This window comes from Burkholderia aenigmatica (genome assembly GCF_902499175.1).
In the GTDB taxonomy this organism is placed as follows: Bacteria; Pseudomonadota; Gammaproteobacteria; order Burkholderiales; family Burkholderiaceae; genus Burkholderia; species Burkholderia aenigmatica.
The window spans coordinates 1-43,903 of record NZ_CABVQC010000075.1; the positions used below are offsets into that span (position 1 = coordinate 1).

The 43,903-nt window shown below is 67.6% G+C and carries 39 protein-coding genes; 16 read left to right on the plus strand and 23 right to left on the minus strand.

Going from position 1 to position 43,903, the window contains the following annotated elements; all coding sequences use genetic code 11:
• Positions 1-679: TetR/AcrR family transcriptional regulator (locus BDO18943_RS35640; protein WP_175025907.1), on the minus strand; the 679-nt coding region annotated here is incomplete at its 3' end.
• On the opposite strand from BDO18943_RS35640, the gene BDO18943_RS35645 reads away from it, so the two are divergent.
• Positions 678-821, plus strand: a complete 144-nt coding sequence (locus tag BDO18943_RS35645; protein WP_175025908.1) for a hypothetical protein — start codon at positions 678-680, stop codon at positions 819-821. The two genes, BDO18943_RS35640 and BDO18943_RS35645, sit on opposite strands and share 2 nt — an antisense overlap.
• A 50-nt stretch (positions 822-871) precedes the next feature.
• Here BDO18943_RS35645 and BDO18943_RS35650 read toward each other — a convergent pair whose 3' ends face one another.
• The 3 genes from BDO18943_RS35650 to pdxR all read right to left on the minus strand — a co-directional run bounded on the left by BDO18943_RS35650 (position 872) and on the right by pdxR (position 3,344).
• Complete coding sequence (locus BDO18943_RS35650; protein WP_321534238.1) at positions 872-1,297, minus strand: helix-turn-helix domain-containing protein; 426 nt, start codon at positions 1,295-1,297, stop codon at positions 872-874.
• Between the two features lie 30 nt (positions 1,298-1,327).
• Positions 1,328-1,765, minus strand: coding sequence for a carboxymuconolactone decarboxylase family protein (locus BDO18943_RS35655; RefSeq protein ID WP_175025910.1), 438 nt, complete (start codon positions 1,763-1,765; stop codon positions 1,328-1,330).
• 94 nt (positions 1,766-1,859) lie between these two features.
• The gene (gene pdxR, locus BDO18943_RS35660) at positions 1,860-3,344 is read right to left on the minus strand and encodes a MocR-like pyridoxine biosynthesis transcription factor PdxR (RefSeq protein WP_175025911.1); all 1,485 of its coding nucleotides are present in this window, start codon (positions 3,342-3,344) and stop codon (positions 1,860-1,862) included.
• A 256-nt stretch (positions 3,345-3,600) separates the two neighbouring features.
• Here pdxR and BDO18943_RS35665 point away from each other — a divergent pair, with 256 nt between their 5' ends.
• On the plus strand, positions 3,601-4,518 hold the full coding sequence (locus tag BDO18943_RS35665; RefSeq protein ID WP_175025912.1) for a LysR family transcriptional regulator: 918 nt from the start codon (positions 3,601-3,603) through the stop codon (positions 4,516-4,518).
• Between the two features lie 151 nt (positions 4,519-4,669).
• Complete coding sequence (locus tag BDO18943_RS35670; protein ID WP_175025913.1) at positions 4,670-5,419, plus strand: SDR family oxidoreductase; 750 nt, start codon at positions 4,670-4,672, stop codon at positions 5,417-5,419.
• 96 nt (positions 5,420-5,515) lie between these two features.
• On the opposite strand, the gene BDO18943_RS35675 is transcribed toward BDO18943_RS35670, so the two are convergent.
• Positions 5,516-7,153 (minus strand): glycoside hydrolase family 32 protein, encoded by a 1,638-nt coding sequence (locus BDO18943_RS35675; RefSeq protein ID WP_175025914.1) that lies wholly within the window; start codon positions 7,151-7,153, stop codon positions 5,516-5,518.
• Between the two features lie 149 nt (positions 7,154-7,302).
• Positions 7,303-8,901: a glycoside hydrolase family 68 protein gene (locus BDO18943_RS35680; protein ID WP_175025915.1), complete on the minus strand. Its 1,599-nt coding sequence runs from the start codon at positions 8,899-8,901 to the stop codon at positions 7,303-7,305.
• 153 nt (positions 8,902-9,054) lie between these two features.
• On the opposite strand from BDO18943_RS35680, the gene BDO18943_RS35685 reads away from it, so the two are divergent.
• The 5 genes from BDO18943_RS35685 to BDO18943_RS35705 all read left to right on the plus strand — a co-directional run bounded on the left by BDO18943_RS35685 (position 9,055) and on the right by BDO18943_RS35705 (position 14,241).
• The gene (locus BDO18943_RS35685) at positions 9,055-10,119 is read left to right on the plus strand and encodes a substrate-binding domain-containing protein (RefSeq protein WP_175025938.1); all 1,065 of its coding nucleotides are present in this window, start codon (positions 9,055-9,057) and stop codon (positions 10,117-10,119) included.
• A gap of 386 nt (positions 10,120-10,505) precedes the next feature.
• A complete protein-coding gene (locus BDO18943_RS35690; RefSeq protein ID WP_043183571.1) occupies positions 10,506-11,192 on the plus strand; it encodes a type 1 glutamine amidotransferase domain-containing protein in 687 nt (228 codons plus the stop codon).
• A gap of 150 nt (positions 11,193-11,342) precedes the next feature.
• Positions 11,343-12,452 (plus strand): NADH:flavin oxidoreductase/NADH oxidase, encoded by a 1,110-nt coding sequence (locus tag BDO18943_RS35695; protein WP_011355338.1) that lies wholly within the window; start codon positions 11,343-11,345, stop codon positions 12,450-12,452.
• A 129-nt stretch (positions 12,453-12,581) separates the two neighbouring features.
• A complete protein-coding gene (locus BDO18943_RS35700; RefSeq protein WP_175025916.1) occupies positions 12,582-13,652 on the plus strand; it encodes an AI-2E family transporter in 1,071 nt (356 codons plus the stop codon).
• A 214-nt stretch (positions 13,653-13,866) separates the two neighbouring features.
• Positions 13,867-14,241: a hypothetical protein gene (locus tag BDO18943_RS35705; protein ID WP_089453060.1), complete on the plus strand. Its 375-nt coding sequence runs from the start codon at positions 13,867-13,869 to the stop codon at positions 14,239-14,241.
• A gap of 24 nt (positions 14,242-14,265) precedes the next feature.
• On the opposite strand, the gene BDO18943_RS35710 is transcribed toward BDO18943_RS35705, so the two are convergent.
• From BDO18943_RS35710 to BDO18943_RS35720, 3 genes are all read right to left on the minus strand, one after another.
• The gene (locus tag BDO18943_RS35710) at positions 14,266-15,060 is read right to left on the minus strand and encodes an SDR family NAD(P)-dependent oxidoreductase (RefSeq protein ID WP_175025917.1); all 795 of its coding nucleotides are present in this window, start codon (positions 15,058-15,060) and stop codon (positions 14,266-14,268) included.
• A 390-nt stretch (positions 15,061-15,450) separates the two neighbouring features.
• Positions 15,451-16,005, minus strand: coding sequence for an inclusion body family protein (locus BDO18943_RS35715; protein ID WP_175025918.1), 555 nt, complete (start codon positions 16,003-16,005; stop codon positions 15,451-15,453).
• Between the two features lie 121 nt (positions 16,006-16,126).
• The gene (locus BDO18943_RS35720; RefSeq protein WP_175025919.1) at positions 16,127-16,681 is read right to left on the minus strand and encodes an AidA/PixA family protein; all 555 of its coding nucleotides are present in this window, start codon (positions 16,679-16,681) and stop codon (positions 16,127-16,129) included.
• 362 nt (positions 16,682-17,043) lie between these two features.
• Here BDO18943_RS35720 and BDO18943_RS35725 point away from each other — a divergent pair, with 362 nt between their 5' ends.
• Positions 17,044-17,601 (plus strand): inclusion body family protein, encoded by a 558-nt coding sequence (locus tag BDO18943_RS35725; RefSeq protein WP_175025920.1) that lies wholly within the window; start codon positions 17,044-17,046, stop codon positions 17,599-17,601.
• Between the two features lie 255 nt (positions 17,602-17,856).
• Positions 17,857-18,702 (plus strand): AraC family transcriptional regulator, encoded by an 846-nt coding sequence (locus BDO18943_RS35730; RefSeq protein ID WP_175025921.1) that lies wholly within the window; start codon positions 17,857-17,859, stop codon positions 18,700-18,702.
• 52 nt (positions 18,703-18,754) lie between these two features.
• Here the strand turns inward: BDO18943_RS35730 and BDO18943_RS35735 are convergent, their stop codons facing one another.
• The 7 genes from BDO18943_RS35735 to BDO18943_RS35765 form a co-directional block, all read right to left on the minus strand.
• On the minus strand, positions 18,755-19,342 hold the full coding sequence (locus tag BDO18943_RS35735) for a LysE family translocator (protein ID WP_043183583.1): 588 nt from the start codon (positions 19,340-19,342) through the stop codon (positions 18,755-18,757).
• Positions 19,343-19,444: 102 nt separating this feature from the next.
• Complete coding sequence (locus tag BDO18943_RS35740) at positions 19,445-20,884, minus strand: heavy metal sensor histidine kinase (RefSeq protein WP_175025922.1); 1,440 nt, start codon at positions 20,882-20,884, stop codon at positions 19,445-19,447.
• Positions 20,881-21,576, minus strand: a complete 696-nt coding sequence (locus tag BDO18943_RS35745; protein WP_175025923.1) for a heavy metal response regulator transcription factor — start codon at positions 21,574-21,576, stop codon at positions 20,881-20,883. The genes BDO18943_RS35740 and BDO18943_RS35745 overlap by 4 nt, the downstream gene beginning before the upstream one ends.
• Before the next feature lie 28 nt (positions 21,577-21,604).
• The gene (locus BDO18943_RS35750; protein ID WP_175025939.1) at positions 21,605-23,131 is read right to left on the minus strand and encodes an efflux transporter outer membrane subunit; all 1,527 of its coding nucleotides are present in this window, start codon (positions 23,129-23,131) and stop codon (positions 21,605-21,607) included.
• Between the two features lie 5 nt (positions 23,132-23,136).
• Complete coding sequence (locus BDO18943_RS35755) at positions 23,137-24,366, minus strand: efflux RND transporter periplasmic adaptor subunit (RefSeq protein ID WP_175025924.1); 1,230 nt, start codon at positions 24,364-24,366, stop codon at positions 23,137-23,139.
• Between the two features lie 36 nt (positions 24,367-24,402).
• Entirely contained in the window at positions 24,403-27,570 is a 3,168-nt protein-coding gene (locus tag BDO18943_RS35760; protein ID WP_175025925.1) for an efflux RND transporter permease subunit, read from the minus strand.
• Positions 27,571-27,798: 228 nt separating this feature from the next.
• Positions 27,799-28,554, minus strand: a complete 756-nt coding sequence (locus BDO18943_RS35765; protein ID WP_175025926.1) for a Crp/Fnr family transcriptional regulator — start codon at positions 28,552-28,554, stop codon at positions 27,799-27,801.
• A gap of 168 nt (positions 28,555-28,722) precedes the next feature.
• Here BDO18943_RS35765 and BDO18943_RS35770 point away from each other — a divergent pair, with 168 nt between their 5' ends.
• Positions 28,723-30,393: an acyl-CoA synthetase gene (locus BDO18943_RS35770; protein ID WP_175025927.1), complete on the plus strand. Its 1,671-nt coding sequence runs from the start codon at positions 28,723-28,725 to the stop codon at positions 30,391-30,393.
• A 70-nt stretch (positions 30,394-30,463) separates the two neighbouring features.
• Here BDO18943_RS35770 and BDO18943_RS35775 read toward each other — a convergent pair whose 3' ends face one another.
• From BDO18943_RS35775 to BDO18943_RS35785, 3 genes are all read right to left on the minus strand, one after another.
• On the minus strand, positions 30,464-31,921 hold the full coding sequence (locus BDO18943_RS35775) for an MmgE/PrpD family protein (RefSeq protein WP_175025928.1): 1,458 nt from the start codon (positions 31,919-31,921) through the stop codon (positions 30,464-30,466).
• Positions 31,922-31,980: 59 nt separating this feature from the next.
• On the minus strand, positions 31,981-33,054 hold the full coding sequence (locus BDO18943_RS35780; RefSeq protein WP_175025929.1) for a porin: 1,074 nt from the start codon (positions 33,052-33,054) through the stop codon (positions 31,981-31,983).
• Between the two features lie 159 nt (positions 33,055-33,213).
• Positions 33,214-34,122, minus strand: a complete 909-nt coding sequence (locus BDO18943_RS35785; protein WP_175025930.1) for an HpcH/HpaI aldolase/citrate lyase family protein — start codon at positions 34,120-34,122, stop codon at positions 33,214-33,216.
• A gap of 227 nt (positions 34,123-34,349) precedes the next feature.
• On the opposite strand from BDO18943_RS35785, the gene BDO18943_RS35790 reads away from it, so the two are divergent.
• The 4 genes from BDO18943_RS35790 to BDO18943_RS35805 are packed head-to-tail and all read left to right on the plus strand — an operon-like array spanning position 34,350 to position 38,982.
• Positions 34,350-35,099, plus strand: coding sequence for an IclR family transcriptional regulator (locus tag BDO18943_RS35790; RefSeq protein WP_043183595.1), 750 nt, complete (start codon positions 34,350-34,352; stop codon positions 35,097-35,099).
• Between the two features lie 18 nt (positions 35,100-35,117).
• Positions 35,118-36,395 carry a CaiB/BaiF CoA transferase family protein gene (locus BDO18943_RS35795; protein WP_175025931.1) on the plus strand — a complete coding sequence of 426 codons (1,278 nt, stop codon included), beginning with the start codon at positions 35,118-35,120 and terminating at the stop codon, positions 36,393-36,395.
• Between the two features lie 59 nt (positions 36,396-36,454).
• Positions 36,455-37,477, plus strand: a complete 1,023-nt coding sequence (locus BDO18943_RS35800) for a cyclase family protein (RefSeq protein ID WP_175025932.1) — start codon at positions 36,455-36,457, stop codon at positions 37,475-37,477.
• A 41-nt stretch (positions 37,478-37,518) separates the two neighbouring features.
• Positions 37,519-38,982 carry an MFS transporter gene (locus BDO18943_RS35805; RefSeq protein ID WP_175025933.1) on the plus strand — a complete coding sequence of 488 codons (1,464 nt, stop codon included), beginning with the start codon at positions 37,519-37,521 and terminating at the stop codon, positions 38,980-38,982.
• 59 nt (positions 38,983-39,041) lie between these two features.
• On the opposite strand, the gene BDO18943_RS35810 is transcribed toward BDO18943_RS35805, so the two are convergent.
• The 3 genes from BDO18943_RS35810 to BDO18943_RS35820 all read right to left on the minus strand — a co-directional run bounded on the left by BDO18943_RS35810 (position 39,042) and on the right by BDO18943_RS35820 (position 41,482).
• The gene (locus tag BDO18943_RS35810; RefSeq protein WP_175025934.1) at positions 39,042-39,473 is read right to left on the minus strand and encodes a YqaA family protein; all 432 of its coding nucleotides are present in this window, start codon (positions 39,471-39,473) and stop codon (positions 39,042-39,044) included.
• Between the two features lie 61 nt (positions 39,474-39,534).
• Positions 39,535-40,710 carry a voltage-gated potassium channel protein gene (kch, locus tag BDO18943_RS35815; protein ID WP_175025935.1) on the minus strand — a complete coding sequence of 392 codons (1,176 nt, stop codon included), beginning with the start codon at positions 40,708-40,710 and terminating at the stop codon, positions 39,535-39,537.
• A 124-nt stretch (positions 40,711-40,834) separates the two neighbouring features.
• A complete protein-coding gene (locus BDO18943_RS35820) occupies positions 40,835-41,482 on the minus strand; it encodes a LysE family translocator (protein WP_175025936.1) in 648 nt (215 codons plus the stop codon).
• 285 nt (positions 41,483-41,767) lie between these two features.
• On the opposite strand from BDO18943_RS35820, the gene BDO18943_RS35825 reads away from it, so the two are divergent.
• On the plus strand, positions 41,768-42,250 hold the full coding sequence (locus BDO18943_RS35825) for an Lrp/AsnC family transcriptional regulator (protein WP_021159229.1): 483 nt from the start codon (positions 41,768-41,770) through the stop codon (positions 42,248-42,250).
• An 821-nt stretch (positions 42,251-43,071) separates the two neighbouring features.
• Here the strand turns inward: BDO18943_RS35825 and BDO18943_RS35830 are convergent.
• Positions 43,072-43,903 (minus strand): IclR family transcriptional regulator (locus BDO18943_RS35830; RefSeq protein ID WP_175025937.1); only part of this gene is annotated, 832 nt, incomplete at its 5' end.

Sequence of the window (43,903 nt, forward strand, 5' to 3'; positions counted from 1 at the left end):
GGGCCCGCGCGCGGGGCGCGGCGGCCGGCGGCTGCATGCCCGAACCGAGCAGCGCGCGGACATGGCGGTGCAGCACGTCGCGGTCGATCGGCGGCAGGCCGCCGCGCGCGCTTTGCCACAGTTTCGCGGTCGCGAGCGGCAGCATCACCAGCGCGATGATCGAGTGGAACAGGAACGCGGGTTCGAGCGCTGGGTTCAGCGTACCGGCCTGCTGCGCGCCGCGGATGCGTTCGGCGAAGCGTCCGACGTGTTCGAGCGGAATGCGGCGGACCATCCGCTCGCGCAGCAGCCCGCCTTCATGGATGATCTCGCGCAGCCAGATCGACGGCAGCCACGGCATGCGGTGCGTGACGTCGAAGAAGCGGTCGACGAGTTCGGCGACGAGCGCGAACGGGTCGTTTTCGATCTGCGGCTCGGTCGGTCGCCACACGAACGCGATGGCCTGCGCGAGCCGTTCCTCGACGATCGCGTCGAGCAACTGCTCGCGATTCGTGAAGTAGTAGTGAACCATCGCCGACGTGACGCCGGCGGCGGCGGCGATTTGTGCGACGGTCGTCGCGGCGATGCCGCGCTCGGCGAACAGCTGCATCGCGACGTCGAGCATGTGGTCGCGCAGGTCGAAATCGTCGACCGACGGGCGGCGCCCGCGCGGCCTGGCGACGGTGGATTTCGCGTTCATGAAATCGACGCTAATTGATGAGTTAGTTAATTTCAAGGAGGGGTTTTCGCTGCCATTGACCTGGATCAGGTGCGGCTCGAATCGCGGCGCGGACGGGCGTGGTGTCGCGACGGTCGTGCACCGCAACGCGGCGTTCGAATGAAGGAAGCGGCTACGGAACAAGCAACGCGCGCGAACGCAGCTGTCGCGCGCTCAGGCCGCGCGCCGGTTGCCCTTGACGATCCACTCGCTGAACGTCGGGTCTGCCAGCGCGCGACGCGGTGCGGCTGCCACCGGGGCCAACGAAGCTTCGTCGGAACGCCGAGGGGACTGTTCGATCGTTTCCCGCGGGCTGTGCCCGAATTCGGCCTTGAAAGACTGGCTGAAGTGCTTGTCGCTGGCGAATCCGTAGCGCCATGCGAGATCCGCGATGCGGGTTCGCGGGCGGGCCGGATCCGCGAGCATGTTCCGGATCCGCACGAGCCGGGTGCGCTGCACGAGCTTCATCACGCCGCCGTCCGGCTGGAACAGCCGGTACAGCTTCGGGCGCGACACGCCGATCGCCTTGCAGATCGCGTCCGGACACAGACCGGGGTCGGTCAGGTGTTGCTCGATGTAGCTTCGGGCGCGCTCCCGCAGCGCGGCGTAGCGTACGTCATCGTCGTGTCCTTACTCGGGCATCTTGCGGAACGCGATTGCGAAACGGTTCCACGAGTTGATCGTCGCGATCAGCATCGACAGGTCGAACAGTTCCTCGTCGGTGAAGTGCGGCTTCACGGCTTCCCAGACGGCGTCGGGCACGTGATTGCTGGCGACCAGCGTCAGCGCCTCGGTCCATTCCAGCGCTGCGCGTTCGCGCTCGGTGAAGAACGGCGTCTCGCGCCACGTGACGACGGTGGCCAGGCGGCGGTCGGTTTCGCCACCCTTGCGCGCGTCGGTCGTGTGCATGTCGACGCAGAACGCGCAGCCGTTGATCTGGGACGCACGCAGGCGGACGAGTTCGGCGAGCGGCTTCTCGATCGAGCACTTCGCGAGGAATTCCTCGGCGTTGCGCATCACCTTGATCGCATTCGGGCTGGCGGCATAGAAGTTCAGGCGCGGTTGCATGGCAGGTCCTTGTTCGGTGGGAGCGCACGGTGGCGCGACAGGACCCACTTTAAGATGCGTGCTGGCCTGCTTAAATCACCAATTTCCGGGAAATTCAGGTAACCAGTGCCGAGCCGGCGAGGTTGCCCGAACCCAGCACGTCGGCCAGCTTCGCGAGCGCCGTGTCGATGCGCAGCGCGTCGATCCCGCCATAGCCGAACAGCAGCCCCGCCCGGACCGGCACGCCGACGTGGAACGCCGAGATGCCGTACAGGCCGATGTCCTGCGCGCGGGCCGCGCGGACCAGCGCCGCTTCGTCGGGCCCCGGTTTCAGGTAGGCGGCGAGGTGGATGCCGGCCGTCGGCACGATCGCGTCGAACCACGGCGCGAGTTCGCCGCGCAGATGCGCGATCAGCATCTTGCGGCGCGCATCGTAGTGCTTCTGCACGCGCTTCAGGTGCCGTGCGAAATCGCCTTCGAGCATGAAGCGCGCAAGCGCCGCCTGCGTCAGCGTGCAGGTATGCCAGTCGACGATCTGCTTCGCCTTGGCCAGCGCGCCGCGCAGTGCGCGCGGCGGAATTGCGTAGCCGATTCGCAGTTCGGGAAAGATCGTCTTCGAGAACGTGCCGACATACGCGACGAGGCCCGTGCGGTCGAGGCTCTTCAGCGATTCCACCGGCCGGCCCTCGAAGCGGATCTCGCCGTCGTAATCGTCCTCGATGATCACCGCGCGGCGGCGCTGCGCCCATTCGAGCAGCGCGACGCGCCGGTCCAGCGTCATGGGCATCCCCAGCGGGAACTGATGCGACGGCGTCACGTAAACGAGGCGCGCGTCGTCGGGCAGCCGTTCCGTGACGAGGCCGTGCGCGTCGACCGGCACGCCGATCACCGTCGCGCCGAGCGACGCGAACGCGGCGCGCGCGGGCGGATAGCCGGGATCCTCTACCGCGACCACGTCACCGGGCCGCACGACGACACGGGCAATCAGGTCGAGCGCCTGTTGCGCGCCTTGCGTGACGAGCACGTCGTCCCAGCCGCACGCAACCGCGCGGCTGAACGCGACGTAGCGCGCGATCGCGCCGCGCAACTGCGGATCGCCGGCCGGGTCGTGGTACTGGGCGGGGCCGCGCATCTGCTGGCGCAGCGCGTGATGCAGGCAGCGCCGCCACGCGTCGAACGGGAACAGCGCCTTGTCGGTCACGCCGCCGCGGAAGTCGAAGCCGGGCGAATCCTGCGGCGTGGGCATCGCGAGCGCGTCGGGCAGCTCGTCCCACAGCGCGCGCGCATCGACCGCGTCGACGCGCGGCGTGTCCTCGACGAGCGACGGCGCCGACATGGCCGCGGCTTGCGGCACGCGCGCGAGGCCGTCGGCGACGAACGTGCCGTCGCCCGCGCGCGTATTCAGGTAGCCCTCCGCGACGAGACGCTCGAACGCGTCGAGCGTCGTCTTGCGCGAGACGCCGAGCTGTTTCGCGAGGTCGCGCGTCGACGGCAACCGTGCGCCGCCGGTGAGCCGCCCGTCGACGATCGCGGTGCGCAGTTGCCGGAAGATTTGCCCCGTCAGGTCGTGACGGCCTTCGATGCGGATGGCGATGTCCATCGCGGTGGTTACCTCGATTGCCGTGATTTCGTATGGTCCAGCATACCGGAAGTCGAACGCCGCAGCGGGGTGCGGGCTGCATGGCGGCTGGGCGGGACGCCTGTACGGGGCGCCCACGGGCAAAGAAGCAGGGGCGTCCGGCCGAACGACCGGGCGGCGCAACCTGGCGACCGGCATCCGCTGCCCGCGTCGCCGGATTGGACCTCGGCTGGCCGCTGCCTTACGATCCACGACAACCCCACACCGGAGCGAGCCCATGCTGTCCGAAGACGAACTTGCGCTGCTCGACGCGATCCGTGCCACCGGCAGCCTGTCGCGCGCGGCGGCGCGGCTCGGCAAGGCGCCGTCGACGGTGTCGCACGCGGCGCGCCAGCTCGAAACGCGCTTCGACGCGCTGCTGTTCGACCGGCGCGGCTACCGGCTGCAGCTCACGCCGGCCGGACAGTTGCTGACCGACGAGGCGGCACGGCTGGCGCTGGACGTCGCGCGGCTGACGCAGCGCGTGCGGCAGGTCGCGAGCGGCTGGGAAGACCGGCTGTGGATCGTCAGCGACGAGGTGCTGGAGTTCGACACGCTGCTGCCGGTCGTCCGCGCGTTCGATGCGCTCGACTCGGGCGTGTCGTTGCGTTTCACGCACGAAGTGCTCGGCGGCACCTGGGAAGCGCTGCGCGACGGCCGCGCGGACCTGGTGATCGGCGCGACCAACGAGCCGCCGGCGATCCCCGGCTTCAAGTGGTTCGAGCTGGGCGCGATGGAGTGGGTGTTCGCGGTGTCGCCACGCCATCCGCTGGCCGCCGCGAGCGGCGCGCTGACGCGGGACGCGATCGGCGCGCACCGCGCGGTCGTCGTCGCCGACTCGTCGCGGCGTGTGGCGGGCCGTGCGTATGGCCTGCTCGGCGGGCAAGCCGTGCTCGCGGTGCCGTCGATGCGCGCGAAGATCCTCGCGCAGCGCGACGGGCTCGGCGTCGGCTGGGTGCCGCGCCGGCGCGTGGCGTCGTTGCTCGCGCGTGGCGAACTCGTGGAAAAACCGACGGCCGATCCGCGCGAGCCGAACCTGCTGTATGTCGCGTGGCACGGCGACCGGGACGGCCGCGCGCTGCAATGGTGGCTCGAGCAATTGCGCGAACCGCGGCTCGCGCAGCGCCTGCTCGACGGCATCGACGTGGCGGGCTGACGCGGCGCGGAACGGCACGGGCCAATCGAACCGGCCCGCCCAAACACGTTCGACGATTTCGCACATGTTCGTCGCACACGTCGTACGGCAAGGCCGGGCGCCGCGCGCATCCTGTGTTCACGGTCAACTCACCGGTTCACAGGAGAACATCATGCAACGCTTCGAAGGAAAGACGGTCCTCGTCACGGGTGGTAACAGCGGCATCGGCCTGGCGGCCGCCAAGGCATTCGCGGCCGAAGGCGCGCGCGTCATCATCACCGGGCGCGATGCGCAGACGCTCGAGGCCGCGCGGCAAACGCTCGGCGCAGGTGCGCTCGCGATCCGCAACGAGGCCGGCAGCGTCGCGTCGGCCCGCGCGCTGGCCGATGCGGTCGCGTCGGCGGGGGCGCGGCTCGACGCCGTGTTCATCAACGCGGGCGTCGCGAAACTCGCCCCGTTCGCCGACAGCGACGAGGCCATGTGGGATCTCGTGTTCAACACCAATGTGAAGGGCGCGTATTTCCAGATCCAGTCGCTGGTGCCGCTGCTGAACCGCGGCGCATCGATCGTGATCAACGGCTCGATCAACGCGCACATCGGGATGCCCGGCTCGTCGGTGTACGCGGCCAGCAAGGCGGCCGTCAATTCGTTTGCGAAGACGCTGTCGGCGGAACTGCTGCCGAACGGCGTGCGCGTGAACGTCGTGAGCCCCGGGCCCGTGCAGACGCCGCTCTACGGCAAGCTCGGGCTCGATGCGGCCACGCTCGACGAAACGGCCGACAAGATCAAGGGCCTCGTGCCGGTCGGCCGTTTCGGTACGCCGGATGAAATCGCGTCGACGGTGCTGCACCTGAGCGCGCCGGAATCCGCGTTCATCGTCGGCGCGGAGATCATCGCGTCGGGCGGGATGGGGCTGCTCTGAGCGATGGGGCCCCGGCGGGGGCTGCAACCGATCGGCGTCATGCCGGGCGGACAGCCCTCGTCACATGCAGGGCCGATGGCCGTCCGCACAGCGCATCTATCGCGCCACACAGGCGCCATGCCTGTCGCCGCCGGCTTCGAGCTGCGTCACCGTGAGCCCGGAGAACGTCGCGCGGCCTTGCTCGGCAAACACAGCGACGCGATCCGCGTCGACTGGCGGGAAGATCAGGTCGGTGAGCGCCACGCGGCCGCCGTTCGCGAACACTTCGACCGAGCCGCGATCGACGACGATCTCGAGCCGCAACTGCCCATGATCGAGCGGCAGGTTCACGATGTGCTCGCGGCTGAACGTGTCGGCGAAACGGGTTTCGCCGGACATCGAACGATCGAGCGTCAGCGTGCGCTTCGCCGTGTCGTACACGATCCGGGTGCCGACCGAGCCATCCGCCGACCGCCGGACGATCAGGCCCGCACGTGCCGCGTGCTGCGGCGCGATCGTGACCGTGATGCGCTGGACGACGCCGCGCGTCGCGGCCGACAGCGCGCGTGTCGTGGAGTCGACCGTGAGGTCGCCTTCGTGTACGGCAGGTCTGCCGTCCGCCCATGCATCGAATGCGGCGGCCGGTGCGACGACGAGCGTCGGTTCGCCGTCGATCGTTTTCAGCGACAGTTCGCGCGGCAGGGTTGTCGCGCCGCGCCACGGCGTGGTCGGCACTTTCGCCGCGTAGTCCCAGTTGCTCATCCACGCGATCGCGACCGGCCGTGAGCCGGGCGCGCCCGAAAAGGTGCCGGCTGCGTAGAAGTCCGCGCCATGGTCGACCCAGCGGAATTGCGCGGGGTCGGAGCCGGCGGCTGCGACGCGATCCGGCGTAAACGTGCGGCCGTCGAAGTTGCCGACGAAGTACATGGCGCCGGAGCCGCCGGCGATCGACCACGGGTTGACATTGACGATCATGACCCACCGGGTGCGTGCGGGGTCGCCGTCGAGCGGCAGCGGCACGAGGTCGGGCATTTCCCACAGCGTGCCGTCGTGCGGCACGCCCGGCCGCGTGAAGTCGCTCAGGAAATTCCAGTGGATCAGGTCGTCGGAACGATAGAGCTTCACGACGTGCGCGTCGGCGACGATCGTCGTCATCAGCCAGTAGCCGCCCGGCGCATACCACGACACTTTCGGATCGCGAAATTGCTTCGATTCCGGATCGAGCGTCAGCACCGGATTGTGTGCGTACGGCTGCCAGGTCGTGCCTTGATCGAGGCTGTACGCGAGCGACTGCGCCTGGGTGCCCGACGCGTGGCCGGAGCCCGGTTTGTACACGCTCGTATAAAGCGCGACGAGCGGCGTTTGGCCCGGCTTGCCCAGGCCGGACGTATTGAGCGTGTCGGCGACGATCGAGCCGGAGAAAATTTCCTCCGTCGCGTTCGCGCGCATCGCGACCGGCTGCTCGCGCCAATGAACAAGATCGGTGCTCGTCGCATGGCCCCAGGACATGTTGCCCCATTCGTTGCCGAGCGGATTGTATTGATAGAACAGGTGATAGCGGCCGTTGTCGTAGACGAGCCCGTTCGGATCGTTCATCCAGTTGCGCTGCGGCGTGTAGTGAAGCGCGGGCCGCCATTGCGGCGTGTCGTTGCCGGCCGGTGCGTGGCAAGGTGCGGCGGCGACCTGGGTGCAGGCCACGCAGGCGAGTAGCAACCGGGCGAGCCGGACGGAAAAGCGGAAAGACGTCGATATCATGCGGGGGGCCGTACTCCGCCATGCAAAGCGGGAAAGGAGGGCGCATGCCGCTTTCAGCCGTGGCGTGCGCAATGGATGAAAAAAGAGGAGGCGCGCACGCGACACGCGCGATATGCGCCTCCCGAACCCCGGGCCTTTAACAGCGCTCGTTATTGTTGGTTATCCTGACTGCCCTGGCTGTTGCCGCCGTTGGAGCCGGCGCCGGTCGCGGGCAGGTTCGCCGGAATGTCGCCGTAGCCGCCGAGCCCGCCGCGTCCATAGGCGCGATCGACCGCCGTCGATGCTCCGTTGATGTTGACCTTCACCGTCGGCGCGAGCGTGCCGCCGCGACGCGCGCCGATCGCATCGATGAACGACTCGACGAGGCCGCCCGGCATCACGTAGTGCGAATACGACTGGAATTCGCGCGGGTTCTGGTTCGGATCCTGCGAATACGGCGCGCCGGCCGGCGCGGAGAAGTCGGTCGGGTTGCCGAGCACGAGGCCGCTGCCGCCGTTCAGCGGCAGGAAGTCGCTGCGGATGCCGTTGCCGACGAAGCCGTACACGCCGTCCGGACCGTCGACGCCGGCCGCCATCGTCGTGCGGTGGCTGATCGTGAACAGGTAGTACTTGCCGTCCTTCAGGTAGATCTGCGGGCGCTCGGTCTGGTCGTCGACGCAGTTCGCCGACAGGAGCGGCGGCAAGAACTTCCACTCGGTCAATTGCGGGTTCGTCGCGATCGCCAGGCCGACATTGGCCTTTTGATACACTGCGCCTGAATTCATCACCGCATTGAGATCTTCCTTGTACGGATCGTTCGGCGCGTAGCCGAGATCGGCTTGGGTGCAGGTGCGCGCGCCGCGCGGGCCGCCCGTGTTGCCCTCGAAGACCATGTAGGTCTTGCCCGGGTGCGCGGGATCGGTGAACACGAACGGATCGCGGAACGAGAAGTACGTGTTCTGCTGGCCGGTCTGGTAGTAGTTGCCGTCCGGTTGCAGCAGCGCCTTGTGATCGTCGAAGCCGCTGAACCACACGTGCTTGTCGTCGGCGTGGATGTGGCCGTCGGCACGCGTGATGATCGCCTGCGGCGGCGTGATGTCTGCGCCGCCGGGCGCCGAGCGGTTGAACGACGTCGCGGTGTAGTAGAGGCTGACGTTGTCGCCGTGCGTGAGGCGCGCCGAGCCGGACCATTCGGCGTTGTTGGTCATCGGCGCGGTGCCGAACACCTTGACACTGGCGCCGTCCGGGAACAGGTGGCCGCCCCAGGTCCAGCCGCCGTTTGCGGGGCGCTGCGACGCGGGGATGCCCGCGCGACGGTAGAAGAAGCCGATGCGCGCATGGACGTGACGGTCGTCAAACGTATAGCCCGCATGCGGATCGGCGGTGAGCGAGAAGATCACCTCCCAGCCCTTGTAGCTGAGCTGGTTCGCGCGCAGGTCGGCCAGCGGCCACGTGTCCCACACCCACACGTTCGAGTTGATCAGCGGGAAATCCTGCGGGATGTCCGGCATCGTCAGCGCTTGCGGTAGCGAGTTCTTGTCGGCGCCGGCGGTGTGCGACTGCGCGACGATCTGGCGGATGTCCGCCCGCGTCCAGCGCATCGTGAAGTTGCCTTCGGGATCGTAGGCCTGCTGCGTATGCGGCGTGGGCATGGGCGCGCCGGTGCCGCCGGACTGCGCATGCGCGACGGACGCGAAGGCGGCGAGTGCGCCGCCAGCGAGGAACAAACGTTGGGCCGCCGTCGGGCGGAAAAGGGGAAAGTATGTCATCTCGTCGTCGTTTCCAGGGAAAGTGAAAGTGAACGGCTGAGTGGGCATCGATGTCCAAACCGGTTTGGATGCTATTTCAAACCGGTTTGGACGTCAAAAGATAATTATTTGACGGTAATCACTACCGAGCGGAAACAATTGCCGACCATCGGCATGCCGCACGGCGCATCGAATGCGAGGAACACGGTGACGGTGAAGGTGAATCTGAAGGCGCTATCGGACGCGCTCGGGCTGTCGCGGACGACGGTCAGCCGCGCGCTGAACGGTTACGACGACGTCAGCGAGGCGACGCGCGAACGCGTGGCGCGGGCTGCCCGGGAAATGGGCTATGTGGCGGACCCGACCGCGCGCCGGCTCGCGACCGGGCGCGCGGACGTGATCGGGATCGTCTATCCGTTCGGTGCGGGCGATCTCGGCGATCCGCGCTTCGGCGAAGTCGTCGCGGGCATCACCGAGCGGCTCGCGGAACGCAATCTCGATTTCATCATCGCGTCGGCGCGACCGAACGCGGAACTGGACACCTATCGGCGCATCGTCGACGGCAAGCTCGTCGACGGCCTGATCGTCGCGCGCACGCTGGTCGACGATCCGCGCATCGCGTACCTGCAGGCGAGCGCGTTTCCGTACGTGGCCTACGGCCGGACGCAGGTAGCCGAGCCGTATGCGTGGTTCGATTTCGACAACGAGGCCGGCGCGCGGGACGCGGTGCGCCGCCTGACGGCGTTCGGGCATCGGCGCATTGCGATGATCAGCGCGCCGCTCGACCTGAATTTCGCCGCGCAGCGCCGGGCAGGCTATCTGTCGGCTCTGCACGAAGCCGGCATCGAGCCAGATCCGGCGCTGCTCGTCGAGTGCCCGTTTACGCACGACGGCGGGTTGCAGGCGGTGCGGGCGCTGCTGGCAGGTGCCGAGCGGCCGACGGCGCTGCTGGTCGACAACAATATCGTGGGCGGCGGCGCGTTTCGGGCGCTCATGGGCAGCGGGCTGCGGCTGGGCGAGGACATGTCGCTGATCGTCTACGACGGCGTGCCGCCGGACATCGCGCATCCGCATCGCGTGACGGCGGTCGTGCAGCCGACCGGTCATGCATCGGGGCGCTCGCTCGCGGAACTGATGCTGCGGCTGCTGGGGGATGGTGTTCGCGAGCAGCGGCTCGAAGCGCCGGTAATCGAGGCGGGCGACACGGACGGTCCGTTGCGCGGCCAGCCGGCGCGGTAAAGGCGAGGGGCGCGAGCGACCACGAACGCTCGCGGATCGCGCCTCGCCGCAAAGCCCACGACGACGGCAGGGGCGATTGCCCGTTTTCTAGACGACCGGTCTAATCAGGGGCTATCATCCGTCCTCGTGAATGCGGCGACGTCCGTGGCATATGCAACAAAGACGCGAAAATGCCATTTCGCGCTGCGATGCTGATGGTGCAGCGAGACGCCGTCGTTTTATTTTGAATTGTTCTAGACGACTGGTCTAATAGGTGCATGCCACATTCGGATACGCGGGTCGCACGTTGACGCGTCACAGCTGACTAACCGACAGGCGTGCCGCGCCGACCGGATTGTCCGGTTGGGCGGCCCCGTTCCCGTCCATTTTCGAAGGAGTGTCCGATCATGAAGATTCTGGTTGTCCTGACCTCGCACGACACGCTCGGCGACACTGGCAAGAAGACCGGCTTCTGGCTCGAGGAACTGGCCGCGCCGTACTACGCGTTCAAGGATGCGGGCGTCGAGCTGACGCTCGCGTCGCCGAAGGGCGGCCAGCCGCCGCTCGACCCGAAAAGCAACGATCCGGCCGCCCAGACCGACGCGACGCGCCGCTTCGAGGCCGATGCGGCGGCCAAGGCCGAGCTGGCTTCGACGCGCAAGCTGGCCGACGTGTCCGTGGACGACTACGACGCCGTGTTTTACCCGGGCGGCCATGGCCCGCTGTGGGATCTCGCCGAGGATCTGCATTCGATCGGCCTGATCGAGCGCGCGCTGGCGGCCGGCAAGCCGGTCGCGGCCGTGTGCCACGCGCCGGGCGTGCTGCGTCATGTGAAGAACCCGCAGACCGGCGAATCGGTCGTGCGCGGCAAGCGCGCGACGGGTTTCACCAACAGCGAGGAAGCGGCCGTCGAACTGACGGAAGTCGTGCCGTTCCTCGTCGAGGACATGCTGAAGACCAACGGCGCGCAATTCGAGCGCAGCGCCGACTGGGCGCCGCATGTCGTCACCGACGGGCTGCTGATCACGGGGCAGAACCCCGCATCGTCGGAGCCGGCCGCAGAAGCGCTGCTTGCGCAGCTCGGCCACCGCTAAGCCACTAAGCCGATGGCGCCGGCCGGGCCGGCGCCATCCCGTATCCGTCGCCGGGCGCTAGCCGGCCCGTCGACGGCCCGAATCGTTCCGTCGTGCGCATTGCGCGACGCGTTTCCAGTCGTTTTGCAGAACCAAGCAAAGGAGTCGTGGATGTCTGCCCTGTTCGAACCGTTCAAACTTAAGGATGTCACGCTGCGCAACCGCATCGCGGTGCCGCCGATGTGCCAGTACGTCGCCGAGGACGGCGTCGTCAACGATTGGCATCACGTGCATCTGGCCGGCATCGCGCGTGGCGGCGCGGGCCTCGTGATCGCCGAGGCGACGGCCGTGTCGCCGGAAGGGCGCATCACGCCGGGCTGCGCGGGGCTGTGGAACGATGCGCAGGCCGAAGCGTTCGCGCCGTCGGTCGCGGCGATCAAGGCGGCCGGCGCGGTGCCCGGCATCCAGATCGCGCACGCGGGCCGCAAGGCGAGCGCGAACCGCCCGTGGGAAGGCGACGACCATATCGCCGACGGCGATCCGCGCGGCTGGCAGACCATCGCACCGTCGGCCGTGCCGTTTGGCGCACACTTGCCGAAGACGCCGCGCGCGATGACGCGCGACGACATCGCACGCGTGCAGGCCGACTTCGTTGCGTCGGCGAAGCGCGCGCGCGACCTGGGCTTCGAATGGCTCGAACTGCACTTCGCGCACGGCTATCTCGGCCAGAGCTTCTTCTCGGTGCATGCGAACCAGCGTGACGACGAATACGGCGGTTCGGCCGAGAACCGCGGCCGCTTCCTCGTCGAAACGCTGGCGGCCGTCCGCAAGGTGTGGCCCGAGCATCTGCCGCTGACCGCACGTTTCGGCGTGATCGAATACGACGGCCGTGACGAAGAGACGCTCGCCGAGTCGATCGCGCTCACGCAGCGGCTGAAGCAGGAAGGGCTCGACATGCTGAGCGTGTCGGTCGGTTTCTCGACGCCGGACGCGCAGATTCCGTGGGGCCCGGCGTTCCTTGCGCCGATCGCCGAGCGCGTGCGCCGCGAGGCCGGGCTGCCGGTGTCGTCCGCGTGGGGGATCGACACGCCGCAACTGGCGAACCGCGTGGTGGCGGAAGAGCAGCTCGATCTCGTGATGGTCGGCCGCGCGCATCTGGCCGACCCGCACTGGCCGTACTACGCGGCCAAGCAGCTCGGCGTCGAGCGTCCGTCGTGGACGCTGCCCGCGCCGTACGCGCACTGGCTCGAGCGTTACCGGACCGCCGACAAGGTGGCCTGAACGGGTGTGTCGCCGGGGCGGCGTGCGCATCAGATGCGCCGCCGATCTGGCGCCGATGGATAGAATGGCGGTTCGCGCCGGCTGGTTGCCGGCGCGAACCGCCATTTTTTTCATTTCGACAGAGGTGCCATGGGCGCACATGTCCCGTCGTCTCACGATCCCGCCGCGCGGCCGCGCGCGCAGCAGATTTCCCGCGCCGTGCTGTATGCGGCGCTGCTGGTCATCGCGCTGTGGGTGATCCGCGATTTCATTCCCGCCATCGCCTGGGCCTGCGTGATCGCCATCGCGATGTGGCCGATGCTGAAGCGCTTCGAATCGCACCTACTGTTCCGCAACCGCCCGACGCTCATCGCGCTCGTCATCACGGCGGCGATCTCGTTGCTGGTCGTGCTGCCGGTGGCCGTCGCGGCGACCCAGGCGATCGGGCAGGCGCATGACCTGCGCGAGTGGCTGCGCACGATCCAGGACAACGGCATCCCGGTGCCGGACGTGGTCGGCCGGCTGCCTTACGGCGCGGCGCAGGTCACCGAGTGGTGGCAGGCCAATCTCGGCCATCCGCTGCATGCGGCCAGCGCGATGCACGGCGTCAACAGCGAGAAATTCATCGCGTTCGGCCGTCAGTTCGGCACGAAGCTTGCGCACGGGCTGCTCGAGTTCGGCTTCATGCTCGTCACGCTGTTCGTGATCCTGCGCGCCGGCCACAAGCTGTCGGGTGCCTTGCTGCAGGGCGCGCGGCGCGCGTTCGGGCGCAGCGGCGCGGAGCTGATCGAGCGGATGGTCGCGGCCGTGTTCGGCACGGTGACGGGGCTCGTCGTCGTCGGGCTCGGCGAGGGCGCGCTGCTCGGCATCGCGTATGCGCTGGCCGGCGTCCCGCATGCGGCGCTGCTCGGCCTCGTCACGGCGATCGCCGCGATGCTGCCGTTCTGCGCGCCGGTCGTGTTCTGCGGCGCGGCGCTGTGGCTGTTCGTCCAGGGGGCGACCATGTGGGCCATCGTGGTGGCCGTGCTCGGGTTCGTCGTCGTGTTCATCGCCGAGCACTTCGTGCGGCCCGTGCTGATCGGCAGCTCCGCGCGGCTGCCGTTCCTGCTCGTGCTGTTCGGCATCCTCGGCGGCGCCGAGACGTTCGGCCTGATCGGGCTGTTCGTCGGCCCCGCGCTGATGACGGTGCTGACGATGCTGTGGGCCGAATGGATTGCATGACGATGTGTGCCGGGGCGGCCGCATGACGCGGCGGCACGGATGCGCGATCAAGCGCGCATCGGCCGCCGCCACGGGCGACGATCCGGCTGGTGCCGAAGCCTGCATTGCAGCGATCCGGATAAAGTTCTCTACATTTCTTTTCGATCCGGACCCAAAGGTCTAGTAGCATGGCGCTTTCGATCACGCCGGCATGGCGCAGCAGATTTCACCAAGCATGCGATTGATTACGATGTCCCGTCCCGCAGCGACGCTGTCCCTGGCCGCCGGCTGCCTGATGTTGCACGGTTGCGCGTGGTTCGACTCGTGGCTGCCATTCTCGTACTCGCGCACGCCGCTCGCGCGGGCCGCGTCGCGGCATGGCGCGACGCGCGCCGATGTCGTCCGCGCCGGCGGCAATCCGCGCAGCGTCTGGATGGTCCGCAACGGCAGCGGCGTCTGCTACAACTACTTCATCGAGCACGGCAACGATCACCGCGAGTATTTCGTCGTGTTCGACCGGGCCGGCGTCGTCACGCAACACGGCTTCGATTCCTGCATGAACGCCGACCGCAAGGGCACGCTCGCGCCGGGCAAGGCCGCTTCGCGCTAGCGCGGCGGCCGTGCCCGACCGCCATTACGCGATCGTGTCGAGTACGCCGCCGTCCGCGCGCAGCGCGGCGCCCGTCGTCGCCGACGCCAGCGGCGAGCACACGTACACGACCAGGTTCGCGATTTCCTCGGGCAGCGCCGGTCGCTGGATGATCGACGTCGCGCGCTGCGTGCGCACGAACTCCACCGCGACGTCGTCGATGCTGCGGCCTGTTTCGTCGGCCTGCGCCTTCAGCATCGCGCGCACACCTTCCGACATCGTCGGCCCCGGCAGCACCGAATTGACCGTCACGTTCGTGCCGGCCGCGAGCTTCGCGAGGCCGCGTGCGATCGACAGCTGCGCGGTTTTCGTGAATCCGTAATGAATCATGTCGACCGGGATGTTCAGGCCCGATTCCGACGAAATGAACACGATCCGGCCGGCATTGCGTTCGATCATCCCCTTCAGGTAATGCCGCGCGAGGCGCACGCCGGACATCACATTGGTCTGGAAATAGTGGTCCCACTCGGCGTCGTCGATATCGAAGAACGCCTTCAGGCCGTAGATGCCCGCGTTGTTGACGAGGATGTCGGCCGCGGGCGTGTGCTGCGTGATGCGCGCGGCGCCGGCGGCATCGGACAGGTCGGCGGCGATGCCGTCGAAGCCCGCATCAGGGACGGCCGCGCGCAGGTGCGCGAGCGCGGACTGCACCGACGCGTCGCTGCGGCCGTTGACGACGACGCGCGCGCCGGCACGCGCCAGCCCTTCGGCAATCGCGAGCCCGATACCGGCGGTGGAAGCGGTGACTACAGCGGTCTTGCCTTTCAGATCGATCTGCATGAGCGTGGCTGGGGAAGAGTGAACGGGAGCCGCCGCGCGTGCCGCGGCGGACGGAATTCTAAGCTTAGGCAAATTCCGGTCAGTAGGCCATGCCGCGAGCGCGTCGGCGGCAGTCACGCGGAAATTCCGGGGGGCGAAGTGAAGTGCTGCCGTGTATTGCGGACGCGCGAGATCGCTGTCGGCTCGGCTCAACCGAGCGCGAGCGCGCGTGATTCACGCGCGGGGTACCCGATCGATGACGTATTCGCCGGCTGCGATAGCAGCCTGTCGATATCCGGCCCGCCAGGATCGGCGCAACAGCCGATCCTGGCGGATGTCGTGCATGCCGCCAGCATCTCTCGCGACCGTTGCCCGCAGAACGGGCGAACCTTCAACGACGGAACGCGAGCATCAGGAGCACGTGACGAACCAGTCCCACCAGTAGTATCCGAACAGCTCCTGGGTACTTCTTTCCAGCGTATAGAGCCCGAAGCAGGCGCCAAGCGTTTCTATCCCGCTTTCTCTTGCCTTGGCGCCGATGCTGACGAACGTTTGCGGTTTCGTCAGCGGCGGCAGGCCGTCGCGCGTTTCGGGGTTCAGTTGTACGGCATTCACATCAAGGAAGTCCTGCGAAAACTGGTTGAAGACTTGCTGGCCGAACAGGTGCGAAACCTGATAAATCAGCACCGAGTCTTCCGCGTTTTCATAGAGGGAAACGGCCCTGAGTGAAACCGTGTCGCCCGGATGCAGCGTCAGAACGGGGGCTGCCGGGTCATTTCCGATCGACGCGCCCCGCGCGCCGGTGTAAAGCAAGCGCACGGCGCGATGATCGATGGCGATCGGTAACTCGGGCTGCTTGCTCGGACGCGGGTACCTCTGCTTGATATATTCCGTGTCGATTACGGCCAGGACGTCGATTTGCTGCGCGGTCGTGTCGCGAGTGAGGCTTCCAAGATCGGCTGTCATGTGGGTGCTCCATTCTGGTTTTATCGCGGAAAAGGGGCGGCACCCTCTAGGGCGCCGCGCAAAACCTGCCGGCTTGAATCGCTCCCGTATGGCTTCGGAGCGAGTTGTCGGGGCGCTTGCCTCAAGCAGCGGAGGCTTGCCAGACCCAGAAGAAGTAGCCGAACAAGGCTTTCTTGTTTTGGCTGCGCGTATAAAGCGCAAAAGACGTTGCGAGGCGCTCGGATCCGGAGGATTTTGCGACGGATTCGAATGCCTGGAAGACCTGCGATTGCGCCGAGGTCGCGATGATGTCGGGCGTTTCGGCAGCACTCGCCGCGCCAGCCTGTTCGATGGTCACCGCGGCAAACGGACCGAACACCTGAGCGCCCGAGTATTGCTGGACGTGGTAAATCAGCGCGGCGTCTCCCGAATTGTCGGACAGCGACGTCCCCATCAGGGATACCTTGTCGCCAACATTCAATTTCAGGCTCAGATTACCGGTTCCTTCCGAACTGCTCACGCCGGGCGTGTGGCCGTTGAGCATGAACAACGCATTGCTGGCGATGCCAGTCGGGTTCTGCGCGTTCAGGCTCGGATTGGGATAGCTTCTCTTTATGTAATTCGTGTCGATAGCTGCAAGAATTTGAATGAATTGAGCGGATTTTTCCAGATTGATGCCATTCGGATCGACTTTCATTGGAGTGCCTCCGTGGTGGGCCAATTGCCCGTTCGGTGCGCGTGGCGCATCGGCGATGCGCTTCGCCAGTATTGTTCATTTATATTCGCTTTAATACCTGTCAGGTTTGATGGGGGATTTATTTTAATGTAGGTTGATTTTTGTGGTCGGGATGGGTGATATTGCCGTGTAATCGATTGTAATTGATTTTTATGGATTTTCCCGGTCGGTATTTCAGGTTGCTGCATGTGATGAAAAATGCTCGTCACCGCGTAATCGGTTGTAATTGATTTTGGCGCTCAAAGGGAATGATATTGATCTTGACGCGCTAATGACGCGTCGTCGGATTCAAATTCATAACGCTTAGTGAATGGAGATTAACCATGGCTACTGAAGTCACTCTTGCATCGAGCGCACAGGACATCAACATCATCGCGGTGATCGATACGGAATGGGTCAAGAAGACGTATCCGAACCCGAGCCAGGATCAGACCAAGCCGACCGGCATCGCCCACAATGGCCAGTTCCTGATTTGCACCGGCGCGCGTGGCATCAAGGGGCAGGGTACGGCCGACCTGGAAATCACCGCATACCCGGGTGACCGCGTCCAGTTTACCGGCGTGTCGATCTACGACAACTCCGACGATGCCGTGATCATCTACAACATCCCGCGCTATCAAGGCGATGAGGTATTCAATCCGTTCGTCTGCAACACGGTCGTCCGCAATGGCGCGGTGGAACCCAACCCGGATTCGGGGACCCGCAATGGCCTCCCGCCGCTGAAGAAACAACTCACGTTCGCGACTTTCGACTCGTCGGTCCGGAAAAGCGGCACGGAATATTTCGGCGTTTGCTTCGCTCTTTACAAGCTCGTCGGCGGGCAAAACCAGGAACTGTTCGGCTACTACTGGTGGGATCCGAAGATCGTCGTTCCGGCCTGACCCGCTTCTGTCGGCTTCAGCTCCCGAGCAGGCGCAAACGCGTGCAAGCAGGGGCAGGACGCGCGCCGTTTCAGCGTAAGCGGGACATCCTCCGCCGCTCGTGTCGGAAGTCGGCGGGGCAGGATCGTGCCCACGATCATTGTCGTGGGCACGACAATTCAGCCAGGCGCCGCGCCGCGCCGGGCGAGCGCGGTTGCACGGCGCCGCACAGTCTTGTACGGTGAGCGTTCGTCGTTCGAACCGGGAGCCCGCCGCGTGAGCCGTATTGCCAACCGATCCGCCGTACCGTCGCCGTTCTGGCGTGATGCCGCGTTGCCGTTCATCGAGGCGCGCACCGTCGACGACGGGCGCGCGATCTGCTACGCGAAGCACACGCACGACACGTTTTCGGTGGGCGCGATCGTCGGCGGCACCAGCACCTACCTGAACGGCGCGACGAACGAACACGTCGGGCGCGGCGTGCTGGTGATCATCGATCCGGAACAGGTGCATGCGTGCAATCCGTACGGCCCCGACGCGTGGGCATACCGGATGGTCTATGTCGACGTGCCGTGGCTCGCGCGGCTGCAGCACTCGCTCGGCCGAGATCCGAACAGCGATTTTCACGGCTTTTCGCCGAAGTTGACCGAGCGGCACGACCTGTTCGCGCAATTTGGCGGTTTCTACCGCACGCTCGTCGCGCCCGGCATCGATCCGCTCGGCAAGGAGAGCGCGGCGGTCGAGTTCTTCACGGCGCTGCACGGCGCGCTCGATCGCGAGCTGCCCGACCCGCGCGCCGGGGACGACAACGCGAGGCTCGCACGCGCGGCCGACTACATCGCCGCGCATTGCCGTGAGGGCGTCACGCTCGATGCGATCTGCGCGGCGGCCGATTTGTCGCCGTCGTACCTGATCCGCGCGTTCAACGCGCGCTACGGGATGACGCCGCATGCGTTCCTGATCGATCGCCGCGTGCAGTACGGCCGCACGGAGCTGCGCCGCGGCCGGCCGATCGCCGACGTCGCGCTCGACGCGGGCTTTGCCGACCAGGCGCATTTCCAGCGCGCGTTCCGGCGGATCGCGGCCGCGACACCCGGGCAATACCGCAGCGCGACGAACTGAACGGCGGGCCACGCCGGCCGCTGGCCGCCGCCCGTTCCCGACACGCCCTGCGTCAGATGTCGAGCAGATAAAGCGCGCTGCCGGCCAGCAGCAGCGCCATCAGCCGGTTGAACACGCGCATGCGCCGCGCGTTCGCGAGCCGGTGCTGCAGCGACGCGCCTGCATACCCCCAGCACGCGATCGACGCGAAGCAGATCACGAGATACAGCGCGGCGAACTGCCAGACCAGCGCGCGGTCGCCGTCGGCCGCATACGCGCCCATCGCGGCCACGCACGCGAGCCATGCCTTCGGATTCAGCCACTGCAGCGCCGCGCCGGACGCGGCCGACGGGCCGGCCACGTCCGGGTCGGCCGACAGCCGGCCGTCATCGAGCGCGAGTCGCAGCGCCATATACAGCAGGAACGCGATGCCCGACCACTGCGTGGCGGTCGTCAGCACGGGCCAGCGCGCGAGCGCCTCGTGCAGCCCGAGGCCGATCAGCAGGAACAGCGCGACGAAGCCGAGCGTCGCGCCGGCCGCGTAGCGCAGGCTCGCGCCGAGGCCGTGGCGCGCGCCCGCACTGAGCGCGACGATGTTGACGGGGCCGGGGGTGATCGACGAGGCGAGCGCGAACGCGGCCATCGAAACCAGCATGCTCATTGGATATCTCCATGCGAAAGATCGAAAGTCGCATCGAGACTACGGGAGCCGCACCGGCCCGTATTGAAGAAAACTCCCCTCGGCGGCGGCGCGCGGCCGCCGTCAGTGCAGGGCGCGCGGCGCGTGCGCCGGCCGGGTATCGCGCAGGTCGGCCGGGCGCAGCGGGCCGCCGGCACAGGGTTGCGTCGAGACCGAGAACCCGAACGTGTTGATGCCGCCAGAACATGCGACGAATACGCTGCCGCCGTGCATCTCGGCGACGGCCTTGACGATCGACAGCCCGAGCCCGTGGTTCTCCTTGCTGTTCGCACGGGCTTCCTCGAGCCGGTAGAAGCGCTCGAACACGTGCGAGCGCCGGACGGGGTCGATCGGCTCGCCGGGGTTCGCGACGGACATCTCGACGAGCGTGTCGCGCCGCACGATCGTCACGCTGACCGTCGCGCCCGGCGCCGAATGCTGGATCGCGTTGATCAGCAGGTTCGTCATCGCGCGGCGGAACAGCGACGGATCGACGGCCGCGCGCGCATCGCCGTGCAACTCGGCGCGCAACTGCGCCTCGTCGAGCGGGATTTCGAGGAAGTCGAGCATGCGCCGCACCTCGTCGGCGAGCGACACGTCCTTCAGGTCGGTCGCGCGTTCGCCGCGGTCGCTGCGCGACAGGAACAGCATGTCGTTGATGATCACGCGCAGCCGCTCGAATTCCTCGAGGTTCGACTGCAGCGTCTGCTGCATCCGCTCGACCGTGCGGTCGCGGCTGGTCAGCGCGACCTGGGTCTGGCCGATCAGGATGCTGATCGGCGTGCGCAGCTCGTGCGCAACGTCCGCGTTGAATGCTTCGAGCCGCGCGTAGGTTTGCTGGATTCGGTCGAGCGCACCGTTGAACGAGGTGGCGAGGTCGCGCAGCTCGGCCGGCAGCGCGTCGGTCTGCAGCCGCTGGCGGCGGTTCGCGAGGCTGATCGCCGAGGCGTCCTGCGACAGCCGGTCGAGCGGCGCGAGCCCGAAGCGGGCGACCGCGCGGCTCAGCAGCAGCGCAATGATCGTCGCGATCGTGATCAGCCCGGCGAGTGTCCAGCCGAAGCGGCGCAGCATCCGCTGCGTGCGCTCGCACGAACTGGCGACGATCAGCTTCAGCGTCGGCCGCTCGCCGGCACCGGCCACCGTGACGGTCTTCGTCATCACGTCGTAGGTGCTGTGATTCAGCGCGTAACGCTGGAATGCGCCGAACGGCGCGCCGACGGGCACGCCGTCGACGGGTGTGCCGAAGCGGAAGTCCGGATTCGGGCTGTCGACCTGGTAGCGCGTCGAGCCGTCGGGCGGTTCGAGGTCGGCAAGCTTTTCCTGCATGAGACGCCCGCGCTGGGGCGTGAGCGCATGCGACACGATCATCTCGGCGACCTTGGTGCGCGTGTCGAGCGTCGCGCGCAGTTCGGCGAACAACTGGCGTTTCATCATCACGAACAGCCCGCAGCCCACCAGCGTGAAGACGAGCAGCGACACGATGCCGAACATCGCCGACAGCCGCCGGACGATCGAGCGTTTCATGCGGGCCTCTCGCCGTCGCCGTCCTCGCGCGCTTCGAGCACGTAGCCCATGCCGCGGATCGTGTGCAGCAGCTTGTCCGCGAACGGGCCGTCAAGTTTCGCGCGCAGGCGCTTGATGGCCGTCTCGACGACGTTCGCGTTGCTGTCGAAGTTCACGTCCCACACGAGTTCGGCGATGGTCGTCTTCGACAGCACTTCGCCGCTGCGCCGCGCGAGCACGCCGAGCAGCTGGAATTCCTGCGCGGTCAGGTCGAGGCGCGTGCCGTCGCGGCTCGCGCGGCGGCCGATCAGGTCGACCCGCAGGTCGCCGATCGAGATCAGCGTCGATTCCTGCACGCGCGCGCGGCGCGTCAGTGCGCGCAGCCGTTCGATCAGTTCAAGAAACGAGAACGGTTTCGTCAGGTAGTCGTCGGCGCCGCCGCGCAGCCCGCGCACGCGGTCGTCGACGCGGTCGCGCGCGGTCAGCATGATGACGGGCGTCTGCTTCTGGGCGCGCAACGCGCGCAGCACGCCGAAGCCGTCGAGCTTCGGCAGCATCACGTCGAGCACGACCACGTCGTAGTCGAATTCGACGGCTTTCCATGCGCCGTCTTCGCCGTCGAACGCGGTGTCGACGACCCAGCCTTCTTCGGTCAGGCCGCTCTTCAGGTATTCGACGACTTTCGGTTCGTCTTCGACGATCAGGACTTTCATGTTCGAATCCGTTGTCCGGGTAATCCGGTTAAGGGCTCGGGTGCGCTGGTGCCGGAGCGGCCGGAGCCGCCGTGGCGACCTCGGCCGGCACGGGGCCGCCCGCAGCGTGGCCATCCCAGCCGCCGCCGAGCGCCTTCGCGAGAAACACGACGAGCGCCGCGCGCTGGCCCTGGATCTGCACGGCCTGCCGCTCGCTCGTCAGCAACTGCTGTTCGGCCGTCAGCACGTCGATGAACGGCGTCAGGCCGCCCGCGTAGCGATCCTGCGCGAGCGACACGAGCTTGCGTGCGTCGTCGACGGCGGCGGACGCCTGCTGCGCCGCCTCGGCGAGCACCGACAATCCCGTGACCGCATTCTGCACCTCCTGGAACGCGGTGAGCACGGTCTGCCGGTAGCTGGCCTGCGCGGCGACGTAGCCGGCCTGCGCGAAATCGACGCCGGCCTTCAGCTTGCCACCTTCGAACAGCGGCTGGCTGAGCGACCCGCCGACCGACCACAGCAACGCCGGCACGGTGAACAGGCCCGCGAAGCGCGTCGCGTCCCAGCCGATATCGGGCGACAGCATGATGCGCGGGAAATACGCGGCGCGCGCGACGCCGATCTGCGCATTCGCGGCGGCCATCGCGCGTTCGGCCGACGCGACATCGGGGCGCCGTTGCAGCACGTCGCTCGGCAGGCCGGTCGGCAGCGCCGGCGCGTTGATCGGCACGACGCGCGGCGCGATCGAGAAGGTGGGGGCCGGCGAGCCGACCAGCGTCGCGATCGCGGTTTCGACCTGCACGCGCTGCTGGAGCAGCAACTGCGCCTGCGTGCGCGTCGCGTCGAGCTGCGCGCGCTGTTGCAGCAGATCGAGGCCCGATACCGCGCCGAGGTCGTGGCGTGCGCTCACGTAGTCGAGCGCCTTTTGTTGCAGGTCGATCGAGCGCTTGACGACGTCGATCTCGGTATCGAATTCGCGCAGCGCGAAATAGCTCGACGCGAGATCGGCGGTCAGCACCAGGCGCGCGTTCGCGAAATCGTCGCGGGCCTGCTCGGTGGTCGCCTGCGCCGATTCGACGCTGCGCCGCACGCGACCGAACAGGTCGAGTTCGTAGCTGACGCTCGCGCCGACCTGGATGTCGTTCTGCACGGTCGACGTGCTTTGCGTCGCGTAGTTGGTTTGCGGCCGGTCGGACGAGATCTTGAAGCGCTGGCCGCTCGCGTTCAGGCCGACGGCCGGATACTGCGCCGACGCGACCGACGCGAGCGTCGCCTTCGCCTGGTCGTAGCGAGCAGCGACCGCCTTCAGGTTCTGGTTGTTGCGCAGCGCGTCGGCTTCCAGCGCATCGAGTTGCGGATCGCCGAACGCGGTCCACCATGCCGGGTCGAGCGGCGCGCGGGCCGGCGCGGCCGGATGCCAGTACGCATCGGCCGGATCGAGCCGCCACGCGGCAGGCGTGGCGACGTCGGGCCGCTTGTAATCGGGGCCGACCGTGCAGCCGGCGAGCGCGGCCGCGAGCGCAACGGCCGTGGCGACCGACGTGGCAGCGGCGGCGGGCCGCCGGCGGATGCGCATCGCGATCACGACTTCGCCTCCGCGGCGCCGGAGGCCGGCTTCGCGGCCGGCGTCGAGACGATCACCTGATCGCCGTTCGCGAGCGCGTCGCTCGGGTTCGTGACGAGGCGGTCGTTCGGCGTGAGCGGGCCGTCGATCTCGAGCGTCTGCCCGATCGTGCGCACGACCGTCACCGGTTTCAGGCGCACCTGGCCGTTCGCGTCGACGGTCGCGACCGTCGGGCCTTCGGCGCGGAACAGCAACGTATTGGCCGGCACCTGCAGGCGGCCGACCGGCGTCATCGGCAGCGTCGCCTGCACATAGGCGCCGGGCAGCAGCCGCCCGTCCGGGTTCGGCAGCGTGATTTCGATCTGCAACGAGCGCGTCGCGACGTCGATCGCCTCGGACGTGCGCGTGATCGTCCCGTCGAAGGTCCGGCCCGGCAGCTCGGCCTGCGCGACGCTCACGTGCTGGTCGACCTTCACCTGCTGCGCGTACGCCTGCGGCACCTGCACGTAGAGGCGCAGCCGGTCCGCCTGTACGACCGTGAACAGCGAGCGGCCCGCGTTGCCGGAGCTGACGAGATCGCCGACATCGACGTTGCGCTGCGTGACGATCCCGTCGATCGGCGCGACGATCCGCTGGAAGCCTTTCAGCTCGGTGAGGCGGCGCATGTTCGCATCGGCCGCCGCGAGGTTCGCGGTGCCCTGGTTGAACGCGCCTTGCCGGTCGTCGAGTTCCTGCTGCGAGACGGCGTCGCGCTGCCGCAGTTGCTGCGCGCGGTCGAACGACGTCTTCGCGAGCGCGAGCGCGGCTTGCGCCTGCTGGCGCTGCGCGGTGGCCTGCGCGAGTTCCTGGTTCAGCTCGGGCGTGTCGAGTTCGGCGAGCAGTTGCCCCTGTTTCACGTGCGCGCCGATGTCGGCCTGCCAGCGCAGCACGTAGCCGCTCGCGCGGGCGTAGATCGGCGCCTCGACGAAGCCGCGCAGCGTGCCGGGCAGCGTCAGCTTGCCGCCGGTGGCCGCATCGACCGGATGCACGACGGTCACGTACTGGCGCGTGTTCTGCTCGGCGACCGCATCGAGCCGGTTGTGGTTCAGCACGTTGACGACGACCGTGCGCGCGGCGCCGGCGGCCAGCAGCACGCCGATCACGATCAGGACGATGCGTCCGCGTCGCGACACCGACGTGCGCGACGGCAGGTGCATGCCATGTTCGTCCACCTGGATGCCGACGGAGCTGTGATGTTTCTCTTCCATGAATTCAACCAAATCAACCGGGTAGTGGGACGAAAGTCAGTGTCCGGCCTGGCGCGCGCGCCGGCGGGCCAGCCGCGCATGCACGCCGCCGAACACGAGCGGCACGAACAACAAGGTCGACACGGTCGCGAACAGCAGCCCGCCGATCACCGCGCGGCCGAGCGGCGCGTTCTGCTCGGCGCCTTCGCCGAGACCGAGCGCCATCGGCACCATCCCGATGATCATCGCGAGCGCCGTCATCAGCACCGGCCGGATCCGCGTCGCGCCGGCTTCCAGCGCGGCCGTGAGCGGCGGCGCGCCGGCCGCGAGACGCTGGCGCGCGAACGACACAACCAGGATGCTGTTCGCGGTCGCGACGCCCACCGTCATGATCGCGCCCGTCAACGCGGGCACGCTCAGGTGCGTGCCGGTGATGAACAGCATCCAGACGATGCCGGCGAGCGCGGCCGGCATCGCGCTGATGATGATCAGCGGGTCGAGCCACGACTGGAAATTGACGACGATCAGCAGGTAGACCAGCACGATCGCCATCGCGACGCCCGCGCCGAGGCCGATATACGACGTGCGCATCGTCTCGATCTGGCCGCGCATCGTCAGCTCGGTGCCGCGCGGCAGTGTCGAGCGCGCGTCGGACACGATGCGGTCGATCTCGCCCGCGACCGCGCCGAGGTCGCGGCCTTCGACGCTCACGTACACGTCGATCGCCGGGCGGATGTTGTAGTGCGTGATCACGGCCGGATTCGCGGTGCTGCGCACCTGCACGAGGTTGCCGAGCAGTTGCAGCGGCATGCCCGTGCGGCCGCTCGCCGAGATCGGCGTGCCGAGCAGGTCGTCGACCGACGAGATGCTGTATTGCGGGGTCTGGATCTGCAGCGGGTACTGGACGCCGGTGCGCGGGTTGATCCAGAACGACGGCGTGGTCTGAGAACTGCCGGACAGCGAGATCAGCATGTTCTGCGCGACGTTCTGCGCGGAGAGGTTGAGCTGCTGCATGCGCGTACGGTCCATGTCGGCCAGCAGGGTCGGCTCGTCGTTGCGTTGCAGCACGTGCACGTCGACGGCGCCGGGGATTTGCCTGAACTTTTTCATCAGGCTGCTCGCGATAGTCATGTTACTCGCGAGATCGTTGCCGAGCACCTGCAGGTCGATCGCGGCCGGTTGGCCGAAGTTGAGGATCTGCGTGATGATGTCCGACGGCTGGAAGAAGAACTCGACGCCGGGGAAGCGCTCGGGCAGCACCGTGCGCAGCGCCTGGATGTAGTGCTGGGTCGCGCGATGGCCGGGCTTCAGCGCGATCAGCAGCTCGCCGTCGAGCGTGCCGATCGTGCCCGCGTTGCTGTACGACAGGTTGATGCCGCTCGCCGGCAGGCCGAGGTTGTCGACGATCGCGCCGAGTTCGTCCGGCGGCACGGTTTCGCGGATCACGCGCTCGACCTGGTCGGCGAGGCGCGCGGTTTCCTCGATCCGGTAGCCGGTCGGCGCGCGCATGTGCAGCCGGATGTTGCCGGAATCGGCATTCGGGAAGAAGTCGCGTCCGAGCACGAACACGAGGCCCGTCGACAGCACGCAGAAGCCGAGGAAGCACATCGCGTAGAAGCGGCGGCGCACCAGCAGGATGCTGAGCAGCACGATGTACCACGCGCGCAGCCGCTCGAACGCGTCGTTGAACGCGTGATGGATGCGCGCGAAGCGCGACGTCGAATGGTCGGGGCCGGTGCTGGCCTGCTGCGGGCGGAACAGCAGCATCGCGAGCGTCGGCACCAGCGTGCGCGACAGCACGTACGACGCGAGCATCGCGAACACGACCGCTTCGGCGAGCGGCACGAACAGGAAGCGCGCGACGCCGGTCAGGAAGAACATCGGCACGAACACGATGCAGATGCACAGCGTCGACACGAACGCGGGCACCGCGATTTCGCCCGCGCCTTCGAGGATCGCGTCGTGCAGGTTCGTGCCGAGATGCAGGTGCCGCTCGATGTTCTCGATCGTCACCGTCGCATCGTCGACCAGGATCCCGACCGCGAGCGCGAGCCCGCCGAGCGTCATGATGTTGATGGTCTCGCCGAGCGCGGACAGCGCGATCAGCGACGTGAAGATCGACAGCGGGATCGAGATCGCGATGATCAGCGTGCTGCGCCAGTTGCCGAGGAACAGCAGGATCATCATCGCGGTCAGCACGGCGGCGATCAGCGCCTCGTGGATCACGCCCTGGACGGCCGCGTTGACGAACACCGACTGGTCGAACAGCGGCGTGATCGTGAGCCCTTCGGGCAGCGTCGGGATCACCTTCGGCAGCAGCGCCTTCAGGTCCGCGACGACCTTGAGCGTCGACGCGTCGCCGCTTTTCAGGATCGAGATGAGCACGCCGCGCTGGCCGTTCTGGCGCACGACGTTGGTCTGCGGCGCGAAGCCGTCGCGTACCGATGCCACTTCACGCAGGTAGGTCGTCGCGCCGTTGACGGTCTGGATCGGCAGGTTGTTGATGTCGGCGATGGTGTCGGCCGACGCGTTCGTGTCGATCCGGTATTCGGTCTGGCCCATCTTCGCGGTGCCGGTCGGCAGCACGAGGTTCTGCGCGTTGACCGCGTTGACGATGTCGGCGGGCGTGAGCCCTTTCGCGAGCAGCGCCTGCGGATCGAGGTCGATCGCGACCACCCGCGTGCGGCCGCCGTACGGGAACGGAATCTGCACGCCCGGCACCGTGATCAGCTGCGGGCGCAGGAAGTTGAGCGCGATGTCGGCGAGCGACTGTTCGCTGAGTGTCTTGCTCGACAGCCCGAGCTGGATCACCGGGATGCTCGACGCCGAATAGGTGATCACGAGCGGCGGCGTCGCGCCCTGCGGCATCTGCCGCACGATCGCCTGCGCGGACGAGACCGTCTGCGCGATCGCCGTCTGCACGTTCGCACCCGGTTGCAGGAACACCTTCACGACCGCGATGCCGGGCAGCGACGTCGATTCGACGTGCTGGATGTTGTTGACGGTCGTCGTCAGGATCCGCTCATGGACGGACGTGATGCGGTTCGTCATCTCCGTCGCGGAGAAGCCGCCGTAATTCCAGATCACGCTGATCACGGGAATGTTGATCGCGGGCAGCACGTCGACCGGTGTGCGCATCAGCGCAAGCGGGGTGGCCAGCACGATCATGATGGCCATGACGATGAACGTGTAGGGGCGCTTGAGCGCGAGATTGACGATCCACATGGAGGCAGCGGGACAGGCGGTGATCAGGCGTGGGTAATTGGAACCCGAATGATAGACGTCGGCGTGGAACGGGTTACTGTCGCGAAACTGGCGGAATTGTCAGGTTGGCGCGCGGCGGCCGATTGCCGATTCAGCAGAGGAAACGCACGGCGGCGCGCTGGCCGGAACACGGCCGCGATGCCGGACGAGCCGGCTGCGTCGGCGGCGCTTTCGTTCATCAGCCCGCGCTCAGATCTGCTCCATCCCGACGCGCGCAAGCGCCCCCAAATCGACGACGTCGATCTGGTTGTACGCGAGCCGCAGCGCGCCGAGCTTCTCGAGCTGCTGCAGCGCCTGGTTGATCCGCTGCCGCGATACGCCGACGAGCATCCCCAGTTCCTCCTGTGAAATCGACAGCGACGGGCCGGTGTCCGGATACAGGTCGGGGTTGAACAGTTGCGTGAGCGCTTGCGCGACGCGGGCGTCGACGTCCAGCAGCCGGCTGTTCTGGATCGACGCGATGAATTCGCCCATCCGGTTGTTCAACTGGTGGATCACGAAGCGCGTGAACGGCAGGCTCGTGTCGAGCAGCGCGTGGAACGTGTCGACCGGCACGAACAGCACGGTCGAGCGCTGGATCGCGACGACCTCGTACTTGCGCAGTTCGCGCTTGATCACGCTGCCTTCGCCGAACCAGCCGCCCGACGGCACGCCGGAGAACGTGCAGCCGCGCCCCGACGCATTGAAGATCGCGAGCTTCAGCAACCCGCGGTGCACGCCGATCCAGTATTCGGACGGCGCGAGCCGGTGGGCGATCACGTCGCCGGCCTCGCACTGCTCGACGCGCGACTGGGCGAGCACGAGCGCCTGGTGTTCGGGTGCGAGCGTGCGGAACCACGCGCATTGGCCGAACAGCGTGGCCAGCGGCGGCAGCGGGCCCGGTTCGGGAAGGGCGTCGGCCGGGTAGGCGGGCGCGTCGGACGGGGCAGCGAGAGGGTCGTGCATGGGTGCGGGTTTGCGAGGATAGGGATAACGCGCAGCGCGTGAAAGGCACTCTGTCGTTTCGATGACAGACGGCTCACAATAGCGCCCGTTAGGCTGTCGGCAATTGAACCACATCAAAACGATCCGGGGTGGCTGTGCCCCGGTCGACAGGACACGGGAGACAGGATCATGACGCAGATGTTCGAGGCCGGACTCGGCCGCCGCGACGCGAATTACGTGCCGCTCACCCCGATCGACTTCCTGGTCAGGACGGCCGAAGTTTACGGCGAGCGCCTCGCGATCGTGCACGGCGACGTGCGGCGCACCTGGGGCGAGACCTACACGCGCGCGAAGCAACTGGCGAGCGCGCTCGCGCGGCTCGGCGTCGAACGCGGCGACACGGTCGCGGCGATGCTGCCGAACATCCCGGCGATGGTCGAGGCGCACTTCGGCGTGCCGATGGCCGGCGCCGTGCTGAACACGATCAACACGCGGCTCGATGTGTCGTCGGTGCTGTTCATGCTGCGTCATGGCGAAGCGAAGGTGCTGATCGTCGATACCGAATACGCGGAGTTCGCGCATCGCGCGGCGCTCGAGGTGCCGGGCCTGAAGATCATCAGCGTGGCTGACGCGATGCCGGCCGACCCCGCCCGTTTCGCGGGCGCGACGGATTATGAGGCGCTCGTCGCAAGCGGCGACGCCGACTACGCATGGACGCCGCCCGCCGACGAATGGGATGCGATCGCGCTGAACTACACGTCCGGCACGACCGGCGACCCGAAGGGCGTCGTCTACCACCATCGCGGCGCCTATCTCGCGGCGATCAGCAACATCCTCGAATGGGACATGCCGAAGCACGCCGTCTACCTGTGGACGCTGCCGATGTTCCATTGCAACGGCTGGTGCTTCCCGTGGGCCGTTGCTGCGCGCGCGGGCGTGAACGTCTGCCTGCGCAAGTTCGACGCGAAGACGGTGTTCGACCTGATCCGCCGCGAACGCATCACGCACTACTGCGGTGCGCCGATCGTGCAGAGCGCGATCGCGAACGCGCCGGCCGAATTCCGCGAAGGCATCGACCACACGGTGCACGCGATGGTCGCGGGTGCGGCGCCCGCGCCGGCCGTGATCGCGAAGATGAAGGAGATCGGCTTCGACCTGCTGCACGTGTACGGGCTGACCGAGGTCTACGGCCCGGCGACCGTGTGCGCGAAGCAGTCGCACTGGGAGGAACTGGGCGACGAGGATCGCGCTCGGCTCAACGCGCGCCAGGGCGTGCGCTATCACCTGGAAGCGGGCGCGACGGTGCTCGATCCCGACACGATGACGCCGGTGCCGGCCGACGGCGAGACGCTCGGCGAGATCATGTTCCGCGGCAACATCTGCATGAAGGGCTACCTGAAGAACCCGAAGGCGACCGACGACGCGTTCCACGGCGGCTGGTTCCATACCGGCGATCTCGCGGTGCTGATGCCGGACGGCTATATCCGGATCAAGGATCGCAAGAAGGACATCATCATCTCGGGCGGCGAGAACATTTCGAGCATCGAGGTCGAGGATGCGCTGTACCGGCATCCGGCGGTGGCGGTCGCGGCCGTCGTCGCGATGCCCGACCCGAAATGGGGCGAGGTGCCGTGCGCGTTCGTCGAGCTGCGCGAAGGCGCGAGCGCGACCGAGGCGGAGATCGTCGCGCATTGCAAGCAGCTGCTCGCGGGCTTCAAGGTGCCGAAGGCCGTGCGGTTCGGCGAACTGCCGAAAACGTCGACCGGCAAGATCCAGAAATTCCAGCTGCGCAATGCGGTGGGATCGGACAAGGCAATCGATCTGGCGGGCAGCGACGTGCCGGGCAAGAAGACGCAGTAATCCGACACGCTCGCTGCGCCGGCGGTCGCACGTCGTCGATCCGGCGGCCGGGCCGCCGGGCCGCCATCGTTCAGGCTTGGATCGTCATCAGCGCGGGCAGCGCCGTCACGTCCGGCTGTTCGTCGAGATGCCACAGCCAGTCGATCGCGCGGCGCGTTTGCGCAGGCTTCCAGTAGGCCTGGACGCACTTCGCGAACTTGGTTTCGAAATTCGCGCGCGTCATCGGATGGTGCGGAAAGCCCGGCAGGTCGTCGACTTCCCGCGTGAACCGGCGCCCGTCGTCGGTCACGGCGGTCACGCGATTCGGCGCGTATTGCGGAAAGCGCGCCGTCAGCGCGGGGTCTTCCACGACCGTGATCCGTTCGATCAGGGCGTGCAGTTTCGGGTCGCGCAGCGCCGCCGGGGTATAGCTGGCGGTCGTGATGTCGCCGTCGAGCATTGCGCGCGCAACGATGTAGGGCAGGCTGTGATCGGCCGTCTCGCTGGTTTCGGGCGCCCATTTTTGCCGGTCCTTGCCCGCGGTGACGTAGCCGACCCGCGTCGTCGCGACCTCGATGCTGCGGATCCGCGCGAGATCGCCGACTTGCGCGGCGACGTCGATCGCCGCCGGAATCGACGTCTGCGTGAGCCCTTGCGCCGGGTAGAACTTCACGATGCAGTCGTTGATGCGGAAACGCCCGCCGCGCCCGCCGAACTGCGTCAGGTCGACGTCGAATGCCCCCGAGATCTGCCGGAAGAAGCCGGCGTTGCCCTCGAAGATCGGCGACGGGCCGGTCAATCCCTCACGTGCCAGGCGCGTCGCGAAGATCGCATTGCGCGCGGCGTCCGCATCGGCCAGCGCCTTCCAGTTCGACAGTTCCTGGATGCGCGTCTGGTTGAGGGCCATGTGTCCGTTGATCGCAAGATTCACGGCCTGCACGAGCTGCGGCCGGGTCAATGCCATCAGCCGGCCGGTCGCGAGCGCGACGGCAGGCAGGCTGTAGCACGTGTGGTCCCAGCCGCGCGGGCTGATCGCGGCCGCGTCCATCAGGCGGCAATTGATCTCGTAGGCCAGCGCGATCGCGAGGATCAGGTCGCGGCCGCTGCCGCGCTGCGCTTCGGCCACGGCCAGGCACGGCGCGACGTTGTCGCTCGGGTGGCCGGTTTCCTTGCCCGCGTACGCGTCGTTGAGGTCGAAGTAGCGGAGCGCCGCGCCGTTGGCGAACGCGGCGAGATCGGGCGTCGTGCGTTGCGCGGTGCCGAGCAGCGTCGACGAGCCGCCGCCCGTTGCGAGCGCAACCTGTCGGGCGATGCGGACCGGCGCTTCGTCGTGGGCCGCGATCGCGCAGCCGAGCGCGTCGATGAAATGTGATTTGACGGTCTCGACGGTGGCCGCGTCGAGATCCTCGTAACGGAGCGATGCGGCGTAGTCGGCCAGCCGATGGGCGAGGTTGTCGGGCGATGCGGGCGTCTGCGCATACGTGCGCAACGGCAGGGCGCCCGCGACGGCGGCGCTGGTCAGGGTGGACAGGAAGTGGCGTCGGTTCATGTTCTGGAGCATCGGGAAGGAGTGGTCGGAAAACGTGCGCACGGAAGTCGGACGGGGCGCTAGAACAGCTTGCGCATGCCGACGGCGATGCCGAGCGAACTGTTGCGGTTGCTGGCGAGCGAATAGTTGAGGATGCGGTAGTTGTAGTTGTCGAAATCGAGCGCGGCGCGCCATGCGTAGCCACTGGTCAGATAGAGCGTGGTGGCTTTCGACAGCGCGTAGTTGAACTGCACCGTGATCTGCTTCGGGTTCTCGGGATCCGGGGCCGGCTGGCCGGCCGCGGGATTCTGCTTGCCGATGTCCTCGTAGTAGAACGCGCCGATCACCTGCAGCACGGGCGAGACCTGGTAACGCGTGCCGAGCCAGTAGAAGTTGAAGCGCGTGACCACGCCGGGTGTCGTCACAGTGCCGTTCGCATGGGTGAAGCCCGCGATCAGTTGCGCCGCGCCCACCGTGTAGATCGCGGAGGCCGCATAACGCCGGAAATGGGTGATGTCGGCGGGCTGCGTGCCGTTGACGTTGTCGTAGGCGGCGGCCACCGACAGCGCCGCCCCCGTGTATTCGAAGCCGATCCCCGAGGCCGCGCCGCTGCGAAACGATCCCGGCGTGCCGCCGAAGGCGTAGTGCGCCTGGATCGCGACCGGCCCGAAGGTCACGCGGTACTTCGCCATGCTGTTCTCGCGGAAGTTCAGGCCGACGATCGCGCCGGCGGGCTCGTAGATCGTCGAGTACGCGATGGTCGGCGAATAGTGTTCCATCACGTCGAACAGCGTCGTGTACTGGCGGCCGAGGCGCAGCGTGCCCCACCTGTCGTTTTGCAGCCCGACCCACGCGGAACGATCGAATCCGCCGGAATTGGTGCCGCTGTTGAGGTTGATCCCGCTTTCCAGCCGGAACACGGCCTGCCAGCCGCCACCGAGCGCTTCCGAGCCCTTGATGCCCCAGCGGGAGCCGCTTTTGCCGCCCGAGCCCATCCGCACGAGCGACCCGGAGCCGCCCGGCGTGGTGGCGTTCTGGTGCGTGAGGGTCTCGAGGTAGATGTCGGCGACGCCGTACAGCGTCAGGCTGCCCTGTGCGCTCGCGGTGGCGGAGGCCACCCCGAGGCCGCACAAGGCGAACAGCTTCTTCTTCATCGTTGTCTCCTGTTTTTTGATGTTGTTGTGTCAGTCATGCGAGTCGACGCGCCGGCCAGCGTGCGAGACGCACGACGTGCCGGCCGGGGCGGCGACGGGTACCGCCGCGTGGCGGCCGGCGACGCACGTTCGCCGGTACGCCGCGCGCGTGAACGGGCGCTAGCGGGGCGCGCCCTGCGCGTGGCCCGGCTGCGCCTGGCGCCGCGCGAGCACACGTCGTGCGCGCTCGACTACCGGCGCGTCGACCATCTTTCCGCCGACGCGCAGCGCGCCGCGCCCATCCGTGCGCGCAGCTTCGTACGCGTCGATCAGCGTCTGCGCGGCCTGGATCTCGTCGTCGGTCGGCGCGAATGCGCGGTTCAGGATCGGCACCTGCGCGGGGTGGATGCAGGTGGCGCCGGCGAATCCCATGGCCTTCGAGCGCTGCGCCATGCGGGCGAATGCATCGAGATCGTCGAGCGAGTCCGGCGTGCCGGCGAGGCCAAGCGGCAGCACGCCGGCCGCGCGCGCGGCGATGACCAGCAGCTGCTTGGGTACGTTCAGCACGTCCGCGCTCGCGTCGCTCTCGCAGTGCAATGCGAAATCGCCGCCGCCGAGCACCAGTGCCGCGATGCGCTGCGACGCGCGGGCGATCCGCGCTCTCGCCTCGAACGCACCGGGCGTCTCGATCATCGCGATCACGCGGATCGCGCCGTGCGCGACGCCCTGTTCGTCCTCCAGTTCGCCGAGCAGCGTGTCGATCGCCTCGAGGTGCGACGCGCCGAGGACCTTCGGGATCGCGACGCCGTCGGCCCCGGCGGCAACCGCCGCGCGCAAGTCGCCCGCGAGCCATTGCAGCGAGCCGTTGACCCGGACCAGCACGTCGCCGCCCGCGGCCTTCAGGCGCGGTACGGCCGCCGCCAGTGCGTCGCGCGCAAGCGCCTTCCGGTCCGCCGGCACGCTGTCTTCGAGATCAAGCAGCAACGCGTCGGCGCCGCACGTCGCGGCCTTGTCGACGAAGCGCGGGACGTGGGCCGGCACGTACAGCAGCGAGCGCCAGCCGGGTGCGTTGCAGGTGAGGTTTTTCATGGCAATCCGTAAAAATGAAAGTGACTTTCATTTTTGTGCGGATCGTGAAGGTTCGTCAATATCGAGGTTTACCCGAAAAAACAACGGGAATATGAGGATTCTCAGGTGATGATCGATCCGTTGCCTGTTGACACGGCGAGTCGCATCCATAAAAATGAAAGTCACTTTTGTTTTTGTGCGGATGTGCCCCGGTGCCGTCCGTCCCGGTTTCTCTTTGCGAGGTAGGTATGAATGCTCAGGCAGATGGCGGCGTTTCGGCCGTCAATCGCGCATTGTCGGCGCTGCTGGCGTTCGGCGATGCGCCGAACGGATTGATGCTCGCGCAGGTCAGCGAGGCGACGGGGCTCAACATGAGCACGTTGCTGCGCCTGTTCGAATCGCTCGAGATGTTCCAGTTCGTCAAGCGCATGCCCGACGGCCGCTATGTGCTCGGGCCGGCCACCTTCCATCTCGGCATGATGTATCGCGAGTCATTCCAGCTGCGCGAGCACGCGGTGCCGTTACTGACGAGGCTGTCGGAGGAAACCGCCGAAACCTCGGCGTTCTACGTGCGCGACGGCGACGAGCGCGTCTGCCTGTTTCGTGCGTATGCCCAGCGTGCCGTCCACACCAACGTGCGCGAAGGCGACCGTTTCCCGCTCGAGGTCGGGGCGGCCGGCCGGATCCTGCTCGCGTTCTCGGGCACGCGTGGCGGCGATTACGACAAGGTCGCCGAGCAGGGCTACGCGGTGTCGATCGCGGAACGCGACCCGGAGAGTGCGGCGATCGCCTGCCCGGTATTCGGGGTAGGCCGTTCGCTCGCCGGCGCGATTTCGCTGGGCGTGCCGCGCTATCGTTTCAACAAGAAGGTGCTCGCCGATTACCTGCCGCGCGTGCAGGCCGCGGCGAGCGAACTGACCCATACGCTGGGCGGCGATCTGCCCGTGTCGGCCAGCGTGCCCGCGGCAATCGGCCCGCAGGGCGAATTGCAGGATTAATCCACCAGGAGAATCTTCATGTCGGAACCCTTGGCGCAAGCCGGAATCGAGAGCGCCAGTCACGCGGGCCGTATCGGCCCGCTCCACGCCCGCCAGTTCGACGCCGACGCCGCCGGCCCGTTGTCGGGCGTGCGCGTGGTCGACCTGTCGCGGCTGATGGCGGGCAACATGCTGAGCGTGCAGCTCGCGGATTTCGGCGCGGACGTCATCAAGGTCGAGCCCGAGCAGGGCGATACGCTGCGTGCGGTCGGCGCGGGCGGTATCAGTACGAACTGGAAGGTGTACGGGCGCAACAAGCGCAGCGTGTGCGTCGATCTGCGCACGCCGGAAGGCATCGACATCGTGCTGGCGCTGGTGCGCGATGCCGACGTGTTCATCGAGAGCTTCAAGCCCGGCGTACTCGAGCAGATGGGCCTCGGCCCCGACGTGCTGCTGGCGGTGCGCCCGAAGCTCGTGATCGCCCGCATTTCCGGGTGGGGGCAGACGGGGCCGTACCGCCACAAGCCCGGCTTCGGCACACTCGCGGAAGGTTACTCGGGCTTTGCGGCGATCAACGGCTTCGCCGACCGCGAACCGGTGCTGCCGCCGATGTTTCTCGGCGACATGACGGCCGGCCTGTCGGGCGCGATCGCCGTGATGGTCGGATTGTGGGCGCGCGACGCGAACGACGCGCCGGGCCAGGTGATCGACGTATCGTTGTTCGAGCCGCTGCTGTCGATCCTCGGGCCGTCCGCGGCGAACTATGCGATGACCGGCAGGGTCAAGCCGCGCACGGGCAGCCGCTCCACCAACACGGCGCCGCGCAATGCGTATCGCACGCGCGACGACCGGTGGCTGTGCCTGTCGAGCTCGACGCAGACGATGGCGGAGCGCCTGTTTCGCGCGATCGGGCGGCCCGATCTCGTGGACGATCCGTGCTATCGCACCAACGTGCTGCGCGTGCAGCATGCGCAGCAACTCGACGAGATCGTCGGCGGCTTCATCGCGGCGCGCGATCTGGCCGACAATCTCGCGTTCTTCGAGGAGGCGGGCGTCACGGCCGGTCCGATCCATGATATTAGCCAAGTTGTTCAGGATCACTACGTGATAGGGCGTGAGGCGCTGGTCAACGTGCCGGATGAGGACGTCGGCACGCTGCCGATGCACAACATCGCGCCGCGCTTCTCGCATACGCCGGGCACGTTCCGGCGGCCGGCGCCGCGGCTCGGCGAAAACAATCGCGAGATCCTCGTGCCGTTGCTGGGCGAGCGCGAATTCGCACGCCTCGTCGAACGCGGGGTGATCTGCCACGGATGACGACGGACGGGCACGTGCATCCACGGCCCGCGACAAACACAATCGAGGAGACTTTCGACATGAACCCGCGCTGGAACCACCGGCCGCCCGGCTCGAACTGGGGCGATTTTGGCGACGACGACCAGAAAGGGCGTCTCAACTGGCTCACGCCGCAGAAGACACTGGAGGGCGTGCGCGAAGTGCGGGAAGGCCGCGTGTTTTCGCTCAGCCTGCCGCTCGACGTGCCGCACGGCGGCGGGCTCAACGCGCGGCGGCGGCCGCCCGCGATCATGCCCGCGCTGCTGCACGACAAGCCGTACTTCGGCTATCGCGCGGACGAGCAGGTGGCGCATGCCACGGACGTCGTATGCGACGACGCGTTCTGCCTGCATTCGCAGTTCTCGACGCAATGGGACGCGCTGTCGCACGTCGGCGGCCTGTTCGACGCGGACGGCGATGGCGATGCGGAAGCGGTGTTCTACAACGGCTTCCGGATGGGCGAGCACGTGCGGGTACCCGAGGCCGGTGCGCAGGTGGGCGGCGCCCGCGCGCTCGGCATCGAGCACATGGCCGCGAGCGGCGTGCAGGGGCGCGGCGTGATGATCGACCTGCGGCATCATTTCGGCGATACGCGTCGCAAGGTCGGATATGACGACCTCATGGCGGTGATGCGGGCCGACGAAGTCGTCGTCGAGCGCGGTGACATCGTCTGCCTGCATACCGGCTTCGCCGACCTGCTGCTCGACGCCGAGGTGCCGGGCCGCGCGCTCGACGTGCACGCCGCCTGCTGCGTGCTCGACGGCGACGATCCCCGCTTGCTCGAATGGATCGACGTGTCCGGGCTCGCCGCCCTGGTCGCGGACAACCACGCGGTCGAAGAGCGTCCGCGGTCGCCGCTGCCGCGTGCCGAACGCGGGCCGCTGATGCCGTTGCACGCGCTGTGCCTCTTCAAGCTCGGCATCCATCTCGGCGAGCTGTGGCACCTCACGCCGCTCGCACGCTGGCTGCGCGAACACCGGCGCAATCGCTTCCTGCTGACGGCGCCGCCGCTGCACCTGCGCGGCCTCGTCGGCTCACCGGTCAATCCGGTCGCGACCGTCTGAACGCGGCGCGACACCCCGCATTCCTTTCCGGAGACAGCAGCATGTCCAACTCAACCGCGCTTGCCGTGACGGCGCGCATCGACCGTCTGCCGCCGACGGCCAGCATCTGGCGCCTCGTGCTGATGCTGAGCGTCGGCGGTTTCTTCGAGGTCTACGACCTGTTCCAGATGACGTACCTGCCGGCCGGCCTCGTCAGCGACGGGATTTTTCACGTCGGCGCGAAGGGCATGTTTGGCCTGTCCGACCAGGCGACGCTCGGCGCGGCGACGTTCATCGGCCTGTTCATCGGCGAAATCGCCGTGGCGCGGCTTGCCGACCGTTTCGGGCGGCGCGCCGTCTTCACCGGCTCGCTGCTGCTCTATACGTTCGCCAGTCTTGCGATGTGCATGCAGCAGACGGCGGTAGGCATCCATCTGTGCCGGCTGGTCGCGGGCATCGGCGTGGGCGCTGAACTGATCACCATCGGCGCGTACCTCACGGAACTCGTGCCGAAGGGCATGCGCGGCCGCGCGTTCGCCGTGTGTTTCGCGATCGGCTATCTCGCGATGCCGGTGCTTGCGCTCGCGTCCTGGCTGCTGATCCCGCGTGCGCCGCTCGGCATTTCCGGCTGGCGGTGGGTGATTCTCGCGGGCGGCAGCGGTGCGGTGGTCGTCTGGTGGCTGCAATCGCGGATTCCGGAATCGCCGCGCTGGCTCGCGATGCGCGGCCGCGTGGACGAAGCCGAAGCGGTGCTTGGAAAGATCGAGGCACGCGTCGCGAGCGAACATGGCGGGCCGCTGCCCGACGTGCCGCCCGTCGCGGCGGGCGAAGCGGAAACCGTGCGCGCGGTGTCGATGTGGGATGAAGGTTTGCGCGGCCGAACGCTGATGCTGATTGCGTTCAACGCGTGCCTGAGCATCGGCTTCTTCGGGTTCAGCCAGTGGCTGCCGAGCCTGCTGGCCGCTCGCGGTACGCCCGTGACGCAAAGCCTGCTCTATGCGTTCCTGATCGCGTTCGCGTATCCGCTCTCGCCGCTCGCGGCCGGGCTGTTCTCCGATCGCGTCGAGCGCAAGTGGCTGATCGTGGCGACTGCGTTCGGTGTCGCGTTGTTCGGGACGGCATTCGCGATGTCGTCGTCGGCCGCGGCCGTGATCCTGTTCGGGATCTTGATCACCTTTTGCAACACGACGCTCGCGAGCAATGCGACCGCCTATCAGGCCGAGGTTTTCCCGACCGCCATTCGCAGCCGCGCGCTGGGGTTCGTCCACTCGTTCGGCCGGCTGACCGGCGTGGTGAGCAGCTACCTGATCGCGCTGATCCTCGCGCATCTCGGCGTGCCGGCGGTGTTCGTGCTGATCGGCGCAAGCATGCTGGTCGTGATGTTGTCGATCGGGCTGTTTGGTCCCCGCACCAATCGCCGTTCGCTCGACGAGATCGCGGCGCCGGCGGTTGCACGGCAGGGCGCGGCGGAATCGGGTTCGGCGGGCCGGTATCGCGCGCCGGCCGTGCGCGCGAGACAGCGGTAGTCCGGGCGCGACCGCTTCCGCGCGGCGCGTGCCGGGTTCAGCGGCGACGCGTCAACCCGTCAACCCGGAATGAGCCACGCGATCACGAGATACCGGGCGACCTTCGCGATGGTGACGATCGCGAGGAACGACGGCAGCGGCTCGCGCAACACGCCGGCGATCATCGTCAGCGGATCGCCGATCACGGGCGCCCAGCTCAGCAGCAACGACCAGCGGCCGTAGCGCGCATACCAGCCCTCGGCGCGCGCGAGCGCGGCCGGCTTGACGGGAAACCAGCGACGCTCGCGGAAGTGCTCGATGCCGCGCCCGAGCGCCCAGTTGATCACGGAGCCGGCGACGTTGCCGAGGCTCGCGACGAGCACCAGCGCCCACACGGGTTCGCGCCCGGCGAGCAGCAGGCCGGCGAGCACGGCTTCGGACTGGAGCGGGAACAGGGTCGCGGCGACCATCGACACGGCGAACAGGCCGCCGTAAGTGAGCAATTCGGACATCGCGCGATTGTACCGGGCACGCGCCGGCCGCCCTGGGGCACCGGGTCACACGTTCATGCGTTCATGTGGCGTCGGCCGTGCCGAACAGCAGGTGCGAGATCACCGACTTGTCGACGGGTTCGTCGTTGAGCGTGCTGGCCAGCAGTTCGCCCGCGAGTTGCTGGGGCGAAAACACCATGTCGGGTTTCAGGAGGCGCAGCCGTTCGAGGTTGCGCTGCTGGTTCACGAGCGCGACCGTGCGTACCGACGGTGCAATCTCGCGGATCGCGAGGATGATGAAGGCGTTCTCGGCGTCGTCGGAGCGCAGCGCGAGCACGGCGCGCGCGGTCGCCGCGCCGGCGCTTTCCAGCACCGCGTGGTCGGTCGCATCGCCGACGATCAGGTCGGTCGTGGCCGGATAGTTGTGCTCGACGCCGGCCGGCACGACGACGGTCACCGCGTAGCCGCGCTTGCGCAGTCCGTCGTGTACCGCATGCGCGACGGGTGTTGCGCCGACGATCAGATAATGATGCTTGCGGATCACGTTCGAAATGCCTCCCTTGACGATCCGTTTCAGATTGCCGCCGATCACGGGGCCGACGACCGCGCTGATCGACGTCGCGAACACCGTGATGCCGAGCACGATCACCGACGCGGTGAACAGGCGCGCGGTCGGCGCGTGCGGCACGATGTCGCCGTAGCCCACCGTCGACATCGACACGATCGAGAAATAGACGGCCGTGGCGAGATCGTGGACGGGCGGCGTGAATTCGTCGCCGAGATACAGCACGCCGAAGGTCGCGTAGATCAGCAGCGACACGATGCTCAGCAACGCGAACAGGCTGCTCGCGGCGACGCTCGCGCGGTCGAAGTGCCGCCAGTAATACAGCAGCGCGACGGCCAGCACGGCCGTATAGACGAATACCGCGTGGCTGCGATAGCCGCCGAGCACGCTGATCGCGGCGGCGGCGACCAGCAGCAGGATCGACAGCACCCACGCGACGCGGGCGCGCAGCACGATGCCGATGGCCATCGTCGCGAGGCCGGCCGCGACGACCACTTGCGGCAACACGACGAGCCCGGCGTTGTCGACGAGGTTCAGCGCATCGGCGAGCCACGCGTGATGCACGCCGAGCCGGGCATGGTCGACCACGGGGCGCAGCACCATGAGCGCATCGAGTGCGAGGAGGAGGGCGAGATACCAGTGCAGGCCGATCGGCGCGAACAGGCGCCGCAGGCGGGTAGTGAGGGGCTTCATCCAGTCGCCCGGCTGGCCGGGCATGTCCAACGAACCAGCCGCTACCCTATAGCATTCGGCGATCGCGTGCTTTTTCGAGGGGTGTGGCGGTGGCCGCGATGAAGCCGGCCGGCCGCCCGGCGGTTCAGTTCCAGCCGACCATGATCGCGCCCATCCCGACGAGCAGCCCGCCCGTCACGCGGTTCATCGCGCGCATCCGCGCCGGCCCTTGCAGCGCGCGGCTCAGCCGGTGCGAGAACAGCGCCATCGACGCGACCCCGCCCGCGAACAGCACCGCGAACGTCGCCGCGAGCAGCAGGAACTGCTGGTTCAGGCTCCAGTCGGCGCTTGGGCTGATGAACTGCGGAAAGAACGACGGAAAGAACAGCAGTGTCTTCGGGTTGAGGCCCGAGGTGGCGACGCCGCGCCAGAACAGCGCGCGGTGCGAGTCGGTTTCCGGCGTTGCCGCACTGGCCGGCCCGGTCGAGGCAGCGGGTGCGCCCGCCGGCGCACGGCTGAGCCATTGCTTGCAGCCGAGCCAGACGAGGTAGGCCGCGCCGGCCCAGCGGAGTACGGTCAGCGCGCGCTCGTCGAGATGCACGAGGGAATTCAGACACAGCGCGGTCAGCGCGAGTTGCAGCAGCACGGCGAGCGTGCCGCCCCAGACGCACGGCAGCGCGCGGCGCCAGCCGGCGCGCAGTGCCTGGTTCATGGAGAGAAGGTTGACGGGGCCGGGGGCGTAGACGAGAACGGCGGAAGCAGCGAGAAACGAGAGGTAAAGCCTGAACGACATGACGGGTAGGGCAGGAACAGGAACACGGGCGCCGAAGCCGCGCGGCCGGATAGGCGCGCGGGCGGCGGGGAATCGCATGCCTGCTGGCCGGCACCGCAACTCGTGATTGCGGCCGTGCGTCCCGGTGCGAGGGGGTTGTCGCGGGGAGCGTGCCGGACAACAGGCATGGGTAAAAATATATCAAGGGGCCGGATTAAAAGGCTTCCGCATTTCCACACAAACCGACACAAATCCGGAATGTCGTTCAGATAGAATCCCGGTTTTCAGTAGAAGATTCTCCCTGCCATGGCCACACGTGAACGCTCGCCGAAAACGCTCGACAGTCAGGACCGCAAGATCCTCGGCGCACTGCAGAAAAACGCGCGTCTGTCGAACGCCGAACTGGCCGAACAGATCGGCATGTCGACCACCGCGTGCTGGAACCGCACGCGGCAGCTCGAGGTGGACGGCTATATCGACGGCTATGTCGCACTGGTCAACCAGCGGAAGCTGGGCTATGCGGACATCGTGATCCTCGAAGTCACGCTCGATCGTCACGAGGACGACGCGCTCGCCCGCTTCGGCGAGGAGCTCGCCGCACTGCCCGAGGTGCTCGAGGCTTACCTCGTGTCGGGCGAGTACGACTACTGGATCAAGGTCGCGGTGGACGGCACGGCCGGCTACGAGCGTTTCCTGCGCGAAAAGCTGTACAAGATCTCGAGCATCCGTCACAGCCGCTCGATGTTCGCGCTGCGCTGCATGAAGGACGTGCCGTCAATTCAGGTGTGATGGGAATAAGCATGCGGCCGGCGTTGATACGACGGCGCAGGTGGCTGCGCGTGGGCGCGGGGAAAGACGGCAATCGGGTGTAGGGCAAGCCGCATCGCGCGGTTCGGTACCCGGGCCGGCAAAGCGGATGAATCTTCCATCCGGGACGATCCGGCGTAACCGCGCGCCGGTTCGGTGACAGTTGCCCGCCCGGGCAACCGTCAGGCAGAACCGCGCCGACGCCGATCGGCGCCGGCATCGGCTTCAACGTGACTGCTACGCGCTCCCGACGCGGCGAGCGCATTCAACCGGGGCAACCCCGGCCGGTTTCCGACCGACAGCCAGGCGAGATGCCGTGCACTGCATGCCGATGCCCGACGCTGCGGCCTCGCGGCGCGCGTTCGGGCAAGCGGATCAGGCAGGGGGTGCGGCCAACTGGCGGCCGGCCGCTCCGTTCAGTGCGGCAGGCGTGCGTGTGCTTCAGCGATGACTTCGCAGTTCTCGAGATGGAGTGCCCAAGCTTCTGCAATCAGGTCGCTCACACGTGCGAGCCAGCCTGCGGATTCGGTGGAACGGTTGGAGACATTGGACGTTTGCATGACGAAGCCCCGTATAGGTGGCGAGTTAGGGATAACCCTAATCATAGCGAAACGGCTCCACTTTGTGAAATGCGATTTCGTTATATGAGAATTACTGACAATTTGTGTTGCTGCCTCGCAACATGAATATCGGGTGGCTTGGTCTCGGGCGCGCAGGCGTGGCGAGGCCGTGCCTGCACGGCCTCGCATGGGACAAGAGAAGGGATTCGAGCGGTGAGGAGGACGGCGGAAGCGGACGGCGGCTTACCGGCCGATCCACCCGAACCGCCACGACAGCCGCCGAGTCGCGGCGAGCAACGCTTGCGCGAGGTCGCTGTCCGGCCCGCGCGGGAAACCGCGCGACGAGCCGATGATCGCGATCACGAGCCGGATGCTGCCGGTATGGTCGAACACGGGCGCGGCGACCGTCCCGATGCCAGGCACCGGCGCGTCGAACGCGAAATCGAGTTCGTCCGCGCGGATCGTCGCAAGCCGCGCGCGGAAGGCGTCGTCGGCGGGCGCGGCGGCGTTGCCCGCGAGGCGCACGGGCTCGTCGGCGAGCAGGTCGGCCAGCACGTCGTCGGACATACCGGCCGCGAAGATCCGTCCGATCGCCGTATTGACGAGCGACATCACCGTGCCGACCTGCAGGCTCACGTGCTGCGGCCGCGCCGACTCTTCGAGGCGAATCACGGTCGGACCGAGCGGCCCGAGCGTCGCGGCCGCCACGCTCATGTCGGTCGCGCCGGCCAGTGCGACGATCTCGGCTTCCGCGTCGCGCGTCGGCGACACGCGCTGCATCGCGATCAGGCCGAGTGCTTGCCCGAGCGGGCCGCCGCCGAAGCAGCCGGCGTCGTCGCGGCTCAGCAGGCCAATCTTCTGCAGGCTGACGAGATGCGGAAACGCCTTCGCCGCCGGCATGCCGGCCGCCGCCGCGAGATCGCGTAGCGGCAGCGCGCGGCCCGCCGATACCAGCGCGAGCAGCAGCTCGCCGGTGCTGTCGAGCGCATTGATCCCGCGCTGCGCTTTCGCATCGTCGGCCAGCGCAGGGGGCAGGCGCAGGGCGGCCGGGGCCGGGGCCGGGCCGGACGCGGGC

What these genes read in the sequence shown, in the direction of transcription:
- BDO18943_RS35645 (WP_175025908.1), top strand. Translation starts at nt 678, where the DNA reads ATGAAATCGACGCTAATTGATGAGTTAGTTAATTTCAAGGAGGGGTTT.
- BDO18943_RS35655 (WP_175025910.1), bottom strand. Translation starts at nt 1,765, where the DNA reads ATGCAACCGCGCCTGAACTTCTATGCCGCCAGCCCGAATGCGATCAAG.
- pdxR (WP_175025911.1), bottom strand. Translation starts at nt 3,344, where the DNA reads ATGGACATCGCCATCCGCATCGAAGGCCGTCACGACCTGACGGGGCAA.
- BDO18943_RS35665 (WP_175025912.1), top strand. Translation starts at nt 3,601, where the DNA reads ATGCTGTCCGAAGACGAACTTGCGCTGCTCGACGCGATCCGTGCCACC.
- BDO18943_RS35670 (WP_175025913.1), top strand. Translation starts at nt 4,670, where the DNA reads ATGCAACGCTTCGAAGGAAAGACGGTCCTCGTCACGGGTGGTAACAGC.
- BDO18943_RS35675 (WP_175025914.1), bottom strand. Translation starts at nt 7,153, where the DNA reads ATGATATCGACGTCTTTCCGCTTTTCCGTCCGGCTCGCCCGGTTGCTA.
- BDO18943_RS35680 (WP_175025915.1), bottom strand. Translation starts at nt 8,901, where the DNA reads ATGACATACTTTCCCCTTTTCCGCCCGACGGCGGCCCAACGTTTGTTC.
- BDO18943_RS35685 (WP_175025938.1), top strand. Translation starts at nt 9,055, where the DNA reads ATGCCGCACGGCGCATCGAATGCGAGGAACACGGTGACGGTGAAGGTG.
- BDO18943_RS35690 (WP_043183571.1), top strand. Translation starts at nt 10,506, where the DNA reads ATGAAGATTCTGGTTGTCCTGACCTCGCACGACACGCTCGGCGACACT.
- BDO18943_RS35695 (WP_011355338.1), top strand. Translation starts at nt 11,343, where the DNA reads ATGTCTGCCCTGTTCGAACCGTTCAAACTTAAGGATGTCACGCTGCGC.
- BDO18943_RS35700 (WP_175025916.1), top strand. Translation starts at nt 12,582, where the DNA reads ATGGGCGCACATGTCCCGTCGTCTCACGATCCCGCCGCGCGGCCGCGC.
- BDO18943_RS35705 (WP_089453060.1), top strand. Translation starts at nt 13,867, where the DNA reads ATGCGATTGATTACGATGTCCCGTCCCGCAGCGACGCTGTCCCTGGCC.
- BDO18943_RS35710 (WP_175025917.1), bottom strand. Translation starts at nt 15,060, where the DNA reads ATGCAGATCGATCTGAAAGGCAAGACCGCTGTAGTCACCGCTTCCACC.
- BDO18943_RS35715 (WP_175025918.1), bottom strand. Translation starts at nt 16,005, where the DNA reads ATGACAGCCGATCTTGGAAGCCTCACTCGCGACACGACCGCGCAGCAA.
- BDO18943_RS35720 (WP_175025919.1), bottom strand. Translation starts at nt 16,681, where the DNA reads ATGAAAGTCGATCCGAATGGCATCAATCTGGAAAAATCCGCTCAATTC.
- BDO18943_RS35725 (WP_175025920.1), top strand. Translation starts at nt 17,044, where the DNA reads ATGGCTACTGAAGTCACTCTTGCATCGAGCGCACAGGACATCAACATC.
- BDO18943_RS35735 (WP_043183583.1), bottom strand. Translation starts at nt 19,342, where the DNA reads ATGAGCATGCTGGTTTCGATGGCCGCGTTCGCGCTCGCCTCGTCGATC.
- BDO18943_RS35740 (WP_175025922.1), bottom strand. Translation starts at nt 20,884, where the DNA reads ATGAAACGCTCGATCGTCCGGCGGCTGTCGGCGATGTTCGGCATCGTG.
- BDO18943_RS35745 (WP_175025923.1), bottom strand. Translation starts at nt 21,576, where the DNA reads ATGAAAGTCCTGATCGTCGAAGACGAACCGAAAGTCGTCGAATACCTG.
- BDO18943_RS35750 (WP_175025939.1), bottom strand. Translation starts at nt 23,131, where the DNA reads ATGCGCATCCGCCGGCGGCCCGCCGCCGCTGCCACGTCGGTCGCCACG.
- BDO18943_RS35755 (WP_175025924.1), bottom strand. Translation starts at nt 24,366, where the DNA reads ATGGAAGAGAAACATCACAGCTCCGTCGGCATCCAGGTGGACGAACAT.
- BDO18943_RS35760 (WP_175025925.1), bottom strand. Translation starts at nt 27,570, where the DNA reads ATGTGGATCGTCAATCTCGCGCTCAAGCGCCCCTACACGTTCATCGTC.
- BDO18943_RS35765 (WP_175025926.1), bottom strand. Translation starts at nt 28,554, where the DNA reads ATGCACGACCCTCTCGCTGCCCCGTCCGACGCGCCCGCCTACCCGGCC.
- BDO18943_RS35770 (WP_175025927.1), top strand. Translation starts at nt 28,723, where the DNA reads ATGACGCAGATGTTCGAGGCCGGACTCGGCCGCCGCGACGCGAATTAC.
- BDO18943_RS35775 (WP_175025928.1), bottom strand. Translation starts at nt 31,921, where the DNA reads ATGAACCGACGCCACTTCCTGTCCACCCTGACCAGCGCCGCCGTCGCG.
- BDO18943_RS35780 (WP_175025929.1), bottom strand. Translation starts at nt 33,054, where the DNA reads ATGAAGAAGAAGCTGTTCGCCTTGTGCGGCCTCGGGGTGGCCTCCGCC.
- BDO18943_RS35785 (WP_175025930.1), bottom strand. Translation starts at nt 34,122, where the DNA reads ATGAAAAACCTCACCTGCAACGCACCCGGCTGGCGCTCGCTGCTGTAC.
- BDO18943_RS35790 (WP_043183595.1), top strand. Translation starts at nt 34,350, where the DNA reads ATGAATGCTCAGGCAGATGGCGGCGTTTCGGCCGTCAATCGCGCATTG.
- BDO18943_RS35795 (WP_175025931.1), top strand. Translation starts at nt 35,118, where the DNA reads ATGTCGGAACCCTTGGCGCAAGCCGGAATCGAGAGCGCCAGTCACGCG.
- BDO18943_RS35800 (WP_175025932.1), top strand. Translation starts at nt 36,455, where the DNA reads ATGAACCCGCGCTGGAACCACCGGCCGCCCGGCTCGAACTGGGGCGAT.
- BDO18943_RS35805 (WP_175025933.1), top strand. Translation starts at nt 37,519, where the DNA reads ATGTCCAACTCAACCGCGCTTGCCGTGACGGCGCGCATCGACCGTCTG.
- BDO18943_RS35810 (WP_175025934.1), bottom strand. Translation starts at nt 39,473, where the DNA reads ATGTCCGAATTGCTCACTTACGGCGGCCTGTTCGCCGTGTCGATGGTC.
- kch (WP_175025935.1), bottom strand. Translation starts at nt 40,710, where the DNA reads ATGAAGCCCCTCACTACCCGCCTGCGGCGCCTGTTCGCGCCGATCGGC.
- BDO18943_RS35820 (WP_175025936.1), bottom strand. Translation starts at nt 41,482, where the DNA reads ATGTCGTTCAGGCTTTACCTCTCGTTTCTCGCTGCTTCCGCCGTTCTC.
- BDO18943_RS35825 (WP_021159229.1), top strand. Translation starts at nt 41,768, where the DNA reads ATGGCCACACGTGAACGCTCGCCGAAAACGCTCGACAGTCAGGACCGC.